At 71.9% G+C, this 56,362-nt stretch carries 54 protein-coding genes, 1 pseudogene and 1 riboswitch (2 of these 56 running past the window's edge); of the genes and pseudogenes, 45 read left to right on the top strand and 10 right to left on the bottom strand.

The features are described 5' to 3' along the window. A protein-coding gene (gene rpmB, locus ACFWV2_RS19230; protein ID WP_003957616.1) for a 50S ribosomal protein L28 crosses the window boundary here: on the bottom strand, positions 1-46 show its beginning. The gene continues 140 nt to the left of window position 1, outside the view; 46 of the gene's 186 nt are visible here — the first part of the coding sequence; the start codon lies at positions 44-46; the stop codon falls past the left edge of the window. A gap of 236 nt (positions 47-282) precedes the next feature. Between rpmB and ACFWV2_RS19225 the strand changes: the two genes are divergently transcribed. The 9 genes from ACFWV2_RS19225 to mutM all read left to right on the top strand — a co-directional run bounded on the left by ACFWV2_RS19225 (position 283) and on the right by mutM (position 9,259). Next, positions 283-1,893 (top strand): DAK2 domain-containing protein, encoded by a 1,611-nt coding sequence (locus tag ACFWV2_RS19225; RefSeq protein WP_384406200.1) that lies wholly within the window; start codon positions 283-285, stop codon positions 1,891-1,893. 27 nt (positions 1,894-1,920) lie between these two features. Continuing rightward, positions 1,921-4,113: an ATP-dependent DNA helicase RecG gene (gene recG / locus ACFWV2_RS19220; protein WP_384406199.1), complete on the top strand. Its 2,193-nt coding sequence runs from the start codon at positions 1,921-1,923 to the stop codon at positions 4,111-4,113. A 69-nt stretch (positions 4,114-4,182) separates the two neighbouring features. Beyond that, entirely contained in the window at positions 4,183-4,764 is a 582-nt protein-coding gene (rsmD, locus tag ACFWV2_RS19215; RefSeq protein WP_360794539.1) for a 16S rRNA (guanine(966)-N(2))-methyltransferase RsmD, read from the top strand. 26 nt (positions 4,765-4,790) lie between these two features. Next, on the top strand, positions 4,791-5,270 hold the full coding sequence (gene coaD / locus ACFWV2_RS19210; protein WP_360794591.1) for a pantetheine-phosphate adenylyltransferase: 480 nt from the start codon (positions 4,791-4,793) through the stop codon (positions 5,268-5,270). Positions 5,271-5,380: 110 nt separating this feature from the next. Beyond that, the gene (locus ACFWV2_RS19205) at positions 5,381-6,436 is read left to right on the top strand and encodes an ATP synthase F0 subunit B (protein ID WP_384406198.1); all 1,056 of its coding nucleotides are present in this window, start codon (positions 5,381-5,383) and stop codon (positions 6,434-6,436) included. Between the two features lie 99 nt (positions 6,437-6,535). Next, positions 6,536-7,219: a YceD family protein gene (locus tag ACFWV2_RS19200; RefSeq protein ID WP_384406197.1), complete on the top strand. Its 684-nt coding sequence runs from the start codon at positions 6,536-6,538 to the stop codon at positions 7,217-7,219. 2 nt (positions 7,220-7,221) lie between these two features. After that, a complete protein-coding gene (rpmF, locus tag ACFWV2_RS19195) occupies positions 7,222-7,395 on the top strand; it encodes a 50S ribosomal protein L32 (RefSeq protein WP_015036448.1) in 174 nt (57 codons plus the stop codon). Positions 7,396-7,415: 20 nt separating this feature from the next. Continuing rightward, entirely contained in the window at positions 7,416-8,228 is an 813-nt protein-coding gene (gene rnc / locus ACFWV2_RS19190; protein ID WP_384406196.1) for a ribonuclease III, read from the top strand. Positions 8,229-8,398: 170 nt separating this feature from the next. Next, entirely contained in the window at positions 8,399-9,259 is an 861-nt protein-coding gene (mutM, locus tag ACFWV2_RS19185; protein WP_384406195.1) for a bifunctional DNA-formamidopyrimidine glycosylase/DNA-(apurinic or apyrimidinic site) lyase, read from the top strand. 82 nt (positions 9,260-9,341) lie between these two features. Here mutM and ACFWV2_RS19180 read toward each other — a convergent pair whose 3' ends face one another. Together ACFWV2_RS19180 and ACFWV2_RS19175 are read right to left on the bottom strand one after the other, a co-directional pair. Then, positions 9,342-9,728 carry a winged helix-turn-helix transcriptional regulator gene (locus ACFWV2_RS19180; RefSeq protein ID WP_384406194.1) on the bottom strand — a complete coding sequence of 129 codons (387 nt, stop codon included), beginning with the start codon at positions 9,726-9,728 and terminating at the stop codon, positions 9,342-9,344. A gap of 96 nt (positions 9,729-9,824) precedes the next feature. Further along, the gene (locus ACFWV2_RS19175; protein WP_384406193.1) at positions 9,825-10,817 is read right to left on the bottom strand and encodes a CAP domain-containing protein; all 993 of its coding nucleotides are present in this window, start codon (positions 10,815-10,817) and stop codon (positions 9,825-9,827) included. 201 nt (positions 10,818-11,018) lie between these two features. Here ACFWV2_RS19175 and ACFWV2_RS19170 point away from each other — a divergent pair, with 201 nt between their 5' ends. From ACFWV2_RS19170 to ACFWV2_RS19155, 4 genes are all read left to right on the top strand, one after another. Further along, positions 11,019-11,300 carry an acylphosphatase gene (locus ACFWV2_RS19170; protein WP_384406192.1) on the top strand — a complete coding sequence of 94 codons (282 nt, stop codon included), beginning with the start codon at positions 11,019-11,021 and terminating at the stop codon, positions 11,298-11,300. A gap of 390 nt (positions 11,301-11,690) precedes the next feature. Further along, positions 11,691-11,909 carry a hypothetical protein gene (locus tag ACFWV2_RS19165; RefSeq protein WP_030206333.1) on the top strand — a complete coding sequence of 73 codons (219 nt, stop codon included), beginning with the start codon at positions 11,691-11,693 and terminating at the stop codon, positions 11,907-11,909. A 210-nt stretch (positions 11,910-12,119) separates the two neighbouring features. Beyond that, positions 12,120-15,671: a chromosome segregation protein SMC gene (gene smc / locus ACFWV2_RS19160; RefSeq protein WP_384406191.1), complete on the top strand. Its 3,552-nt coding sequence runs from the start codon at positions 12,120-12,122 to the stop codon at positions 15,669-15,671. 179 nt (positions 15,672-15,850) lie between these two features. Beyond that, positions 15,851-17,284, top strand: coding sequence for a sugar porter family MFS transporter (locus ACFWV2_RS19155; protein WP_384406190.1), 1,434 nt, complete (start codon positions 15,851-15,853; stop codon positions 17,282-17,284). A gap of 110 nt (positions 17,285-17,394) precedes the next feature. Here ACFWV2_RS19155 and ACFWV2_RS19150 read toward each other — a convergent pair whose 3' ends face one another. Beyond that, entirely contained in the window at positions 17,395-18,855 is a 1,461-nt protein-coding gene (locus ACFWV2_RS19150; protein ID WP_384406189.1) for a cytosine permease, read from the bottom strand. An 85-nt stretch (positions 18,856-18,940) separates the two neighbouring features. Between ACFWV2_RS19150 and ftsY the strand changes: the two genes are divergently transcribed. Further along, positions 18,941-20,167, top strand: a complete 1,227-nt coding sequence (gene ftsY, locus ACFWV2_RS19145) for a signal recognition particle-docking protein FtsY (protein ID WP_384406188.1) — start codon at positions 18,941-18,943, stop codon at positions 20,165-20,167. 68 nt (positions 20,168-20,235) lie between these two features. Here the strand turns inward: ftsY and ACFWV2_RS19140 are convergent, their stop codons facing one another. Beyond that, the gene (locus tag ACFWV2_RS19140; protein ID WP_384406187.1) at positions 20,236-20,898 is read right to left on the bottom strand and encodes a bifunctional DNA primase/polymerase; all 663 of its coding nucleotides are present in this window, start codon (positions 20,896-20,898) and stop codon (positions 20,236-20,238) included. A gap of 426 nt (positions 20,899-21,324) precedes the next feature. Here ACFWV2_RS19140 and ACFWV2_RS19135 point away from each other — a divergent pair, with 426 nt between their 5' ends. The 5 genes from ACFWV2_RS19135 (at position 21,325) to ffh (ending at position 28,949) form a co-directional block, all read left to right on the top strand. Further along, complete coding sequence (locus tag ACFWV2_RS19135) at positions 21,325-22,800, top strand: hypothetical protein (protein WP_384406186.1); 1,476 nt, start codon at positions 21,325-21,327, stop codon at positions 22,798-22,800. A 330-nt stretch (positions 22,801-23,130) separates the two neighbouring features. After that, positions 23,131-24,474 carry an ammonium transporter gene (locus ACFWV2_RS19130; RefSeq protein WP_384406185.1) on the top strand — a complete coding sequence of 448 codons (1,344 nt, stop codon included), beginning with the start codon at positions 23,131-23,133 and terminating at the stop codon, positions 24,472-24,474. Further along, on the top strand, positions 24,471-24,809 hold the full coding sequence (locus ACFWV2_RS19125; RefSeq protein ID WP_015036464.1) for a P-II family nitrogen regulator: 339 nt from the start codon (positions 24,471-24,473) through the stop codon (positions 24,807-24,809). Before ACFWV2_RS19130 ends, ACFWV2_RS19125 begins: the two co-directional genes overlap by 4 nt. 20 nt (positions 24,810-24,829) lie before the next feature. Then, positions 24,830-27,277, top strand: coding sequence for a [protein-PII] uridylyltransferase (locus ACFWV2_RS19120; protein ID WP_384406184.1), 2,448 nt, complete (start codon positions 24,830-24,832; stop codon positions 27,275-27,277). A 118-nt stretch (positions 27,278-27,395) separates the two neighbouring features. Then, positions 27,396-28,949, top strand: coding sequence for a signal recognition particle protein (gene ffh / locus ACFWV2_RS19115; protein WP_384406183.1), 1,554 nt, complete (start codon positions 27,396-27,398; stop codon positions 28,947-28,949). 277 nt (positions 28,950-29,226) lie between these two features. On the opposite strand, the gene ACFWV2_RS19110 is transcribed toward ffh, so the two are convergent. After that, the gene (locus ACFWV2_RS19110; protein WP_384406182.1) at positions 29,227-29,952 is read right to left on the bottom strand and encodes a class I SAM-dependent methyltransferase; all 726 of its coding nucleotides are present in this window, start codon (positions 29,950-29,952) and stop codon (positions 29,227-29,229) included. Between the two features lie 375 nt (positions 29,953-30,327). Between ACFWV2_RS19110 and ACFWV2_RS19105 the strand changes: the two genes are divergently transcribed. The 17 genes and pseudogenes from ACFWV2_RS19105 to ACFWV2_RS19025 all read left to right on the top strand — a co-directional run bounded on the left by ACFWV2_RS19105 (position 30,328) and on the right by ACFWV2_RS19025 (position 43,380). Continuing rightward, positions 30,328-30,921 carry a hypothetical protein gene (locus ACFWV2_RS19105; protein WP_024755886.1) on the top strand — a complete coding sequence of 198 codons (594 nt, stop codon included), beginning with the start codon at positions 30,328-30,330 and terminating at the stop codon, positions 30,919-30,921. A 171-nt stretch (positions 30,922-31,092) separates the two neighbouring features. Next, the gene (gene rpsP / locus ACFWV2_RS19100; protein ID WP_030206380.1) at positions 31,093-31,536 is read left to right on the top strand and encodes a 30S ribosomal protein S16; all 444 of its coding nucleotides are present in this window, start codon (positions 31,093-31,095) and stop codon (positions 31,534-31,536) included. Positions 31,537-31,538: 2 nt separating this feature from the next. Beyond that, entirely contained in the window at positions 31,539-31,778 is a 240-nt protein-coding gene (locus tag ACFWV2_RS19095) for an RNA-binding protein (RefSeq protein ID WP_014048589.1), read from the top strand. A 118-nt stretch (positions 31,779-31,896) separates the two neighbouring features. Further along, positions 31,897-32,454 carry a ribosome maturation factor RimM gene (gene rimM / locus ACFWV2_RS19090; RefSeq protein ID WP_384406181.1) on the top strand — a complete coding sequence of 186 codons (558 nt, stop codon included), beginning with the start codon at positions 31,897-31,899 and terminating at the stop codon, positions 32,452-32,454. Then, the gene (trmD, locus tag ACFWV2_RS19085; protein WP_384406180.1) at positions 32,451-33,272 is read left to right on the top strand and encodes a tRNA (guanosine(37)-N1)-methyltransferase TrmD; all 822 of its coding nucleotides are present in this window, start codon (positions 32,451-32,453) and stop codon (positions 33,270-33,272) included. Before rimM ends, trmD begins: the two co-directional genes overlap by 4 nt. 130 nt (positions 33,273-33,402) lie before the next feature. Next, positions 33,403-33,753 carry a 50S ribosomal protein L19 gene (gene rplS / locus ACFWV2_RS19080; protein WP_015036473.1) on the top strand — a complete coding sequence of 117 codons (351 nt, stop codon included), beginning with the start codon at positions 33,403-33,405 and terminating at the stop codon, positions 33,751-33,753. Between the two features lie 69 nt (positions 33,754-33,822). Continuing rightward, the gene (gene lepB / locus ACFWV2_RS19075; RefSeq protein ID WP_384406179.1) at positions 33,823-34,629 is read left to right on the top strand and encodes a signal peptidase I; all 807 of its coding nucleotides are present in this window, start codon (positions 33,823-33,825) and stop codon (positions 34,627-34,629) included. Further along, complete coding sequence (lepB, locus tag ACFWV2_RS19070; protein ID WP_384406178.1) at positions 34,622-35,617, top strand: signal peptidase I; 996 nt, start codon at positions 34,622-34,624, stop codon at positions 35,615-35,617. Before lepB (ACFWV2_RS19075) ends, lepB (ACFWV2_RS19070) begins: the two co-directional genes overlap by 8 nt. After that, on the top strand, positions 35,586-36,518 hold the full coding sequence (gene lepB / locus ACFWV2_RS19065) for a signal peptidase I (protein ID WP_384406251.1): 933 nt from the start codon (positions 35,586-35,588) through the stop codon (positions 36,516-36,518). Before lepB (ACFWV2_RS19070) ends, lepB (ACFWV2_RS19065) begins: the two co-directional genes overlap by 32 nt. A 74-nt stretch (positions 36,519-36,592) precedes the next feature. Beyond that, the gene (lepB, locus tag ACFWV2_RS19060) at positions 36,593-37,342 is read left to right on the top strand and encodes a signal peptidase I (protein WP_384406177.1); all 750 of its coding nucleotides are present in this window, start codon (positions 36,593-36,595) and stop codon (positions 37,340-37,342) included. Continuing rightward, positions 37,339-37,875 carry an NUDIX hydrolase gene (locus ACFWV2_RS19055; RefSeq protein WP_384406176.1) on the top strand — a complete coding sequence of 179 codons (537 nt, stop codon included), beginning with the start codon at positions 37,339-37,341 and terminating at the stop codon, positions 37,873-37,875. The genes lepB (ACFWV2_RS19060) and ACFWV2_RS19055 overlap by 4 nt, the downstream gene beginning before the upstream one ends. A 55-nt stretch (positions 37,876-37,930) precedes the next feature. Continuing rightward, on the top strand, positions 37,931-38,239 hold the full coding sequence (locus ACFWV2_RS19050) for a DUF2469 domain-containing protein (RefSeq protein ID WP_056791138.1): 309 nt from the start codon (positions 37,931-37,933) through the stop codon (positions 38,237-38,239). Positions 38,240-38,509: 270 nt separating this feature from the next. Further along, positions 38,510-38,866 (top strand): annotated as a pseudogene (locus tag ACFWV2_RS19045) (YraN family protein); the annotation flags it as partial. 1 nt (position 38,867) lies between these two features. Next, positions 38,868-40,496 carry a YifB family Mg chelatase-like AAA ATPase gene (locus tag ACFWV2_RS19040; protein WP_384406175.1) on the top strand — a complete coding sequence of 543 codons (1,629 nt, stop codon included), beginning with the start codon at positions 38,868-38,870 and terminating at the stop codon, positions 40,494-40,496. Further along, on the top strand, positions 40,493-41,683 hold the full coding sequence (dprA, locus tag ACFWV2_RS19035; RefSeq protein ID WP_384406174.1) for a DNA-processing protein DprA: 1,191 nt from the start codon (positions 40,493-40,495) through the stop codon (positions 41,681-41,683). The genes ACFWV2_RS19040 and dprA overlap by 4 nt, the downstream gene beginning before the upstream one ends. Positions 41,684-41,922: 239 nt before the next feature. Then, positions 41,923-42,759: an RNA polymerase sigma factor WhiG gene (gene whiG / locus ACFWV2_RS19030; protein ID WP_384406173.1), complete on the top strand. Its 837-nt coding sequence runs from the start codon at positions 41,923-41,925 to the stop codon at positions 42,757-42,759. A 72-nt stretch (positions 42,760-42,831) separates the two neighbouring features. After that, complete coding sequence (locus ACFWV2_RS19025) at positions 42,832-43,380, top strand: TetR/AcrR family transcriptional regulator (protein ID WP_384406250.1); 549 nt, start codon at positions 42,832-42,834, stop codon at positions 43,378-43,380. A gap of 18 nt (positions 43,381-43,398) precedes the next feature. On the opposite strand, the gene ACFWV2_RS19020 is transcribed toward ACFWV2_RS19025, so the two are convergent. Next, a complete protein-coding gene (locus tag ACFWV2_RS19020) occupies positions 43,399-43,848 on the bottom strand; it encodes a murein hydrolase activator EnvC family protein (RefSeq protein ID WP_384406172.1) in 450 nt (149 codons plus the stop codon). A 257-nt stretch (positions 43,849-44,105) separates the two neighbouring features. Here ACFWV2_RS19020 and rpsB point away from each other — a divergent pair, with 257 nt between their 5' ends. The 9 genes from rpsB (at position 44,106) to ACFWV2_RS18975 (ending at position 53,834) form a co-directional block, all read left to right on the top strand. Further along, positions 44,106-45,032, top strand: a complete 927-nt coding sequence (rpsB, locus tag ACFWV2_RS19015; RefSeq protein ID WP_384406171.1) for a 30S ribosomal protein S2 — start codon at positions 44,106-44,108, stop codon at positions 45,030-45,032. 101 nt (positions 45,033-45,133) lie between these two features. Then, entirely contained in the window at positions 45,134-45,970 is an 837-nt protein-coding gene (tsf, locus tag ACFWV2_RS19010; protein ID WP_384406170.1) for a translation elongation factor Ts, read from the top strand. A gap of 164 nt (positions 45,971-46,134) precedes the next feature. After that, a complete protein-coding gene (gene pyrH / locus ACFWV2_RS19005) occupies positions 46,135-46,899 on the top strand; it encodes a UMP kinase (protein ID WP_360794475.1) in 765 nt (254 codons plus the stop codon). Positions 46,900-46,993: 94 nt separating this feature from the next. Next, the gene (gene frr / locus ACFWV2_RS19000; protein ID WP_360794473.1) at positions 46,994-47,551 is read left to right on the top strand and encodes a ribosome recycling factor; all 558 of its coding nucleotides are present in this window, start codon (positions 46,994-46,996) and stop codon (positions 47,549-47,551) included. Next, the gene (locus ACFWV2_RS18995) at positions 47,551-48,645 is read left to right on the top strand and encodes a phosphatidate cytidylyltransferase (protein WP_384406169.1); all 1,095 of its coding nucleotides are present in this window, start codon (positions 47,551-47,553) and stop codon (positions 48,643-48,645) included. Before frr ends, ACFWV2_RS18995 begins: the two co-directional genes overlap by 1 nt. Positions 48,646-48,726: 81 nt before the next feature. Beyond that, on the top strand, positions 48,727-49,833 hold the full coding sequence (gene rlmN / locus ACFWV2_RS18990; protein WP_360794469.1) for a 23S rRNA (adenine(2503)-C(2))-methyltransferase RlmN: 1,107 nt from the start codon (positions 48,727-48,729) through the stop codon (positions 49,831-49,833). Between the two features lie 29 nt (positions 49,834-49,862). Beyond that, positions 49,863-49,973, top strand: a riboswitch (TPP riboswitch). Between the two features lie 101 nt (positions 49,974-50,074). Next, positions 50,075-51,169, top strand: coding sequence for a thiamine ABC transporter substrate binding subunit (locus ACFWV2_RS18985; RefSeq protein WP_384406249.1), 1,095 nt, complete (start codon positions 50,075-50,077; stop codon positions 51,167-51,169). A 38-nt stretch (positions 51,170-51,207) separates the two neighbouring features. After that, positions 51,208-52,821, top strand: coding sequence for an ABC transporter permease (locus ACFWV2_RS18980; RefSeq protein ID WP_384406248.1), 1,614 nt, complete (start codon positions 51,208-51,210; stop codon positions 52,819-52,821). Continuing rightward, entirely contained in the window at positions 52,821-53,834 is a 1,014-nt protein-coding gene (locus ACFWV2_RS18975; protein ID WP_384406168.1) for an ABC transporter ATP-binding protein, read from the top strand. Before ACFWV2_RS18980 ends, ACFWV2_RS18975 begins: the two co-directional genes overlap by 1 nt. A gap of 370 nt (positions 53,835-54,204) precedes the next feature. Here the strand turns inward: ACFWV2_RS18975 and ACFWV2_RS18970 are convergent, their stop codons facing one another. The 3 genes from ACFWV2_RS18970 to ACFWV2_RS18960 all read right to left on the bottom strand — a co-directional run. Continuing rightward, complete coding sequence (locus ACFWV2_RS18970) at positions 54,205-55,350, bottom strand: hypothetical protein (protein ID WP_384406167.1); 1,146 nt, start codon at positions 55,348-55,350, stop codon at positions 54,205-54,207. Further along, positions 55,332-56,060, bottom strand: coding sequence for an ABC transporter ATP-binding protein (locus ACFWV2_RS18965; RefSeq protein ID WP_384406166.1), 729 nt, complete (start codon positions 56,058-56,060; stop codon positions 55,332-55,334). The genes ACFWV2_RS18970 and ACFWV2_RS18965 overlap by 19 nt, the downstream gene beginning before the upstream one ends. Positions 56,061-56,293: 233 nt before the next feature. Beyond that, positions 56,294-56,362: the final stretch of an aspartate aminotransferase family protein gene (locus tag ACFWV2_RS18960; protein WP_360794462.1), read on the bottom strand. 1,311 nt of this gene lie beyond the right edge of the window; the window shows 69 of its 1,380 coding nt (coding positions 1,312-1,380); the start codon falls outside the window, past its right edge — the gene reads right to left on this strand; its stop codon occupies positions 56,294-56,296.

Here is a 56,362-nt window from a genome sequence, read left to right as displayed (position 1 = left end):
TGCCGAAGCCCGGCCCCTTGCCGCAGACGTCGCAGTTGGCAGCCACGGGTCACTCCAAAAGCTTCAGGATTTACAGTGAATTCCGGCGCACCGGAATCAGGAGTCTGAAGTGGCTTGCCGGGGGACGGCCCGGTGTGAACCGGGCAACCGAAGCAGCATACAACGCCTGCCTCGGTGGAACGAAACTACCACGATCCGCTCGGCCCCCCTCCCGGGCCCTGGTCACGGGCGGGACACGCCGGGTCTACCCTGCGGTGAGCTCACCGCCCAAGGAGGACCCCGTTGTCGCGAGCCCTTCAGCCGTTCGAGGAACTCGTCGAGCTCGACGCGGAAGCGGTCAGGTCCTGGTGCGCGCGGACCCTGGTCGCGCTCGGCCGGGAACGCGAGGAGATCGACGCGATCAACGTCTACCCCGTGGCCGACGGGGACACCGGCACCAATCTGTACCTGACGGCGGAAGCCGCCCACCAGGCCGTCGAGGCCGTCTTCGCCGCCTCCGCGCCCGACACCGCCGAGACCGTACGGGCCATGGCGCACGGCGCCCTCCTCGGAGCCCGTGGCAACTCCGGGACCATCCTCTCCCAGCTCCTGCGCGGCATGGCCGGGGTGCTCGCCGAGGGCTGTGACGGTGATCACCTCGCCCGCGCCCTCGCCGAGGCCGCGAGCGCGGCCCGACGAGCCGTCGCCCACCCCGTGGAGGGCACCATCCTCACGGTGGCCACGGCCGCGGCCGTGGCCTGCGCGGCCGGCGGGGGACTCGTGGAGGTGGCCGGGAAGGCCCACGACGGTGCCAGGACCGCCCTCGCCGCCACCTCGGGGCAGCTCGCCGTCCTCGAACGCGCCGGAGTCGTCGACGCGGGCGGCCGGGGCCTGGTCACCGTCCTCGGCGCCCTCCTGGAGACCGTCACCGGCCAGGCCCCGCCCCCGCCGGACACCGCCGCCGTCCCGTACGCCCCCCGCGAGGAGTGCCCCACCGAGGGCGGGCCCGCCTACGAGGTCATCTACCTCCTGGAGGCCGGGGAAGCCGCCGTGGAACTGCTGCGCGGCCGGCTCGACGCCCTGGGGGAGTCCCTCGTCGTCGTCGGCGGCGACGGACTGTGGAACGTCCATGTGCACGTCGACGACGCGGGCGCCGCCGTCGAGGCCGGCGTCGAGGCCGGCCGGCCGCACCGCATCCGGATCACCCACTTCGCGGCCGACACGGCCGCCACCGACGGCCGCGGCGAGCGCGCCCAACGCGCCGTCGTCGCCGTCGTCCCCGGCGAGGGACTCGCCGGGCTCTGCGCCGAGGCCGGCGCGACCACCGTACGGACCAAGCCCGGCGAACCGCCCGCGGGCGACGAACTCCTCGACGCGATCCGACGGGCCCACGCCCGCGAGGTCGTCCTCCTGCCCAACGACAGCGACCTGCGCCGGACGGCCGTCGCCGCCGCCGAACGCGCGAGGGCCGAAGGCATCCGCGTCGCCCTCATCCCGACCCGGGCCGCCGTCCAGGGCATCGCCGCCCTCGCCGTCCACGAACCCGACCGGCGCTTCGACGAGGACGTCGTCGCCATGACGGCCGCCGCCGGCGCCACCCGCTACGCCGAACTCGCCGTCGCCGAGCACCAGTCCTTCACCTCCGCCGGCGTCTGCCAGGCGGGCGACGTCCTCGGCCTCATCGAGGGCGACGTCGCCGTCATCGGCCAGGACCTCACCGAGACGGCCCGCACGGTCCTCGACCGGATGCTGTCCGCCGGCGGCGAACTCGTCACCCTCGTCGTCGCCGACGACGCCCCGCCCGGACTCGCCCCCGACCTGGAACGGCACGTCAGGCGCGGCTACCTGGCCGTCGACACCACCACGTACCACGCGGGCGCGGGGGCCCCACCGCTGCTCATCGGCGTCGAATGACCCCGACTGTCGGTCCCGTGGTGTGCAATGGAACGCGTGCCCGCGCTCGACGAACCACTCAAGAAGTCCCTCGGCCCCGCCACCGCCAAGGTCATGGCCGAGGCCCTCGACCTGCACACGGTCGGTGACCTGCTCCACCACTACCCCCGCCGGTACGCCGAGCGGGGGGAACTGACCACCCTCTCCGACCTGCCGCTCGACGAGCACGTCACCGTGGTCGCCCAGGTCGCCGACGCCCGCGTGCTCACCTTCAACGGCTCCAAGGGACGCGGTCAGCGCCTCGAAGTGACCATCACCGACGGCAGCGGCCGCCTCCAGCTGGTCTTCTTCGGCAAGGGCGTGCACAAGCCGCACAAGGACCTGCTGCCGGGCACCCGGGCGATGTTCGCCGGCAAGGTCTCGCTCTTCAACCGGCGCCTCCAGCTCGCCCACCCGTCGTACGAACTCCTCCGCGGCGACAGCGAGGAGGCGGTGGACACCTGGGCCGGTGCCCTCATCCCGATCTACCCGGCCACCACCAAACTGGAGTCCTGGAAGCTCGCCAAGGCCGTCGACGCCGTCCTGCCCAGCGTCGTCGACGCCGTCGACCCGCTCCCCGACGCCCTCCGCGAAGGACGCGGCCTGGCCGAACTCCCCGAAGCCCTGCGGCTGATCCACCGGCCCCGCACCAAGGCCGACGTCGCCACCGCGCGCGAGCGGCTCAAGTGGGACGAGGCCTTCGTCCTCCAGGTCGCCCTCGCCCGCCGTAGGCACGCCGACACCCAACTCCCCGCCGTCGCCCGGCGCCCCGCCCCCGACGGCATCCTCGACGCCTTCGACGCCAAGCTCCCCTTCACCCTCACCGACGGCCAGCAGAAGGTCTCCAAGGAGATCTTCGACGATCTCGCCACCGACCACCCCATGCACCGCCTCCTCCAGGGCGAGGTCGGCAGCGGCAAGACCATGGTCGCCCTGCGCGCCATGCTCGCCGTCGTCGACTCCGGGGGACAGGCCGCCATGCTCGCCCCCACCGAGGTCCTCGCCCAGCAGCACCACCGCTCCATCACCGAGATGATGGGCGAACTCGCCGAAGGGGGGATGCTCGGCGGCGCCGAGCGGGCCACCAAGGTCGTGCTGCTCACCGGCTCCATGGGCGCCGCCGCCCGCCGGCAGGCCCTTCTCGACCTGGTCACCGGGGAGGCCGGCCTCGTCATCGGCACGCACGCCCTGATCGAGGACAAGGTCCAGTTCCACGACCTGGGCCTGGTCGTGGTCGACGAGCAGCACCGCTTCGGCGTCGAGCAGCGCGACGCCCTCCGAGGCAAGGGCAGGCAGCCCCCGCACCTCCTCGTGATGACCGCCACGCCCATCCCGCGCACGGTCGCCATGACGGTCTTCGGCGACCTGGAGACCTCCGTGCTCGACCAGCTGCCCGCCGGCCGCTCCCCGATCGCCAGCCATGTCGTCCCCGCCGCCGACAAACCGCACTTCCTCGCGCGCGCGTGGGAGCGGGTCCGCGAGGAGGTCGAGAAGGGACACCAGGCGTACGTGGTCTGCCCGCGCATCGGTGACGAGGAGGACCAGAAGAAGAAGTCCGGGGCGTCCGCCGAGGACCAGGCCGAGAAGCGCCCTCCCCTCGCCGTCCTGGACGTCGCCGAGAAGCTCCGCACGGGTCCCCTCACCGGGCTCCGGATCGCCGTCCTGCACGGCAGGATGCACCCCGACGACAAGGACGACGTGATGCGCCGCTTCGCCGCGGGCGAGCTCGACGTCCTCGTCGCCACCACCGTCATCGAGGTCGGCGTCAACGTCCCCAACGCCACCGCCATGGTGATCATGGATGCCGACCGCTTCGGCGTCTCCCAGCTCCACCAGCTCCGCGGCCGCGTCGGCCGGGGCTCCGCCCCCGGCCTCTGCCTCCTCGTCAGCGAGATGCCGGAGGCGACCCCCGCCCGCCAGCGCCTCGCCGCCGTCGCCGCCACCCTCGACGGCTTCGAACTCTCCCGCATCGACCTCGAACAGCGGCGGGAGGGCGACGTCCTCGGCCAGGCCCAGTCCGGCGTCCGCTCCTCCCTGCGGGTACTCACCGTCATCGACGACGAGGAGGTCATCACCGCCGCCCGCGAGGAGGCCACCGCCGTCGTCCTCGCCGACCCCGACCTCACCGCCCACCCCGGACTGCGCACCGCGCTCGACGCGCTGCTCGACAAGGACCGGGAGGAGTACCTGGAGAAGGGCTGACCGACACGGCGGGGACGCCGGTCATATCCTGAGACGTACGCACTGGACGACCGCAGGACGAGGACACCGATGACCCGCGTGATCGCCGGCACCGCCGGCGGGCGCCGCCTGGCCGTGCCGCCCGGCAACGGCACCCGCCCCACATCCGACCGCGCGCGCGAGGGCCTCTTCTCCACCTGGGAGGCGTTCCACGGCCTCGCCGGGGCGCGCGTCGCCGACCTGTACGCGGGCTCCGGGGCCGTAGGCCTCGAAGCGCTCTCCCGCGGCGCCGCCCACGCCCTGCTCGTCGAGGCGGACCCGCGCGCCGCGAAGACGATCCGGGACAACGTCCGGTCGATCGGCCTGCCCGGCGCCGAACTCCGTACCGGCAAAGCGGAGCAGATCGTGACGGGACCGGCGCCGGCCGACCCGTACGACCTGGTCTTCCTCGATCCACCGTACGCCGTCGGGGACGACGATCTTCGCGAGATACTCCTCACACTCCGCTCAGGGGGCTGGCTCACGGACGACGCTCTCGTCACCGTGGAGCGCAGCACCAGAGGCGGGGAATTCGGCTGGCCGGCCGGTTTCGCACCATTGCGGGCCCGTCGTTACGGCGAGGGAACGTTTTGGTACGGTCGCGCCGCCTCTACGTGCGAAGACGCACGATGACCGGACCGGAGAGCGAGGGACCCACGTTGCGCCGCGCCGTCTGTCCGGGGTCATTCGACCCCATCACCAACGGACACCTCGACATCATCGCCCGCGCCTCCAAGCTGTACGACGTCGTACACGTCGCGGTGATGATCAACCAGTCGAAGAAGGGCCTCTTCACGGTCGACGAGCGGATCGAGCTGATCCGCGAGGTGACCGCCGACCTCGGCAACGTCCAGGTGGAGTCGTTCCACGGGCTGCTCGTCGACTTCTGCAAGCAGCGTGACATCCCCGCCATCGTCAAGGGGCTGCGCGCGGTCAGCGACTTCGACTACGAACTGCAGATGGCCCAGATGAACAACGGCCTCACGGGCGTGGAGACCCTGTTCGTCCCCACCAACCCGACGTACAGCTTCCTCTCCTCCTCGCTGGTCAAGGAGGTCGCCGCCTGGGGCGGCGACGTCTCGCACCTCGTGCCCCCGACCGTCCTTCCCCGGCTGGCCGAGCGGCTGGCGCGGAAGTGACGCGTGGCCACCCCCGCTGACGCTCCGTCATCAGGTGTCGGACGGGCGCCGACTGCCCTTACAGTCGTCCCGTCCGTCTCCATCCAGCTGTAGAGAGTGGCGAGCACCCGGTGGACGTACAGAAGAAGCTCGACGAGATCGTCGCGACCGTGCAGGGCGCCCGCTCCATGCCCATGTCGGCATCCTGCGTGGTCAACCGGGCCGAGCTGCTCGCCCTGCTCGAAGAGGTACGGGAGGCCCTGCCCGGCTCCCTCGCCCAGGCGCAGGAGCTGATCGGCGGCCGCGAGCAGCTGGTCGAGCAGGCCCGCCACGAGGCGGAGCGGATCATCGAGGCCGCCCACGCCGAGCGGGGCTCGATCGTCTCCGACACCCAGGTCGCCCGGCAGTCGCAGGAGGAGGCCGACCGCATCCTCGCCGAGGCCCGCCGGGAGGCCGAGGAGGTCCGCGCGGAGGCCGACGACTACGTCGACTCCAAGCTCGCCAACTTCGAGGTCGTCCTCAACAAGACGATCGGCTCCGTCGACCGGGGCCGCGAGAAGCTCCTCGGCCGCGGTCCCGGACTCGACCAGGACGGGTACGCCGACCCGGACGCCCCGGAGTACAGCTCCGACCCGGGCACCCTGATCCACCGGGCCGACGAGTACGTCGACGCCAAGCTCGGCGCCTTCGAGGCCGTGCTGAGCAAGACCCTGGAGGCCGTGGGGCGGGGCCGGCAGAAGCTGCACGGCCGGATCGCCTCCGACGCCCTGGGCGAGCACATGGCCGCCCAGGACGGCCTCGGCGGCACCGTGCACACCAGCGACGCCGACTACCTGGCCGGGCTCGCGGAGCTCTCCGACCCCGAGCCGGTCCAGATCCCGGTCCAGCAGCAGCCCCAGCAGCCCCAGGCCGACCCGTACGCGGCGTACCAGCAGGTCCAGCAGCAGCCCGACCCGTACGCCGCCTACCAGCAGGTCCAGCAGCAGGACCCCTACGCGTACCAGCAGCCGCAGCAGGCCGATCCGTACGGCTACCAGCAGCAGGACCCCTACGCGTACCAGCAGCAGCCCGTCCCGCCGCAGCAACAGCCCGTCCAGCCGCAGACCGCCGCGCTCGACGAGACCAGTTTCTTCGACACCGGCATGATCGACCTGGAGCAGCTGCGCCGGTACGAACAGGGGCACTAGGCCCGGATTGGGTCCTGGGCGAAGCGTCCAGTATCCTGGCTCTTCGGTCGCGCGTATCTCCGCGATCCCCGCTGCCCACGTTCCGGCAGCCTCCTCACGATGCGAAACGATCCGAAAGCAGGAAGAGCCCTGAGCACGCGCCTCGACCACCGCAACCCCCTCGTGTTCGACACACACGAGCTGGGGCGGCGTCCTGGTGCCCTCCAGAAGCTCTCCCGCTCGGTCGAGGCCCCCAGGGACCTGGGCGTCGAAGGAGTGATCGGAGTGCCCGAGGGCGCTCCGGTGGACATCGATCTCCGTCTTGAGTCGGTCATGGAAGGGGTGCTCGTCACAGGCACCGCCCGTGCATCGGCCGAGGGGGAGTGCGTAAGGTGTCTGGAGCCCGTCGAGCTGGAGCTCGACGTGGACTTCCAGGAGATGTTCTCGTACCCCGACTCCGACGACCGGAGCCGCTCCAGGGCGGCCGCGGACGACGAAGCCGAGGAAGACGAGGACATGATCCCCCTCGAGGACGGCATGTTCGACCTCGAACCCGTGCTGCGTGATGCGGTGGTGCTCGCACTGCCGATGCAGCCGGTGTGCCGGGAGGACTGTGCAGGCCTGTGTTCCCAGTGCGGAACCAACCTGAACGAGAACCCGGACCACCACCACGACGTCGCCGACATTCGGTGGGCGGCACTGCAGGGACTCGCCGGTTCGCTGGGAACCGATGAGAAGGACAACATGAGCGGCAAGGCCTCTGACGGGGACGTCCGAAGCGCCGCCGAGAAGCAGGAGAAGTAGCCGTGGCTGTTCCGAAGCGGAAGATGTCGCGCAGCAACACGCGCCACCGCCGGTCGCAGTGGAAGGCTGCGGTCCCCACCCTGGTTTCGTGTGAGCGTTGCCAGGAGCCGAAGCTCCAGCACATCGCGTGCCCGAGCTGCGGCACCTACAACAAGCGCCAGGTCCTCTCGGTCTGATTGGGCTGGTGAGAGGCGCAATGTCTGAGTCCCGCAAGACGGACGACAAGACGGACCATGCCTCGTCCCACACGCTTCTGGAAGGGCGGCTCGGCTACAAGCTCGAGTCCGCCCTTCTGGTGCGTGCGCTGACCCACCGTTCGTACGCGTACGAGAACGGCGGTCTGCCCACCAACGAGCGGCTGGAGTTCCTCGGGGACTCCGTGCTCGGCCTGGTGGTCACGGACACGCTGTACCGGACCCACCCCGACCTGCCGGAAGGCCAGCTGGCCAAACTGCGGGCCGCGGTGGTCAACTCGCGTGCGCTGGCGGACGTGGGGCGCGAACTCGAACTCGGCTCCTTCGTCCGGCTCGGCCGGGGCGAAGAGGGCACGGGCGGCCGGGACAAGGCGTCCATCCTCGCCGACACCCTTGAAGCGGTGATCGGCGCGGTCTATCTCGACCAGGGCCTCGACGCGGCGTCCGAGCTGGTGCACCGGCTCTTCGACCCGCTGATCGAGAAGTCCTCGAACCTCGGTGCGGGCCTGGACTGGAAGACCAGTCTCCAGGAGCTCACCGCGGCCGAGGGTCTGGGCGTGCCGGAGTACCTCGTCTCCGAAGAGGGCCCCGACCACGAGAAGACCTTCACTGCTGCCGCCCGCGTCGGTGGTGTCTCGTACGGCACCGGCACCGGCCGCAGCAAGAAGGAAGCGGAACAGCAGGCGGCGGAGTCCGCGTGGCGCGAGATTCGCGCCGCAGCGGACGAACGCGCGGCGGTGGCGAAGGCCGCGGCCGAGGCGGGCACGGGAGAGGTCGCCGACCCCTCTCCCACCGTCCACGGGGCGCCGGCCTGACGGCCCGCACCCCGACCGCTTCCCGAGAACCCCGCCCCCGGGCGGGGTTCTCGCATGTCCGGAGGGCCCGTACGTCCGTAGGGCCCGCATGTCCGGAGGGCCCCTACGTTTGGTGATGGGCGGCCGGTAGGGTTGAGGCGCTGTCGAAGACGTCCGTCCGGAGGAGTCCCGTGCCCGAGCTGCCCGAGGTCGAGGTCGTACGGCGCGGTCTCGAACGCTGGATCGCCGGACGGACCGTGACCGAGGTCGAGGTGCTCCACCCGAGGGCCGTACGGCGACACCTCGCGGGCGGCGCCGACTTCGCGGCCCGGCTGGAGGGGCAGCGGTTCGAGGTGGCGCGGCGACGCGGCAAGTACCTCTGGCTGCCGCTGGCCGGCACGGTCACGTCCGTTCTCGGACACCTCGGTATGAGCGGGCAGCTGCTCGTCCAGCCGGAGAAGGCCCTCGACGAGAAGCACCTCCGGATCCGGATCCGCTTCGACGACGCCGCAGGCACCGAACTCCGCTTCGTCGACCAGCGCACCTTCGGCGGGCTCTCCGTCCACGACCAGACCCCCGACGGGCTGCCGGACGTCATCGGGCACATCGCCCGCGACCCGTTGGACCCCGAGTTCGACGACGCCGTCTTCCACAGCGCGCTGCGCCTGCGCCGTACGACCGTCAAGCGTGCGCTCCTCGACCAGTCCCTGATCAGCGGCGTCGGGAACATCTACGCGGACGAGGCGCTCTGGCGGTCCCGGCTGCACTACGACCGGCCGGCCGGGACGCTGACGCGACCGCGTTCGGCCGAGCTCCTCGGGCACGTCAGGGACGTGATGAACGAGGCGCTCGCGGTCGGCGGCACCAGCTTCGACAGCCTGTACGTGAACGTCAACGGCGAGTCCGGCTACTTCGACCGCTCCCTCGACGCCTACGGGCGCGAGGACGAGCCCTGCCGACGCTGCGGTACGCCGATGCGGCGCCGGCCGTGGATGAACCGGTCCAGCTACTTCTGCCCGCGCTGCCAGCGGGCGCCACGCGTGACGCCGTAACGGCGGGGGGCGGTGTCGAGGCTCGGGTCAGCGCTCGGGGTCCGGCTCAGCCTCATGCCCAGCGTCAGGCTCGGGCCGGGGCTCAGGCGGTGACCGGAGCGGCGCGCTCCGCGTCGTACCTCTCCCGGGCCGCCTCGACCTGAGGCATCCGCCCCTCCACCAGCTCGATCAGGCCGATCAGGCGTTCCGCGACCTCACGGCCGAGCGGGGTGAGCCGGTAGTCGACCCGGGGCGGGTTGGTGGGCTGGGCCTCACGATGGACGAGGCCGTCGCGCTCCAGGGCGTGCAGGGTCTGCGACAGCATCTTCTCGCTCACGCCGTCAATCCGCCGCCGCAGCTCGTTGAAGCGGAACGTCCCGTCGTGCAGCGCTCCGAGGGTCAGGCTGCCCCAGCGGCCCGTCACGTGCTCGAGCGTCCCGCGCGACGGACAGGCCCGCGCGAACACGTCATAGGCGAGGTCGTCGGTCATGCCTTCCACCGTACTCGCCCACAGTGCTTACTTCCAGGATGCGCTGTCGACCAGTAAGCGCTATCGACGAGTGGGGGTGGCCGGGGTCGTACGGGCTCAGTAGCCGAAGTTCTGGGTCCACCAGGGGCCGCCGTCGCCGAAGTGGACGCCGACGCCCAGGGTCGTGAAGTCGCAGTTCAGGATGTTGGCGCGGTGACCGTCGCTGTTCATCCAGGACTCCATCACGGCGGCCGCGTCCGCCTGGCCGCGGGCTATGTTCTCGCCGCCCAGACCCGAGACGCCCGCCTTCTGCGCGCGCGCCCACGGCGTGGCGCCGTCGGGGTCGGTGTGGTCGAAGAAGCCGCGGGCGGCCATGTCGGAGCTGTACGACCCCGCCAGTGCCGCCAGCTGGGCACTCGCGCTCATGGCGGAACAGCCCACCTTGGCGCGTTCGGCATTGACCAGGCGGAGCACCTCGGCCTCGGCGGCATCGGCCCGGTCGGCGGTGGACGGGGCCGAGGTCTTCTCGACCGGGGCCTCGGTCGTCGGGACCGGCTTCGGCGCGGGCGCCTTCGTGGAGGGCGCGGTGGTGACCCTCGGCGTCGCGGGCGCGGTCCGCGCGGGCTTGGGGGCCTTGGTGACCTTCGGGGTCACCGGCTTCGTGCGGGTCGCCTTCGTCGGGGTCGGCTTCGGTGTGACCTTCGGCGTCGCTTCGGGGGTCGGCTTCGTGGGCGGGGTGGCCGACGGCGTGGCCGCCCTGCCACTGGCCGTACCCGCGCTCGTTCCCGTACGCGGGCCCGTGCCGCTGCCCGTCGACGACTCGCCCGCCGGGGTCTGGGTGGCTCCGCCCTGCGTGGTCAGCTCCGGGGCCTGCCGCGACTGGCTCGGCCGCTCGGTCGTGCCGGCGCTGCCGACCGTGAACGTGTCCCCGCCGGGGAGCAGGCCGGTGGCGACGGCGACCGCGCCCATGGCGACGGCGGCGGAGGCGCCGAGCAGACCGGTGCGCACGGGCCCGCGCCGCTTGCGGCGGGCACCCCGGTGCGGGCGATCCGTGCCGGCCGCGTACTCTTCTGCGGCGGGCGCGGCTCCGGCGCGACGGTGGCGTCCCATCTGCTCTGCCTTCCTCTGCTGGTCCTGTTCCGGTCCTGCTTGCGCTGGTGGATCTTTGCTGATCTTTGCTGTCGGTACCGTTTCGGACCGGCAGTCGAACAGCGCGCGTCCGAACGGGTGAGGCGTGTTCGGTCGGGACTGTAGTCCATGGGCGACCGAGGCGACGTGCTTCTCCGGCGATCCGCCCGCTAGCGTGCAGCCATGAACGACGACGTACGGATGACCGCCTGGGTGCGCGGCCGGGTACAGGGAGTGGGCTTCCGCTGGTTCACCAGGGCAAACGCTTTGGAGATCGGCGGCCTGGTGGGCTTCGCCCTGAACCTCGACGACGGCCGTGTGCAGGTGGTGGCCGAGGGGGCGCGTGAGAATTGCCACCGTCTCCTCGCCTGGCTGCACTCCGACGACACACCCGGGCGCGTGGACGGTGTCACTGAGATCTGGGCCACGCCGCGCGGCGGCTACGACGGCTTCGCCATCCGCTGAGGGATCTGCGCGGCGACTCCGCCCGGTGACCGACAGGGGCCCTGGGCGGACGCGCGGTAACGGGCGTCGGACGAGGAAAGCGCCTGGTGGTTGCCAAGAAGCGCCTGTCGTGGAAGGGTTCCCGGTAAGGATGATCGCGACGCCCTGAGGCACCGAGTCTGCGAGGCCCCGCCGCCCCCTGAGCGGCCCCGGTCTCCTCGGCCGCCCCTGCGAACGGGGCGTGATCGTGTTGACCGTCAAACTTTTTGGTGAGACTCTGGAAGCCCCGCGCACCTTAGCTGTTCGGCAGTGGAACCGGCACCACAAGTAGTACTGCCGATCACCGCGGGTGCGAATCCCTCACGACCCAACCGCATTCGGTCGGTCACTCATTGTGGAGGACCATCCATCATGGCAAAGGCGCTTCTCGGTTACGTCGGCGGCTCCGACCCGCGACTCCTCGCCGAGATGCGACGGCTTCAGCAGCGCGTCCAGGACCTCGAATCCGAGCTGGTACGGATCCAGTCCGAGAACGACTCGCTCGCTGCGGCCGCCGCTCATCACCAGGGAGAGTCGCTGCTGAACAGCATCGACCTCGACGTACCCCAGGCGGAGCCTGCGCTCACCTGACAACCCAGCCCCGAGGGGCCAGGTGGGAAACACTCACGCCGGCACGGCGGACTGGGACAACCCAGCCCGGCACAGCTGGATCTGCAAGGGGCGCTTCGGCGTCCCTTCATTCTTTCACCCGTCGTTCCCCCCACGTCCCACCCCTCTCCACCGAGGATCTGCCCTGCACCTTCCCGGGTGAAACGCACGGGCCCCGGTAGAGTCCTCGGAGTGCACCTCAAGGCCCTGACCCTCCGCGGATTCAAGTCGTTCGCATCGGCCACCACCCTGCGGTTCGAACCGGGAATCACCTGTGTCGTGGGCCCCAACGGATCGGGCAAGTCCAACGTCGTGGACGCCCTCTCCTGGGTCATGGGGGAGCAGGGCGCCAAGTCGCTGCGCGGCGGCAAGATGGAGGACGTCATCTTCGCCGGCACGACCGGGCGCCCGCCGCTCGGCCGCGCCGAGGTCTCCCTCACCATCGACAACTCCGACGGCGCGCTGCCCATCGACTACGCCGAGGTCACCCTCACCCGGATCATGTTCCGCGGCGGCAGCAGCGAGTACCAGATCAACGGCGACACCTGTCGGCTGCTCGACTTCCAGGATCTGCTCTCCGACTCCGGCATCGGACGCGAGATGCACGTCATCGTCGGACAGGGGCAGCTCGACTCCGTGCTGCACGCCGACCCGATGGGCCGCCGCGCCTTCATCGAGGAGGCCGCCGGCGTCCTCAAGCACCGCAAGCGCAAGGAGAAGGCGCTGCGGAAGCTCGACGCGATGCAGGCCAACCTCGCGCGCGTGCAGGACCTCGCGGACGAACTCCGCCGGCAGCTCAAACCCCTCGGCCGACAGGCCGCCGTCGCCCGCCGTGCCGTCGTCATCCAGGCCGACCTGCGCGACGCACGGCTCCGCCTCCTCGCCGACGACCTCGTCCACCTCCAGCGGGCCCTCACCGCCGAGGTCGCCGACGAAGCGGCCCTCCTCGCCCGCAAGGAGGCCACCGAGACCGAGCTGCGCGCCGCACTCGCCCGGGAGGCGGAACTCGAAGCGGAGGCCCGCACCCTCGTGCCCCGCCTGGAGCGCGCCCAGCAGACCTGGTACGACCTGTCCCAGCTCGCCGAACGTGTCCGCGGCACCGTCTCCCTCGCCGACGCGCGCGTGAGGAGCGCCACCGCCGCGCCCACCGACGAGCGCCGCGGCCGCGACCCGGAGGACCTGGAACGGGAGGCGGCCCGCGTCCGCGAGCAGGAGGCGGAGTTGGAAGCCGCCCTGGAAGCGGCCGAGCGCGCCCTTGAGGACACCGTCGCCCACCGCGCCCGGCTCGAACAGGAGCTGGCGGCCGAGGAGCGCCGTCTCAAGGACCTCGCTCGCGCCCTCGCCGACCGGCGCGAGGGTCTCGCCCGCCTCCACGGCCAGGTCAACGCGGCCCGCTCGCGCGCCGCCTCCGCCCGGGCCGAGATCGACCGGCTCGCCGCCACCCGCGACGAGGCGGGGGAGCGGGCGGCCACCGCCCAGGAGGAGTACGAACGGCTCCGGACGGAGGTCGAGGCACTCGACGCGGCCGACACCGCCGAGGCGGAGCGCCACGAGGCCGCCCGTCGCGAGCTGGCCGAGGCCGAGGCCGCGCTGAGCGCCGCCCGCGAGGCCGCCGACACGGCCGAGCGCAGCCGCGCCGCGACCCGCGCCCGGCACGACACCCTCGCCCTCGGACTGCGCCGCAAGGACGGCACGGGCGCGCTGCTCGGCGCGGGACTCGGCGGACTCCTCGGCCCGGCGGCCGACCTCCTCACCATCACCCCCGGGTACGAGATCCCCGTCGCCGCCGCCCTCGGCGCCGCCGCCGACGCGGTCGCCGCCACCGGACCCTCCGCCGCCGTCGAAGCCCTCCGGCTGCTGCGCAAGCAGGACGCGGGCCGCGCCTCCCTGCTCCTGACCGGAGCCCCCGAACCGGAACCCCGCCCGGCGGCCGCAGGACATCCGTACGCGGCCGACCTCGTGCGGGGACCCGCCGAACTCATGGGGGCCGTCAGCAGGTTGCTCGCCGGAGTCGTGGTGGTCGGAGACCTGGACGAGGCCGCCGAGCTGGTCAGGGGCCGGCCCGCGCTGACCGCCGTCACCGCCGAGGGCGACCTGCTCGGGGCGCACTTCGCGCGAGGAGGCTCCGCGGGGGCCCCGAGCCTCCTCGAAGTCCAGGCCTCGGTGGCCGAGGCCGCCGCCGAGCTCGACGAACTGACCGTGCGGTGCGACGCGTTGGCGACGGCCAGGCGCGAGGCCGACGAGCGCCGCCGTACCGCCGCCGCACTCGTCGAGGAACTCGACACCCGCCGCCGTACCGCCGAGCGCGAGAAGTCGGCCGTCGCCAAGGAACTCGGACGGCTCGGCGGGCAGTCCAGGGCGGCCGCGGGGGAGGCCGAGCGGACCGCGGCCGCGGCCGCCCGCGCCCAGGAGGCCCTGGAGAAGGCGACCGCCGAGGCGGAGGAGCTCGCCGAACGGCTCCTCGTGGCCCAGGAGGCCGCCGACTTCGGGGACGGCGGGGACGAGGAACCCGACACCGCCGCCCGCGACCGCCTCGCGATCGACGGCTCCCACGCCCGCCAGGCCGAGATGGAGGCGCGGCTCCAGGTCCGTACCCACGAGGAGCGGGTCAAGGCACTCGCCGGGCGGGCCGACTCGCTCGACCGGGCTGCCCGCGCCGAACGGGACGCACGCGCGCGTGCCGAGCAGCGACGAGCCCGGCTGCGCCACGAGGAGCGGGTCGCGGGCGCGGTCGCCGCCGGCGCCCGGAGCCTGCTGGCCCATGTGGAGGTCTCACTGGTCCGCGCCGAGCGGGAGCGGGTGGCGGCCCAGGCGGCCCGCGCCGACCGCGAGGAGGGCCTGACGGCCGCCCGGACCCGGGGCCGGGACCTCAAGGCCGAGCTCGACAAGCTGACCGACTCCGTCCACCGGGGCGAGGTGCTCGGCGCCGAGAAGCGGCTGCGGATCGAACAGCTCCAGGCGAAGGCTCTGGAGGAGTTCGGTGTGGAGACCGGTGACCTGGTCGCCGAGTACGGCCCGGAGCAGCCCGTACCCCCGTCGCCCACCGTCGAGGGGGCCGAGGAGACGGACGGCACGGATGCCCGGCCGCGCCCCTTCATCCGTTCGGAGCAGGAGAAGCGGCTCAGGGCAGCCGAACGGGCCTACCACCAGCTCGGCAAGGTCAATCCGCTGGCCCTGGAGGAGTTCGCGGCCCTGGAGGAGCGCCACCGCTTCCTGTCCGAGCAGCTGGAGGACCTGAAGAAGACCCGTACCGATCTGCTTCAGGTCGTGAAGGAGGTCGACCTCCGGGTCGAGCAGGTCTTCACCGAGGCGTACCGGGACACGGCCCGTGAGTTCGAGGGTGTCTTCTCGCGGCTCTTCCCGGGCGGCGAGGGCCGGCTGGTCCTCACCGATCCGGACAACATGCTCACCACGGGCGTCGAGGTGGAGGCCCGGCCGCCGGGCAAGAAGGTCAAGCGGCTCTCGCTGCTCTCGGGCGGAGAGCGCTCCCTCACGGCCGTGGCGCTGCTCGTGTCGATCTTCAAGGCGCGGCCGAGCCCGTTCTACGTGATGGACGAGGTCGAGGCGGCGCTCGACGACACCAACCTCCAGCGGCTGATCCGGATCATGCGGGAACTCCAGGAGTCCTCGCAGCTGATCGTGATCACGCACCAGAAGCGGACGATGGAGGTCGCGGACGCGCTCTACGGCGTTTCCATGCAGGGCGACGGGGTATCCAAGGTCATCAGCCAGCGACTGCGCTAAGACTGTTCGTTCAAGTATTGAACCCAATGGGCTCTCTCGTGCTCTTAAAGTCACACGACATCGCCTATTGACTTCGGAACTTGAAGGCATAGTCTCTGCAACGTTGCTTTTGCCTTCGGTGGTGGGCGGCGTGATGTTGTGCGCCACTGGAAGGGCTTTCCCCCCACCGAGGAGTCCATGTGACCAGCACCGCGCAGGCGCCCACGCCGCCGCCTTCCGAAGGCCGAGCCGCCCACCCGGACCACCTCGGCCACGTCATCTTCATCACGGCCTCCGCCGCGATGGGCGGTTTCCTCTTCGGCTACGACAGCTCCGTCATCAACGGCGCCGTCGAGGCGATCCGGGACCGCTACGACATCGGCTCCGGCACCCTGGCCCAGGTCATCGCCGTCGCCCTGATCGGCTGCGCCATCGGCGCCGCCACCGCCGGCCGGATCGCCGACCGCATCGGCCGCATCCGCTGCATGCAGATCTCCGCCGTGCTGTTCGCGGTCAGCGCCGTGGGCTCCGCCCTCCCCTTCGCCCTCTGGGACCTGGCGCTGTGGCGGGTCATCGGCGGGTTCGCCATCGGCATGGCCTCCGTGATCGGCCCCGCCTACATCGCCGAGGTCGCCCCCGCCGCGTACCGCGGCCGCCTCGGCTCCTTCCAGCAGGCCGCGATCGTCATCGGCATCGCCATCTCCCAGCTGGTCAACTACGGCATCCTCCAGCTCGCCGACGGCGACCAGCGCGGTGAGATCGGCGGCCTGGAGGCCTGGCAGTGGATGCTCGGCGTCATGGTCGTGCCCGCCGTCCTGTACGGCATGCTCTCCTTCGCCATCCCCGAGTCCCCGCGCTTCCTGATCTCCGTCGGGAAGACCGACCGGGCCAAGGAGGTGCTCGCCGAGGTCGAGGGCAAGGGCGTCGACCTCGACCGCCGCGTCGCCGAGATCGACCGCGCCATGCGCAGCGAGCACAAGTCCACCTTCAAGGACCTCCTCGCCACCGGCGCCCGCTTCAGGCTGCTGCCCATCGTCTGGGTCGGCATCGGACTCTCCGTCTTCCAGCAGCTCGTGGGCATCAACGTCGCCTTCTACTACTCGGCGACGCTCTGGCAGTCCGTCGGCATCGACCCGTCGAGCTCGTTCTTCTACTCGTTCACCACGTCGATCATCAACATCATCGGCACCGTCATCGCGATGGTCCTGGTCGACCGGGTCGGCCGCAAGCCGCTCGCCCTCGTCGGCTCCATCGGTATGGCGATCGCCCTGGCGTTCGAGGCCTGGGCCTTCTCCGCCGACCTCGTCGACGGCAAGCTCCCCGAGACCCAGGGCGTCGTGGCGCTCGTCGCCGCCCATGTCTTCGTGCTCTTCTTCGCCCTCTCGTGGGGCGTGGTGGTCTGGGTCTTCCTCGGTGAGATGTTCCCCAACCGGATCCGCGCCGCCGCCCTCGGCGTCGCCGCCTCCGCCCAGTGGATCGCCAACTGGGCCATCACCGCCAGCTTCCCGTCCCTCGCGGACTGGAACCTGTCCGGCACCTACATCATCTACACGGTCTTCGCCGTGCTCTCGATCCCCTTCGTGCTGAAGTACGTCAAGGAGACCAAGGGCAAGGCGTTGGAGGAGATGGGCTGACCCCCGCTGCCCCGCTCCTCGTCCACGGAACTGCCCCGGCCCGAGGCCCACGCCTCGCGCCGGGGCAGTACGCCGTCACCCCTGGCGTCCCGTCGGTAGCTGGTGACGCGTCAGACGGGTACGGTCTCGCGCGCCCCGGTGCCCTCCACCGGAGCCGCCGTCGCGGGCGTGCGGGGCAGTACGGCGTACAGCACGCCGGCCAGCACGATCGTCGCCGCCCAGCCCAGACCGTTCTCGCCGATCCAGGAGGAGGCGAGCGGACCGGCGAACCAGTCGACCTTCGTGAACAACAGACCCACGAGCAGGGCCACCGCCCACGCCGTCATCGCCTGCCAGGCGAAACCGCCCCGGTACCAGTAGGCGCTGGTCCTCGTCGTGTCCATGAGCGCCACCGCGTCGTACGAGCGACGCCGCAGCATGTCCACGCCGAAGACGCCGATCCAGGCCGAGAACGCCACCGCCAGCAGCGTCAGGAAGGAGATGAACGAACCGATGAAGCTGGTCGCCACGACCATGAGCAGGAAGCCGAAGACCAGGCTGATCACCGCGTTCACACTGACCGCCGCCGCCCGCGACACCTTGATGCCCAGGGTCTGCGCCGTGAACCCGGCCGAGTACATCGACATCGAATTGATGAGCAGCATCCCGATCAGGGCGATCACCAGGTACGGCACCGAGATCCACATCGGCAGCAGCTCGCCGATGAAGGAGACCGGGTCCTGCGCCGAGGCCAGGTCCGGCGTCGACACCGCCATCACCGCGCCCATCAGCACCATCGGCAGGACGACGATCCCGGCGCCGCCGACCGTCGAGCCGACCATCGCCTTCGAGGAGGCCGTGCGGGGCAGATAGCGGGTGAAGTCGGGACCCGAGGGGACCCAGCTGATGCCACCGGCCGCGATCGTGCCGATGCCCGCGATCATCATCGCCGTCGAACCGGCCGGCTTGTCGAAGACCGCCGACCACTCGGTGTTCGCCACCAGGTAGACGAGGACGAGCACCGAGAAGCCGCCGAAGAGGTAGGTGGACCACTTGCTGCACACGCGCAGCGCGTGGATCCCGAGCCCCGAGACCAGGAAGGTGCAGGTGACGAAGAGCAGCAGCGTCACCACGATGAGAAGCGTGTTCGACTTCACGCCGAAGAGCAGGTCGAGCACGGTCAGCACCGCGTAGGCGCCGGTCACCGCGTTGATGGTCTCCCAGCCCCAGCGCGCGACCCAGATCAACGCGCCCGGGAAGAGGTTCCCGCGCTGGCCGAACACGGCCCGCGACAGCGCCATCCCCGGCGCCCCGCCCCTCTTCCCCGCGATCGAGATCAGGCCGACGATCCCGTACGAGAGGACCGGCGCGGCGACCGCCACGGCGAGGACCTGCCAGAAGTTCAGGCCGTTGAAGACGATCAGCCCGGCGCCCATCGTGAGCAGCAGCACACTGATGTTCGCGGCGACCCAGGTGGGGAGGAGCTCGCGGACCCGGCCGGTCCGCTCGGCGTCGGGGACGGGTTCGAGACCGCGGGTCTCCATCGCGCCGTCGTGGGTCGCGCCTGCGGCTTCGGAGGCGTCGTGGGGCATGGGGGTACTCCGTACAGATGTGGGGGGACCCACCCAGCGTACGTGCTCCGTCCCCGGCCCCTCCGTGGCCGATACTGAGGGGGTTATGGAACTCATCCTTGCTGTAGTCATCGCTCTGGTCGTCGCGGTCGCCGTGACGAGCGGGCTCGTGATCAGCGGTCGCAAGAAGAAGCAGCTGCCGCCGGCCGAGCCGCCGTCCACCCCGCCGACCATCACCGCTCCGCCCGCCGAGCCGCACGTCGGCGACGAGGCGGAGACGCCGCGGGAGGAGCCGCGCCGGACGATCGACGAGGTCGGCCTCCCGAAGGCCGAGGAGGCCGTCGAGACGCCGGTCGCCGTCGAGGACCCGGTCGTCGCCGAACCGCCGGCCCCTGAGATCGAGATCCCGGAGCCCACCGCCGGCCGTCTCGTACGCCTCCGGGCCCGGCTCGCCCGCTCCCAGAACTCGCTCGGCAAGGGGCTGCTCACGCTCCTGTCCCGCGAGCACCTCGACGAGGACACGTGGGAGGAGATCGAGGACACCCTCCTCACCGCCGACGTCGGCGTCGCTCCCACCCAGGAGCTCGTCGAGCGGCTCCGCGAGCGGGTCAGGGTGCTCGGCACCCGCACCCCGGAGGAGCTGCGCGCCCTGCTCCGCGAGGAGCTGATCGCCCTCCTCGGCCCCGACCTCGACCGCACGGTGCGGACCGACAGCCCGACGGACGTCCCCGGCGTGGTCATGGTCGTCGGCGTCAACGGCACCGGCAAGACCACCACCACCGGCAAGCTGGCCCGCGTCCTCGTCGCCGACGGCAAGTCCGTCGTCCTCGGCGCCGCCGACACCTTCCGCGCCGCCGCCGCCGACCAGCTCCAGACCTGGGGCGAGCGCGTCGGCGCCCGGACCATCCGCGGCCCGGAGGGCGGGGACCCGGCGTCGATCGCCTTCGACGCCGTCAAGGAGGGCATCGCGGAGGGTGCGGACGTCGTCCTCATCGACACCGCGGGACGCCTCCACACCAAGACCGGCCTCATGGACGAGCTCGGCAAGGTCAAGCGCGTCGTCGAGAAGCACGGCCCGCTCGACGAGATCCTCCTCGTCCTCGACGCCACCACCGGCCAGAACGGTCTGATCCAGGCCCGTGTCTTCGCCGAGGTCGTCGACATCACCGGCATCGTGCTGACCAAGCTCGACGGCACCGCCAAGGGCGGCATCGTCGTCGCGGTCCAGCGCGAGCTGGGCGTCCCGGTCAAGCTGATCGGCCTCGGCGAGGGCCCGGACGACCTGGCCCCCTTCGAGCCGGGTGCCTTCGTCGACGCCCTGATCGGCGACTGACCACGGTCCACGCGCACGCGTGAGGGCCCCCGCCGAGGATGGCGGGGGCCCTCACGCGTGCGCGTGGACTAGCGGGACGAGATGGGCGTGCGGTGGCAGATGTACGCCAGGGTGCCGAGCAGCAGCCGCGCCTGCGGCGGCGCGCCCGCCGTGTCCAGGGTCGGCGGCCGCAGCCAGCGCACCGGACCGAGCCCCCCCAGGTCCGACGGGGGAGCGGTGATGTGACCGCCGGGGCCCAGACAGTGCAGGTCCAGATCGGCGTCGTCCCAGCCCATCCGGTACAGCAGCTGCGGCAGCTCCGCCGCGGCACCCGGGGCCACGAAGAACCGCGCCCGCCCGGTCGGCGTCGCGCAGACCGGGCCCAGCGGCAGCCCCATGCGCTCCAGCCGCACCAGCGCCAGGCGGCCCGCCGCCTCCGCGACCTCGATCACGTCGAAGGCCTTGCCCACCGGCAGCATCAGGGCCGCGCCCGGGTACTCCGACCACCCCTTGGCCGCGTCGTCGAGGCCGGCGCCCGCCGGGACCGGCTCCGCGAAGGAGAGGGGGTGCGCGCCCGGGGCCGTACACGCCGGATCCCCGCAGGAGCACTGGCCGGAGAGGGCCCGCGCGCCGGGGACCACGTCCCAGCCCCACAGTCCCGTGTACTCGGCCACCGCTGTGCACTCCGTGGTGCGTACGCGGCGGCGTGCGCCGGACCGCATCTCACGAATGCCGCCGATCGTGAAACCCATGTCCCCTCCAACGGGTCGAGCGCGCCGGTGGTTACGACCGGGAGCACCGTCGTCACCCTTCGTCACGCTCTGTCGCCGCGTGGCGTAGCGCGGTCGTGCGAGGGGTGGTGCGGGCCGGTGCGCGCGCCTCTCCGTGCATCCGTCCGCCGACTCCGGTTCGTCGCATGTCAAGTGAATCGCGTTCCACGGGCGGCGAGTTCATTCGAAGGGGTGGCGAATGGTGGCGTTTCTTGAAACACCCTCGTGGAGCGGTGATCGTGGGATTACTTTCGGTACTCGAAGCCCGGGACCGCTTGCGCACGCGGGTATGCCGGAGGCAACCCGGTTTCCAGTTCGAAGGAGTGCAAACGCCGGACGGGTGCCGCAGGACGCGGCATTCTGATAGGGGTTCGCAGGACAGGCAATCAGGTGGATGGGGGCGTTCCAGTGGGCGGCAACGGCACGGACGGTACGACTGCCGGGAAGCGCCCGAACGAGCAGCTGGGCTCGTGGTTCGTGCGCAGCGGCTGGTCCAAGGGCGAACTGGCGCGGCAGGTGAACCGCAGGGCGCGCCAGATGGGCGCGCACCACATCTCCACCGACACCTCGCGGGTGCGCCGCTGGCTCGACGGCGAGCAGCCGCGCGAACCCATCCCGCGCATCCTCTCCGAGCTGTTCTCCGAGCGCTTCGGCTCCGTCGTCGCCGTCGAGGACCTGGGCCTGCGCACCGCGCACCAGTCGCCCTCCGTCTCCGGCGTCGACCTGCCCTGGGCCGGCCCGCAGACCGTCGCTCTGCTCAGCGAGTTCTCCCGCAGCGACCTCATGCTCGCCCGCCGGGGCTTCCTCGGCTCCTCCCTGTCGCTCGCCGCGGGACCGGCCCTCATCGAACCGATGCAGCGCTGGCTCGTCCCCACGCCCGTCGGCGAGGTCCAGCGGCCCGACGCCCCCGGCGACTCCCGCCGCCCCAACCGGCTCTCCGAGATGGAGCTCGACCTCCTGGAGTCCACCACCGCCATGTTCCGCAAGTGGGACGCCCAGTGCGGCGGCGGACTGCGCCGCAAGGCCGTCGTCGGCCAGCTCCACGAGGTCACCGACCTCCTCCAGGAGCACCAGCCCGCCGCGACCGCCAAGCGCCTCTTCACCTGCGCCGCCGAACTCGCCGAGCTCGCCGGCTGGATGAGCTACGACGTGGGCCTCCAGCCCACCGCGCAGAAGTACTTCGTGCTCGCCCTGCACGCCGCCAAGGAAGCCGGCGACAAGCCCCTCGGCTCGTACATCCTGTCCTCGATGAGCCGCCAGATGATCCACCTCGGCCGGCCCGACGACGCGCTCGAACTCATCCACCTCGCCCAGTACGGCAGTCGCGACTGCGCCACCGCGCGGACCCAGGCCATGCTGTATGCGATGGAGGCCCGCGCCTACGCCAACATGGGGCAGCCCTCCAAGTGCAAGCGGGCCGTCCGGATGGCTGAGGACACCTTCGCGGACGTCGGCCTCGACGGCGAGCCCGAGCCCGACTGGATCGGCTTCTTCTCCGAGGCCGAGCTCAACGGCGAGAACTCCCACTCCTACCGCGACCTCGCCTACGTCGCCGGGCGCTCCCCGACGTACGCCTCGCTCGCCGAGCCCGTCATGGAGCGGGCCGTCCAGCTCTTCGAGAAGGACCCCGACCACCAGCGGTCGTATGCGCTCAATCTCATCGGCATGGCCACCGTTCACCTCCTCAAGCGCGAGCCCGAGCAGTCCGTCGTCCTCGCGGAGAAGGCCCTCGGGGTCGCCCGCAGCATCCGCTCCGAGCGGGTCAACACCCGGCTCCGCAAGACCGTCGACCACGCCGCCCGCGACTACAGCGACGTGGCCGAGGTCGTCCAGCTCACCGACCGGCTCACCCAGCTGCTGCCCGAGGCCGCCGAAGCGGTCTGACCCCCCCGGCCCGACACCCACGGCCCCCCGAACCCCGGCCGCGCCGGACGTCCCGTACTGCCCGACTCGGCTCCCCCGCCGCAAGGTCACACGGACGGCCGACGCGGCCGGTCCGCCGTCCGGCGGGAGGGTACGCCCGTTACCTTCCCGTGACCGTGCCGTTCACGGTCACGTAACACGCCCCACCCCTTCGTCACCGCTCCGAAACATCGAGCGGCATCGGCGGAAACCGCGCTGCGCGAATCTCTGGGCCATAACCGGCCACCCTCACGGCCGGCCGCTCTCTCCGGCCCCGCCCCGCACGGCCGTACCGACGACGAGGAGACGCCGATGGCACCAGCCATCATGACCCTGGCAGCAGACGCCCCCGAGCTGTCCGCCGCCAACACCGGGTTCATGCTCATCTGCTCCGCCCTGGTCATGCTGATGACCCCGGCACTCGCCTTCTTCTACGGAGGCATGGTCCGCGTCAAGTCCACCCTCAACATGTTGATGATGAGCTTCATCAGCCTGGGGATCGTCACGATCCTGTGGGTGCTCTTCGGGTTCAGCCTCGCCTTCGGCACCGACATCGGCTCCATCGTCGGCTGGTCCTCCGAGTACGTCGGCCTCAGCGGCATCGGCGTCACCGAACTGTGGGACGGCTACACCATCCCGGTGTACGTCTTCGCCGTCTTCCAGCTGATGTTCGCGATCCTCACCCCGGCCCTCATCAGCGGCGCCCTCGCCGACCGCGTCAAGTTCACCGCCTGGGCCCTCTTCATCACCCTCTGGGTCACCGTCGTCTACTTCCCCGTCGCCCACTGGGTCTGGGGCGCCGGCGGCTGGCTCTTCGAGATGGGCGTCATCGACTTCGCCGGCGGCACGGCGGTCCACATCAACGCCGGCGCGGCCGCCCTCGGCGTGATCCTCGTCATCGGCAAGCGCGTCGGCTTCAAGAAGGACCCGATGCGCCCGCACAGCCTCCCGCTGGTCATGCTCGGCGCCGGTCTCCTCTGGTTCGGCTGGTTCGGCTTCAACGCCGGCTCCTGGCTCGGCAACGACGACGGCGTCGGCGCCGTGATGTTCGTCAACACCCAGGTCGCCACCGCCGCCGCCATGCTCGCCTGGCTCGCGTACGAGAAGATCCGCCACGGCTCCTTCACCACCCTCGGCGCCGCCTCCGGCGCGGTCGCCGGCCTCGTCGCCATCACCCCGGCCGGCGGAGCCGTCAGCCCGCTCGGCGCCATCGCCGTCGGCGCCATCGCCGGCCTCGTCTGCGCCATGGCCGTCGGCCTCAAGTACAAGTTCGGCTACGACGACTCCCTCGACGTCATCGGCGTCCACCTCGTCGGCGGTGTCATCGGCTCCCTCCTCGTCGGCCTCTTCGCCACCGGCGGCGTCCAGTCCGACGTCAAGGGCCTCTTCTACGGCGGCGGCCTCGACCAGCTCGGCAAGCAGGCGATCGGTGTCTTCGCGGTCCTCGCCTACTCTCTGATCGCCTCCGCGATCCTCGCCCTCGTCATCGACAAGACGATGGGGATGCGGGTCAGCGAGGACGACGAGGTCTCCGGCATCGACCAGGTCGAGCACGCCGAGACCGCGTACGACTTCAGCGGAGCCGGCGGCGGAACGTCCTCGCGCTCCACCGCCCCCGCCCCGGCCGTCACGGAGAACAAGAAGGTGGACGCATGAAGCTCATCACCGCGGTCGTGAAGCCGCACCGGCTCGACGAGATCAAGGAGGCCCTCCAGGCGTTCGGCGTCCACGGCCTCACCGTCACCGAGGCCAGCGGCTACGGCCGCCAGCGCGGCCACACCGAGGTCTACCGGGGCGCCGAGTACACCGTCGACCTGGTCCCCAAGATCCGCATCGAGGTCCTCGTCGAGGACGAGGACGCCGAACAGCTCATCGACGTCGTCGTCAAGGCCGCCCGAACCGGCAAGATCGGTGACGGCAAGGTGTGGAGCGTGCCGGTCGAGACCGCCGTACGGGTCCGCACCGGCGAGCGCGGTCCGGACGCACTGTAAGCACACGAAGGAGCCGCCGGGTGACGAGCCTCGAAGTCAGCGAAGAGACCGAAGATTCGGGACCCGGCGGTTACGCGGCGGCCCGGCTGCTCCTCCTCCAGGAGAAGGAGCGGTCCGGGCCGCCGCGCCGTACCGCCCTCGCCCGGCTCACCGACGACTGGCTGACCGGACTCTTCACGTCCGCCGCCCCGCCCCGGGGAGTCGCCCTCGTCGCCGTCGGCGGCTACGGCCGGGCCGAGCTCTCCCCCCGCAGCGACCTCGACCTCCTCCTGCTCCACGACGGCAGCGCCGACAAGGCCGCGATCGCCGCCCTCGCCGACCGGATCTGGTACCCCGTCTGGGACCTCGGCCTGGCCTTGGACCACTCCGTCCGGACCCCCGCCGAAGCCCGCGCCACCGCGGGCGAGGACCTCAAGGTCCACCTCGGCCTCCTCGACGCGCGGCCCCTCGCCGGAGACCACGGCCTCGTCGCCGCCCTGCGCACCACGGTCCTCGCGGACTGGCGCAACCAGGCCCCCAAGCGCCTACCCGAACTCGACGAACTCTGCCGGGAGCGCGCCGAACGCATGGGCGAGCTCCAGTTCCTCCTCGAACCGGACCTCAAGGAGGCCCGAGGGGGACTCCGCGACGCCCAGGTCCTCCGCGCCGTCGCCGCCTCCTGGCTCGCCGACGCCCCCCGCGAAGGCCTCGACGCCGCCCGCCGCCGTCTCCTGGACGCCCGCGACGCCCTCCACCTCACCAGCGGCCGCGCCACCGACCGGCTCGCCCTCCAGGACCAGGACGCCGTCGCCCTGGACCTCGGCCTTCTCGACGCCGACACCCTGCTCCGCGAGGTGTACGAGGCCGCCCGGACCATCTCGTACGCCACCGACGTCACCTGGCGCGAGGTCAACCGCGTCCTCAAGGCCCGCTCCGCCCGGCCCCGCCTGAGGGCCCTCCTCACCGGCCGCGGCAGCGTCGCGAAACCCCCCGTCGAACGCACCCCGCTCGCCGAGGGCGTCGTCGAGATGGACGGCGAGGTCGTCCTCGCCCGCACCGCCCGGCCGGAACGCGACCCCGTGCTGCCCCTGCGGGCCGCCGCGGCGGCCGCCCAGTCCGCCCTGCCGATCTCCCTGCACGCCGTACGCCGCCTCGCGGCCACCGCCAAGCCCCTGCCCGTGCCCTGGCCCGCCGAGGCCCGCGAGGAGCTCGTCACCCTGCTCGGCGCCGGTGAGGCCACCGTCCCCGTCTGGGAGGCCCTGGAGGCCGAAGGGCTGATCACCCAACTGCTCCCCGACTGGGAACGCGTCCGCTGCCGGCCCCAGCGCAACCCCGTGCACACCTGGACCGTCGACCGCCACCTCGTCGAGACCGCCGTACGGGCCTCCTCGCTCACCCGCAGGGTCGGCCGCCCCGACCTCCTCCTGGTCGCCGCCCTCCTCCACGACATCGGCAAGGGCTGGCCGGGCGACCACTCCGTCGCCGGCGAGACCATCGCCCGCGACCTCGCCACCCGCATCGGCTTCGACCGCACCGACGTCGGCGTCATCGCCACCGCCGTCCGCCACCACCTGCTCCTCGTCGAGACCGCCACCCGGCGCGACCTCGACGACCCCGCCACCGTCCGCGCCGTCGCCTCCGCCGTCGGCACCGTCGGCACCCTGGAGCTGCTGCACGCCCTCACCGAGGCCGACGCGCTCGCCACCGGGCCCGCCGCCTGGTCGTCCTGGCGCGCCTCCCTCGTCGCCGACCTGGTCAAGCGGGTGGCGGGCGTCCTCGCGGGCGAGACCCCGCCCGACCCCGAGGCGGCCGCCCCCAGCGCCGAACAGGAACGCCTCGCCATGGAGGCGCTGCGCACCGGCGAACCCGTCCTGGCCCTCCACGCCCAACCGGTCGGCGCGGAGCCCGAGGAACCGGAACCCGTCGGCGTCGAACTCGTCATCGCCCTGCCCGACCAGCCCGGCGTCCTGCCGGCCGTCGCCGGCGTCCTCGCCCTCCACCGGCTGACCGTCCGCGCCGCCGACCTGCGGGCCATCGAGCTGCCCACCGAGGTCGGCGCCGGCTCCGTCCTCGTCCTCGACTGGCGCGTCGCCGCCGAGTACGGCTCGCTGCCCCAGGCCCACCGGCTCCGCGCCGACCTCGTCCGCGCCCTCGACGGCTCCCTCGACATCGCCGCCCGCCTCGCCGAACGCGAGGCCGCCTACCCGCGGCGGCGCGGCCTCACGGCCCCGCCGCCCCGCGTCACCGTCGCCGCCGCCGATTCCCGTCTCGCCACCGTCATCGAGGTCCGGGCCCAGGACGCCCCCGGCCTCCTCCACCGCGTCGGCCGCGCCCTGGAGGGAGCGGCGGTACGGGTCCGCAGCGCGCATGTCTCCACGCTCGGCGCCAACGCCGTCGACACCCTGTACGTGACCCGGCCCGACGGCTCCCTCCTCCCCGACGAGGAGGCGGTCGACCTGGCCCGGACCCTGGAGTCGGCGCTCCGCTGAAGCCCCGCACCGACCCGCCCCGCGCGCCGGATCCGGCGGGCGGGGCCGCACACTTCGAGCGGCCCGATACCCTGGAGGGCAATCCGACCGCCCCCGACACCGAGGATCCGCGACCGCCGTGTTCGATACCCTCTCCGACCGCCTTGCAGCGACCTTCAAGAACCTCCGCGGCAAGGGCCGTCTGTCCGAGGCGGACATCGACGCCACCGCGCGCGAGATCCGTATCGCGCTGCTCGAAGCGGATGTCGCCCTTCCGGTCGTCCGGTCCTTCATCAAGCAGGTCAAGGAGCGCGCCGCCGGCGCCGAGGTCTCCCAGGCCCTGAACCCGGCCCAGCAGGTCATCAAGATCGTCAACGAGGAGCTCGTCTCCATCCTCGGCGGCGAGACCCGGCGCCTGCGGTTCGCCAAGACCGCGCCGACCGTGATCATGCTCGCCGGTCTCCAGGGTGCCGGTAAGACCACCCTCGCCGGAAAGCTCGGTCTCTGGCTCAAGGGCCAGGGCCACTCCCCGCTGCTCGTCGCCTGCGACCTCCAGCGCCCCAACGCCGTCACCCAGCTCTCCGTCGTCGCCGACCGCGCCGACGTGGCCTTCTACGGCCCCCAGCCGGGCAACGGCGTCGGTGACCCGGTCCAGGTCGCCAAGGACTCGATCGAGTACGCGCGGACCAAGATGTACGACGTCGTCATCGTCGACACCGCCGGCCGCCTCGGCATCGACCAGGAGCTGATGCGGCAGGCCGCGGACATCCGCGACGCCGTCAGCCCCGACGAGGTCCTCTTCGTCGTCGACGCCATGATCGGTCAGGACGCGGTCAACACCGCGGAGGCCTTCCGCGACGGCGTCGGCTTCGACGGCGTCGTCCTCTCCAAGCTCGACGGCGACGCCCGCGGTGGTGCCGCGCTCTCCATCGCGCACGTCACCGGCAAGCAGATCATGTTCGCCTCCAACGGCGAGAAGCTGGACGAGTTCGACGCGTTCCACCCGGACCGCATGGCGTCCCGCATCCTCGGCATGGGCGACATGCTCTCCCTCATCGAGAAGGCCCAGCAGACCTTCGACGAGGAAGAGGCCGCCAAGATGGCCTCGAAGCTCGCCTCGAAGAAGGGCCAGGAGTTCACGCTCGACGACTTCCTGGCGCAGATGGAGCAGGTCCGCAAGATGGGCTCCATCTCGAAGCTGCTCGGGATGCTTCCCGGCATGGGCCAGATGAAGGAGCAGATCGCCAACATCGACGAGCGGGACGTCGACCGTACGGCCGCCATCATCAAGTCGATGACCCCCGGCGAGCGCCATGACCCGACCATCATCAACGGCTCCCGCCGCGCCCGCATCGCGAAGGGTTCCGGCGTCGAGGTCAGCGCGGTCAAGGGCCTGGTCGAGCGCTTCTTCGAGGCCCGCAAGATGATGTCCCGGATGGCCCAGGGCGGCGGTCTCCCCGGGATGCCGGGCATGCCGGGCATGGGCGGCGGCCCCGGCCGCCAGAAGAAGCAGATCAAGCAGGCCAAGGGCAAGCGCAAGAGCGGCAACCCGATGAAGCGGAAGGCCGAGGAGCAGGCCGCGGCCGAGCGCCGCGAGCAGGCCCAGGCGGGCGGCGCGTTCGGCCTCCCGGCGGCGGGGCAGACCCCCAAGGACTTCGAACTCCCGGACGAGTTCAAGAAGTTCATGAGCTGACGCCGGTCACGGCGTGAGAAGGGGGCCGGGACGGTACACCACCGCCCCGGGCCCCTTCTCGCACCTCCGGGCGCCCGCGGGGGCGGCTGGAGAGGGGGCGGTCCAGGCGGTCGGCGGCGTCGTACGACGCCGAGGACCTCCAGGGCAGCGCACGCTCGCCACCGGCCGAGCGCCCCCGGGTGCCGGGCCTCGTACGAGCGAGACCCGGCAGGCGTCCGGCGCGTTTCCCAGGGGCCGGACGACCGGCCGGCGCCCCCGCCCCGGCGGCTCGCGCTTTCTACGGCACCCGGGCGATCACGTACCGGAAGACGTTCGGCATCCAGACCGTCCCGTCCGCCCGCACGTAGGGGGCCAGGGCCTCCTCGATCTCCTTCGCCACCTGCGAGGGATCCGTCTCGCTGAGCGCCTGGTCGAACGCGCCCGTCGACAGCAGCCCGCGCACCGCGCTGCCCTCGCTCGCGTACCCGAAGGGGCAGGCCACCCGCCCCGATCCGTCCGGACGCAGTCCCGCCTCCGCCACCAGGCCGTCCAGGTCCGCCCTCACCGACGAGTGGCGTTCCGCGAGACGGGCCGCGACCCGCAGCACCGGCTCCGTGGCGCACCGCTCCGGCGGCCCCCACCCGGCGAGCACGACAGCCGCGCCCGGTTGCGCCGAAGGGGTGAGCGCCCGGAGCTCCGGGAGAAGCCCGTCGGTGGCGTGGAAGGCCGTGACGACGTCGTACGGGCCGGCCCGCGGAGGCTCTTCCGTGACCGTGACGTCCTCCGGCAGCCGCTCCCTGGCCAGCTCCACGCGCGCGTGGTCCCGGTCCGCGCCGGCCACCCGGGCGCCCCGCGCGGCAGCCATCAGGAGCGCCAGACCGGAGCCGCAGCCGAGGCCGAGCACCCGCGAACCGGCGCCGACGGCGAGGCGCTCGTACACCGCTTCGTAGAGCGGGACGAGCATCCGTTCCTGGATCTCGGCCCAGTCACGCGCGGGGTGGTGCGGGACGAGCGTAGGTGTCATGGAAAAGTGCCCCAATCCGTGCTCGGACGACAGCCCCCCGTAGTCAGGGAACTGCGCATCCCGGGCCGCGTCCAGTGCTCGCACCGCACCGATTCGCCCGGAGGAGGGGCGGTGCCCCGTCCCGCCCGGAGACCCGGTAGTGTCCTCGCGATCCTCCCCGGGCCGCAGCGGCCCCCTCGGGGGCGCGCGCACCGCGGCCGGGCGCCGGGGCGTATGCGCTACTACGCACCGGCTTGACGCCCCCTGTGCGGCTTCTCCGCAGATCGGCGCACTGGCCCGCGTCCGCACGCATCAACGGCAACTGACTGGTACGTGCAAATTATTTGGGATGCCCCGGAATGGAACCCGGAAGGGATCCGGCTCGTTGTACCCGACGTGAGCACGACACCACCTGTTCTCGCCGCAGAGCTGGCACAGGCGTGGGCCGACATTCAGCGGCACCACCCCGAGCTGCCCGACCTTGCCGCGCCAGAGTCCCTGATCGGAGAGTCCTCGTCCGCCTGCGGCGCCGAGCTCTCCTTCGAACGGCTGCTCCACGAGGCAGTCCACGGCATCGCCGCCGCCCGGGGTGTCCGCGACACCTCCCGGGCCGGCCGCTACCACAACCGCAGATTCCTCGCGATCGCCGAGGAGATGGGCCTCGACCACCCCGAGGAGCCGCACGCGAGCAGCGGCTTCTCCCTGGTCACGCTCAACCCCGAGGCGAGGCGGCGCTACCGGCCCACCATCGAGCGGCTCCAGCGCGCCCTCAAGGCCCACACGGTGGCCACGGCGGCCGACACCAAGCGCTCCTTCCGCGGACCGGCCGCGCGGCACGGGTCCTCGGGCGGCGGCGTGCGCGTCAAGGCGGTCTGCGACTGCGGGCGGAACGTGCGCGTGGTGCCCTCGGTGCTCGCCCAGGCCCCGATCGTCTGCGGCGGCTGCGGCAAGCCGTTCCGCATCCCGGAGACGGTGGGCGCCGCCAGCTGAACCTCGGGGTCGGCGCCTCGTCGGCGTGTGGCACAATGGCTAGCTGTACTCGACAGTCGCACAGGACCCCTCTCTCCTCCGGCTGACGCGTCCATCGGGCATCCGAGTACCGCAACCCCACGTGGCATCTCAAAGTGCCCAACCACGTCAAGACCAGGAGACACCACTTCAGTGGCAGTCAAGATCAAGCTCAAGCGCCTCGGCAAGATCCGTCAGCCCCACTACCGCATCGTCGTCGCCGACTCCCGCACCCGCCGGGACGGTCGCGCGATCGAGGAGATCGGCCTCTACCACCCGACGTACAACCCGTCGCGTATCGAGGTCGACTCCGAGCGTGCGCAGTACTGGCTGTCCGTCGGCGCGCAGCCGACCGAGCCGGTCCTCGCGATCCTGAAGCTCACCGGTGACTGGCAGAAGGCCAAGGGCCTCCCGGCCCCCGAGAAGGCCCTGCTCGTCCCGGCGACGAAGGAGGCGAAGCGCGCCTCGTTCGACGAGTTCGCGAAGACCCTCGAGAGCGGCGACGACAAGGGTGAGGCCATCACCCCGAAGGCCAAGAAGGCCGACAAGAAGGCTGACGAGGCCGAGGCCGCGTCGACCGAGTCGACCGAGGCCTGAGCATGCTCGAGGAGGCTCTCGAGCACCTCGTGAAGGGCATCGTCGACAACCCCGACGATGTGCAGGTCGCCTCGCGTGACCTGCGCCGTGGCCGCGTGCTGGAGGTCCGGGTCCACCCGGAAGACCTCGGCAAGGTGATCGGCCGCAACGGCCGCACCGCGCGTGCGCTGCGTACCGTCGTGGGCGCCATCGGCGGCCGTGGTATCCGCGTCGACCTCGTCGACGTGGACCAGGTTCGCTGAGCAGGTCGGCCACATCGGTTGACATGATGTGCCGGCACGGGCCGGGGAGGGCTTACGAGCCCGCCCCGGCCCGTTGTCGTTTCCGTCGTACGAACTGGTGACAGGAGAGTGTGGAGCAGTGCAGTTGGTAGTCGCGCGGATCGGCCGCGCCCACGGCATCAAGGGCGAGGTCACCGTCGAGGTGCGGACGGACGAGCCCGAGCTCAGGCTCGGCCCCGGTGCCGTACTGCGCACCGACCCGGCCGCGATCGGGCCGCTGACCATCGAGACCGGCCGGGTGCACAGCGGCCGGCTGTTGCTGCGCTTCGAGGGCGTCCGCGACCGCACCGGCGCCGAGGCCCTGCGCAACACCCTCCTCATCGCCGACGTCGACCCCACGGAGATGCCCGAGGAGGAGGACGAGTACTACGACCATCAGCTGATGGACCTCGACGTCGTCCTCGTCGACGGCACCGAGATCGGGCGGATCACCGAGATCTCCCACCTGCCGTCCCAGGACCTCTTCATCGTGGAGTGTCCCGACGGCACCGAGCTGATGATCCCGTTCGTCTCGGAGATCGTCACCGAGATCGACCTGGAGGGGCAGCGCGCCGTCATCGACCCGCCGCCCGGCCTCATCGACGACCGCGCCGAGATCGTCTCCTCCCGGGACGCCGAACCGGGTGACGACGCATGAGGCTCGACGTCGTCACGATCTTCCCCGAGTACCTCGAACCGCTGAACGTCTCCCTGGTCGGCAAGGCACGCGCGCGCGGGCAGCTGGACGTCCACGTCCACGACCTGCGCGCCTGGGCCCACGACCGGCACAACACCGTCGACGACACCCCCTACGGCGGCGGTCCCGGCATGGTCATGAAGACCGACCCCTGGGGTGAAGCGCTCGACCAGACGCTCGCCGACGGCTACGAGGGCGGCGCCCACGGCCCGGTCCTCGTCGTCCCCACCCCCAGCGGCCGCCCCTTCACCCAGGAGCTGGCCGTCGAGCTGTCCGAGCGGCCCTGGCTGATCTTCACGCCCGCCCGTTACGAGGGCATCGACCGCCGTGTCATGGACGAGTACGCGACCCGGATGCCGGTCTACGAGGTGTCCATCGGCGACTACGTCCTGGCCGGGGGAGAGGCCGCCGTCCTCGTCGTCACCGAGGCCGTCGCCCGCCTGCTCCCCGGTGTCCTCGGCAACGCCGAGTCGCACCGGGACGACTCCTTCGCCCCCGGGGCCATGGCCAACCTCCTGGAGGGCCCCGTCTACACCAAGCCCCCCGAGTGGCGCGGCCGGGGCATCCCCGACGTCCTCCTCAGCGGGCACCACGGCAAGATCGCCCGCTGGCGGCGTGACGAGGCCTTCCGGCGCACCGCGGCCCACCGGCCGGATCTCATCGAGCGCTGCGACCCGGCCGCCTTCGACAAGAAGGACCGCGAGATCCTCTCGATGATGGGCTGGGCGCCCGAGCCCGGCGGCCGATTTTGGCGCAGGCTCGACGACGTGGAACAATAGGCCGCTGTCGTCCGTCCGGCGCGCGCCCCTGCCACAGGGGGAACGACGCCGCCAGGAGCGGACGACGCTCCTGATCCTCCACGAAACGTACCGCTGATGACCTGTGGCATCAGCGAGGAAAGAGACCTCCATGGCCTCCCTGCTCGACCAGGTCAACGCGGGTTCGCTCCGCTCCGACCTCCCCGCCTTCCGCCCCGGCGACACCGTGAACGTCCACGTGCGCGTCATCGAGGGCAACCGCTCCCGTATCCAGCAGTTCAAGGGCGTCGTCATCCGTCGCCAGGGCTCGGGCGTCAGCGAGACCTTCACGGTCCGCAAGGTCTCGTTCTCCGTCGGCGTCGAGCGCACCTTCCCGGTGAACAGCCCGATCTTCGAGAAGATCGAGCTCGTGACCCGCGGTGACGTCCGTCGCGCCAAGCTCTACTACCTGCGCGAGCTGCGCGGCAAGGCCGCCAAGATCAAGGAGAAGCGCGACCGCTGAGCTCCGGCTCCCGGCACGCCCTACGCTTCCGAGTCCTCCCACAGGCAGGCCGGATAGGCTCTGCCCCCGATGGACACCGAAGCACAGCACACGGAGCGCGACCCCTCTTCCGATCCGGAGGAAGGGTCGCGCTCCGCGCGCGTTTCCGAGGCCGAGGGGACCGCACCGGACGAGGTACCGCCCGGTGGGACCGTGCCCTCCTGGCGCCGCACGGCCCTGGTGGGCGGCGCCTGTGTGGCCTTCCTGATGCTGCTGAGCCACTTCGTGATCCAGCCCTTCCTGATCCCGAGCGGCTCCATGGAGCCCACGCTCCAGGTCGGTGACCGCATCCTCGTCAACAAGCTGGCGTACCGGTTCGGCGAAGAGCCGGCCCGCGGCGACGTCGTCGTCTTCGACGGCACGGGCTCCTTCGTACGCGAGCAGCCGCCGGGCGATCCGGTGACCGGACTCCTGCACGACGGGGCCGCCGCCCTCGGACTCGCGGAACCCGACGAGACCGACTTCGTGAAGCGGGTCGTCGGCACCGGCGGCGACCGGGTGATCTGCTGCGACAAGGACGGCCGGCTCACCGTCAACGGCGTTGCCGTCACGGAGCGGTACGTCATGCCGGGCGACCAGCCGTCCAGCGTGCCCTTCGACATCGTCGTCCCGACGGACAGGCTCTGGGTCATGGGCGACCACCGCGGCCAGTCCAGCGACTCCCGGGACCACCTCGGCAGCCCCGGCGGCGGGATGGTCCCCGTCGACCGGGTCGTCGGACGCGCCGACTGGATCGCCTGGCCCTTCGGCCGCTGGTCCACCGTTCCCGCGACGGACGCCTTCGGCGCCGTCCCGGTCGCGCCGCCCGCGGGACACGGGGCGGGGCCCCATGGGTAGCAGGGGACGACCACCGGGCGGAGCCGGCCACACGGCCGAGGGGGGCGCCGACCAAGGCCCCGCCCTGCCGGGACGGGCCGAGCGGCGCAAGCTCGCCCGCAAGGTCAAGCGGCGCCGGCAGCGCTCCGCGATCCGCGAGATCCCGATCCTGGTCACGGTGGCCGTCCTCATCGCGCTCGTCCTGAAGACCTTCCTGGTCCAGGCGTTCGTCATCCCGTCCGGCTCCATGGAGCGGACGATCCAGATCTCCGACCGGGTCCTTGTCGACAAGCTCAGCCCCTGGTTCGGCTCCCGCCCCCACCGCGGTGACGTGGTGGTCTTCAGGGACCCCGGCAACTGGCTCCCGCAGGAGGCCACGGCGCCGGCGGACGACCCGGTCGGCGTCAAGCAGGCCAAGCAGGCCCTCACCTTCATCGGACTGCTGCCCTCCGCCGACGACCGGGACCTCATCAAGCGGGTCGTCGCCGTGGGCGGGGACACCGTCCGGTGCTGCGGCGAGGACGGGCGGATCACCGTCAACGGCGTACCGCTCGACGAGCCGTACCTGCACCCGGGGAACGAGCCGTCCACCATTCCCTTCGAGGTGAAGGTCCCGCAGGGGCGGATCTTCGTCCTCGGCGACCACCGCTCCCATTCGGCGGACTCCCGCTTCCACCTCGACGAGGAGGGCCGCGGGACCGTCTCCGAGGAGCAGGTCGTGGGGCGTGCCGTCGTGATCGCCTGGCCCGTCGGGCACTGGCGGCGCCTGGAGGAGCGGGAGGTCTTCGCCGCCGTACCGGGCGCCCGTACCGGCGCCGAAGCCGCGCCCGGTCCGTCGCATAGTGTGTCCCAGCGGAATCTGAACGGATTCCCCGGGCTCCCGACCCCTGCGGAACTTCTGCTCGTTATGGGAGTGGTGGGCCTGTCCCTGACCCGGGGCGGGCGATCGCACGGACTGAGGAGTGGATGTGGGGGATTTGGCCGTCGACGCACGATCCGGACACGATGAGCCCGACAAGAGGGCCGGCGGGGCCTTCGGCGATGACACGACGGGTGACGACGTGACGGATGACGAGCAGGCGCGGCCGCCGGGCGGCGGCGAGCCGGGCGGTGGCGACGACGCGGCGGACGGCCCCGGCAGTGGCCCCAAGAAGCAGCGTTCCTTCTGGAAGGAGCTGCCCCTCCTCGTCGGCATCGCGCTCGTACTCGCCCTGCTGATCAAGACCTTCCTGGTGCAGGCGTTCTCGATCCCGTCGGAATCGATGATGAACGCCCTCCAGCGCGGGGACCGGGTCCTCGTCGACAAGCTGACCCCGTGGTTCGGCTCCGAGCCCGAGCGCGGCGAAGTCGTCGTCTTCCACGACCCGGGCGGCTGGCTCGAAGGCCAGGACACGCCCACGCCCAACGTCGTGCAGAAGTTCCTCAGCTTCATCGGCCTCATGCCGTCCGCCGAGGAGAAGGACCTCATCAAGCGCGTCATCGCCGTCGGCGGGGACACCGTGTCCTGCAAGGAGGGCGGCAAGGTCGTCCTCAACGGCAAGCCGCTCGACGAGACCGGCTACCTCTACCCCGGCTCCGTTCCCTGCCAGGACTCCTTCGGTCCGATCAAGGTCCCCGAGAACCGGATCTGGGTCATGGGCGACAACCGGCAGAACTCCCTGGACTCCCGCTTCCACCAGCAGCTCCCCGGCGGCGGCACCGTCTCCAACGACGAGGTCGTGGGCCGCGCCGTCGTGGTCGCCTGGCCCGTCACCCGCTGGGCCGCCCTCCCCGTGCCCGACGTCTTCGACCAGGCCGGTCTCGACCAGGCGATGACCGCCGCCCCCGTCGGCGCGGCCGGTCTCGCCGGGGCGCTCCCGCTGGTGCTATGGCGCCGGAGGAAGCTCGCCGCACGGCATACCGCCGCGTAGTGACCCCCGGGTAGGGTGCCGTCCCGGACCGTGGAGAGACCCACGGCCCGCCGACAGACCTACGGGGTGCGCACATGAGCGGAAACATACGGACCCAGGGCGGCCACGGCCGCCTCGGCAGCGCGCTGTCGGGGCTGGCCGTGGCCGTCGGCTGTGTGCTCTTCCTCGGCGGATTCGTCTGGGGAGCCCTCCTCTACCAGCCCTACTCCGTCCCCACCGACTCCATGACCCCCACCCTCGACGTCGGGTCCAAGATCCTCGCCCAGCGCGTCGACGGCGACGAGGTGCGGCGCGGGGACGTCGTCGTCTTCACCGACCCCCTCTGGGGCAACTCGCCCATGGTCAAGCGGGTCGCCGCCGTCGGCGGCGACACCGTCGCCTGCTGCGACCGGGACGGCCGGCTCACCGTCGGCGGCACACCCGTCCACGAGCCCTATCTGAGGCCGGGACCTGGCGGCCGGACCGTGGCATCCGGTCAGGAGTTCTCCGTCACCGTCCCGGAGGGCAACCTCTTCCTCCTCGGCGACGACCGGCACACCTCGCTCGACTCCCGCACGCACATCGAGGACACCGGTCAGGGATCCGTGCCCCGCTCCACCGTCGTCGCCAGGGTCGACGCCGTCGTCTGGCCCGCGAAGGGCCTCCTGGACCGCCCGACGGGCTTCGCGGGCCTCCCGGGCGGGATCTCCGAACCCGGGCCCGTACGGCCTCTCCTCACCGCGATCGCGGTCGGCGCCTTCCTGGTCCTGGCCGGCGGAGCGTACGGCCCGGTGGCCCGCTTCTTCGCCGGGCGGGCCGGGGAACGCGAGAAGGTGGGCACATGACGGATTCGGACGCGCGAACGGGACACCCGGGGCAGGACCCGGTGACCGTCCGGCGACGGGTCGCGCGGGTCGTGCTCCTCGACCCCGACGACCGGGTGCTGCTCCTGCACGGGTACGAGCCGGACGACCCGGCCGACTCCTGGTGGTTCACCCCCGGCGGCGGTCTTGAGGGCGCCGAGACCCGCGCCGAGGCGGCGCTGCGCGAGCTCGCCGAGGAGACCGGCATCACGGACGTCGACCTCGGCCCGGTGCTCTGGAAGCGGTACTGCTCCTTCCCCTTCGCCGGACGCCGCTGGGACCAGGACGAGTGGTACTACCTCGCCCGCACCCGCGGACCCGGGACCGCGCCCGGGCCGCGAGCCCTCACCGAGCTGGAGGGCCGCAGCCTCGCGGGCCTCAGATGGTGGACCTACGCCGAACTGTCGGCGGCGCGTGAGACGGTGTACCCGACCAGACTCGCCGAGCTGCTGCGCACGCTGCTCGACGAGGGACCTCCCAGTGCACCACTGGTTCTCGCCCCGGAAATCGTTTAGGGGCGCGTTCGACTGGCGCACAATAGGGGGACGCACGGCTGAAGGGGAACATGCCATGAGCGCCGAGGACCTCGAGAAGTACGAGACCGAGATGGAGCTGAAGCTCTACCGGGAGTACCGCGATGTCGTCGGGCTGTTCAAATTCGTCATCGAGACCGAGCGGCGCTTCTACCTCACCAACGACTACGAGATGCAGGTGCACTCGGTGCAGGGCGAGGTGTTCTTCGAGGTCAGCATGGCCGACGCCTGGGTCTGGGACATGTACCGGCCGGCCAGGTTCGTCAAGCAGGTCCGCGTCCTCACCTTCAAGGACGTGAACATCGAGGAGCTCAACAAGAGCGACCTCGAACTGCCCGGCAGCTGAGACCGTCGCACGGATCCTCACCCTCAAGGGTGAGGACGTTCTCCACAGGCCCCCCGCCGTCCACAGCGCCGCACGCGGAACCCCATGAGCCGTCACAGTCGGTGACGGAGGTGGTACCGCATGATGAACGCGCCCGACGAGAACAGCGGAAACAGCACGGCACGGACCCCTGAAGGGCCCGCCGACGGGACCCGGACCCCCGGCCCGTCCCCTACGACGCCGGCCCCTGGACGGTCTCTCACGGCCCCGGCCCCCGGCCGGTCCCGTACGACCCGGGCCCTCGGGCAGTACGGGGAGGAACTGGCCACTCGTCTGCTCGCCGCGGCCGGGATGCGCATCCTCGCCCGTAACTGGCGCTGCGGCCGGACCGGCGAGATCGACATCGTCGCCCGTGACGGCGACACCCTCGTCATCTGCGAGGTCAAGACCCGGCGCCTGGGCTCCTACGAGCACCCGATGGCCGCCGTCACGCCCCGCAAGGCCGACCGGCTCCGTCATCTCGCCGCCTGCTGGCTCGACCGCAGCGGCACCCCGGCGCCCCGCGGCGGCGTCCGGATCGACCTCGTCGGCATCGTCCTGCCCCGCCGCGGCGCCCCCGTCCTCACCCACGCCCAGGGGGTGGCCTGAGATGGGATTCGCCCGCACCTGCTCCGTCGCCCTCCTCGGCGTCGAAGGCGTCGTCGTCGAGGTCCAGGCCGACCTCGAACCCGGCGTCGCCGCCTTCACCCTCGTCGGCCTCCCCGACAAGAGCCTCAGCGAGAGCCGCGACCGGGTCCGCGCCGCCATCGTCAACTCCGGCGCCGAATGGCCCCAGAAGAAACTCACCGTCGGACTCAGCCCGGCGTCCGTCCCCAAGGGCGGCTCGGGATTCGACCTCGCCGTCGCCGCCGCCGTCCTCGGCGCCGCCGAACGGATCGACCCGCGCGCCATCGCCGACCTCGTCCTCATCGGCGAACTCGGCCTCGACGGACGCGTCCGCCCGGTCCGCGGAATCCTGCCCGCCGTCCTCGCCGCGGCCGACGCCGGATACCGCCAGGTCGTCGTCCCCGAACAGACAGCGGGCGAGGCCGCGCTCGTCCCCGGCGTGTCCGTCCTCGGCGTCCGCAGCCTCCGCCAGCTCATCGCCGTCCTCACCGACGAACCCGTCCCCGAAGAGGAGCCCACCGAAGAGGGCCGCCCCGACGCCATGCTCGCGGGACTCCTCGTCCCCGGCGCCGGCATCGGGACCGGACTCGCCCCCGACCCCACCGGCTCCGCCGGAGGCCCCGACCTCGCCGACGTCGCCGGCCAGCACCGCGCCCGCCGCGCCCTGGAGGTCGCCGCCGCCGGCAGCCACCACCTGCTGCTCTCCGGCCCGCCCGGCGCCGGGAAGACCATGCTGGCCGAGCGCCTCCCCGGCATCCTCCCGCCCCTCACCCGACAGGAATCGCTGGAAGTCACCGCCGTCCACTCCGTCGCCGGCATCCTCCCGCCCGGAGAACCCCTGGTCCGTCGCGCCCCCTACTGCGCGCCCCACCACTCCGCGACCATGCAGTCCCTCGTCGGCGGCGGAAACGGACTCCCCAGGCCGGGAGCCGTGTCCCTGGCCCACCGCGGCATCCTCTTCCTCGACGAAGCCCCCGAGTTCTCCGGAAAGGCCCTCGACGCCCTCCGCCAGCCCCTCGAATCCGGGCACGTCGTCATCGCCCGCGCCGCCGGCGTCGTACGCCTCCCCGCCCGTTTCCTCCTCGCCCTCGCCGCCAACCCCTGTCCCTGCGGCCGGCACACCCTGCACGGTGCCGGTTGCGAATGCCCGGCCGCGCTCGTCCGCCGTTACCAGGCGCGCCTCTCCGGACCGCTCCTCGACCGCGTCGACCTGCGCGTCGACGTCGAACCCGTCACCCGCGCCGACCTCCTCGGCCAGGGCGGCCGGGGCGAGACCAGCGCCGTCGTCGCGGCCCGCGTCCGCGAAGCCCGCGCCCGCGCCGCCGCCCGGCTCGCCGACACCCCCTGGGGCGTCAACAGCGAGATCCCCGGCCACGAACTCCGCACCCGCTACCTCGCCGCGCCCGGAGCCCTCGCCGCAGCCGAACGCGACATCGAACGGGGACTGCTCACCGCCCGAGGCGTCGACCGCGTCCTCCGCGTCGCGTGGACCGTCGCCGACCTCGCCGGACACGACCGGCCCGACAGTCAGGACATCGCCCTCGCCCTCGAACTGCGCACCGGCGTCACCCGCGGCGTGCCCGTCCCCGTCGGAGCGGGGGAGCACGCATGAACCTCCCCGCCCTCCTGGACGAACGACGTGCCCGCGCCGCCCTCAGCCGCGCCGTCGAGCCCGGTGACGAACACGCCGGGCGCTGGCTGCACCGCTACGGGGCCACCGGCTTCCTCGACCGGCTCCTCCACACCGACGGCACCTCCCCTCCCGGCACCTCAGCCGGCGACGACCCCTTCCCCGGCACCGGACACAAACGCGTCGCCTCCTGGCGACTTCGCGCCACCGCCGCCGACCCCGACCGCGACCTCGCCACCATCCAGGACCTCGGCGGCCGGTTCCTCATCCCCGGCGACACCGAATGGCCCCGTCAACTGGACGACCTCGAAGACGCCCGCCCCATCGGCCTCTGGGTCAGGGGCCCCGCCGACCTGCGGACCTGGGCCCTGCGCTCCGTCGCCCTGGTCGGCGCCCGCGCCTGCACCCCGTACGGCGCCCACACCGCGGGCGACCTCGCCACCGGGCTGGCACGCAAGGGCTGGGTCGTCGTCTCCGGCGCCGCCTACGGCATCGACGGCGCCGCCCACCGAGGCGCCCTCGCCGCCGACGGGGCCACCGTCGCCGTCCTCGCCTGCGGCGTCGACTCCCCCTACCCCCGCGGCCACGACCAGCTCATCCGGCGCATCACCGAACAGGGTCTCGTCGTCGGCGAGTTGCCACCCGACAGTCATCCCACCCCCAGCCGCTTCATCCTCCGCAACCGGGTCATCGCCGCCCTCACCCGAGGCACCGTCGTCATCGAGGCCCAGCACCGCAGCGGCTCCCTGGTCACCGTCCGCGCAGCCGCCCGGCTCGGCCGCCACACCATGGGCGTCCCCGGCCCCGTCACCAGTGCGCTCTCCGCGGGGGTCCACGAACTCCTCCGCGGCGAGGCCGCCCTCGTCACCGACGCCGACGAGATCGTCGAGCTCGTCGGGGACATGGGCCAGCTCGCCCCGACGCGCCGGGGGCCCGTCCTTCCCCGCGACCTCCTCGCCCCCGCGGCGGCCCACATCCTGGAGGCCGTCCCCGCCCGCGGCCCCACCCCCACGACCGTCATCGCCCGCCGCGCCGGAACCACCCCCGACGAGACCCTCGCCAAGCTGTACGAACTCCACTCGCTCGGATTCGTCGAACGGCGCGGTGAAGGCTGGGAGTTGACGCGGCCGAGCGCGTCGACGCCGAACGCGCGGCGAGGCGGTCCTTGACCTGGAGCATTCGGGTGAAAGGGTGATGGCGATGAACAACCGAGTTCTCTCGGCCGCGCCCGAGGGGCCGACGCGCGCCACGGCCCGGGTTCGAAGATGTGGCCGACGGCGTCCACCCGGAGCGGCGCGATCCGCCGACGTTCGCGCACCGCGACCGCGCACTCACGCTACGCTCACCTGCATTCCGTCCAGGACGTCCGCACCGGCGTACACGACAGCAGAACGGCTCAAGGCAACGCATGCCCCAGCACACCTCCGGGTCTGACCGCGCTGCGGTGCCCCCAGCAGCCCGGGGCACCGTGCGACCACCCGCACCGACCTCCCTCGACGAACTGTGGCGGTCGTACAAGGACACGGGCGACGAGCGGCTGCGGGAGCAGCTGATCCTGCACTACTCGCCCCTCGTCAAGTACGTCGCCGGCCGGGTCAGCGTGGGGCTGCCGTCCAACGTGGAACAGGCCGACTTCGTCTCCTCAGGCGTCTTCGGCCTCATCGACGCCATCGAGAAGTTCGACGTCGAGCGGGCCATCAAGTTCGAGACGTACGCGATCACCCGCATCCGCGGCGCCATGATCGACGAGCTCCGCGCCCTCGACTGGATCCCCCGCTCCGTCCGCCAGAAGGCCCGCAACGTCGAGCGTGCCTACGCGACCCTCGAAGCCCAGCTCCGGCGCACGCCCTCCGAGACCGAGGTGGCCGCGGAGATGGAGATCACGCTGGAGGAACTGCACGCTGTTTTCAGCCAGTTGTCGCTGGCGAACGTGGTCGCGCTGGAAGAGCTGCTGCACGTCGGCGGCGAGGGCGGCGACCGGCTCTCCCTGATGGACACCCTGGAGGACACGGCCGCCGACAACCCCGTCGAGGTCGCGGAGGGCCGCGAGCTGCGCCGGTTGCTCGCCCGCGCCATCAACACCCTCCCCGAGCGGGAGAAGACCGTCGTCACGCTCTACTACTACGAGGGCCTGACCCTGGCCGAGATCGGCCACGTCCTCGGCGTCACCGAGAGCCGCGTCAGCCAGATCCACACCAAGTCCGTCCTCCAGCTCCGCGCCAAGCTGGCCGACGTCGGACGCTGACCCGACGCGAGCCGGTCGTACAGTGGAGCCGTGCCCAGGATTCGAGCGGCCTCGGTGGCCGAGCACCGGACCATGCAGCGCGGCGCCCTCCTGGACGCCGCGCGTTCCCTGCTGTCCGAGGGCGGTACGGAGGCGCTCACCTTCCCCGCGCTCGCCGAGCGCACGGGCCTCGCCCGCTCCTCGGTGTACGAGTACTTCCGATCGCGCGCGGCCGTCGTCGAGGAGCTGTGCGCCGTCGACTTCCCCCTCTGGGCCGCCGAGGTCGAGGCCGCGATGGACGGGGCCGAGACCCCGCAGGGCAAGGTCGAGGCCTACGTCCGCAAGCAGCTGGAGCTGGTCGGGGACCGGCGCCACCGCGCGGTCGTCGCCATCTCGGCGAGCGAGCTCGACGACGGGGCCCGCGAGAAGATCCGCGCGGCTCACGGCGGCCTCGTCGCCATGATCGTCGAAGCCCTCGCCACCCTGGGCCAGCCCCAGCCCCGTCTGGGCGCCATGCTCCTCCAGGGCGTCGTGGACGCCGCCGTCCGCCGCATCGAACTCGGCGCCGCCGAGAACCCGGCGGAGATCGCCGAGGCGGCGGTCACGATGGCTCTCCACGGCGTCAACGGAACCCCGGCCTGAGCCCCGGCCCCTTCCCGCTCAGCCGCCCGTCGGCAGCAGGCGCGACGGGGCTCTCCGGATCAGGACCAGAGGGTTCAGATAGACGTCCCCGCGCAGCAGCCCCCAGTGGAGGCAGGTCTCCGGGCAGTGGGTGCCGGGGGCGACCCGGGCGATCGGGGTGCCCGGCTCGACCTGAGCGCCCTTCGCCACCAGAGGGGTCACCGGGGAGAAGGTCGTGCGCAGCGGCGGGACGCCCGTACCCGGAAGGGTGAGGGTGAGGACGCCGCGGCCGCCGACCGGGCCCGCGAAGGTGACCGTCCCGGCGGCCGGGGCCAGGACCGGGGTGTCCGGCGGCGCGGCCAGGTCGACGCCGCGGTGCCCGGGGGCGTACGGGCCGGCCGGGGGCTGCCAGCCGCGGAGGACCTCCGGCGGCGGAGGGACCACGGGCCACAGCAACCCGAGCATGAGGATCAGTGCCGTGAAGTGCATACGGAAAGGCTCCCGGCAACGACCCCGGTCCACCGGGGCGCGGACGGTTTCTGTGGACCGCCCCCGGCTTGTGGAAAGAGCCGTCACCCGCCGCTCCCGGGGTCCCGTACACTTCCTATGGCGACCCGGGTCACCGGGTCGACTTCGCACGCCCCGCCACCAAGCCCTCACCGGTCGGTGGCAGCGCCTTTCGGTCCCTTGTGGCACGGCGCGTCGGGGCGTCAGGACATAACCGAGAAACCCAAGGAGATACGGCCATGGCCGTCGTCACGATGCGGGAGCTGCTGGAAAGCGGCGTCCACTTCGGTCACCAGACCCGTCGCTGGAACCCGAAGATGAAGCGCTTCATCTTCACCGAGCGCAACGGCATCTACATCATCGACCTGCTCCAGTCGCTGTCGTACATCGACCGCGCCTACGAGTTCGTCAAGGAGACCGTCGCGCACGGCGGCTCCATCATGTTCGTCGGTACGAAGAAGCAGGCCCAGGAGGCCATCGCCGAGCAGGCGACGCGCGTCGGCATGCCGTACGTCAACCAGCGTTGGCTCGGTGGCATGCTCACCAACTTCTCCACCGTCTACAAGCGTCTGCAGCGCCTCAAGGAGCTCGAGCAGATCGACTTCGAGGATGTGGCCGCGTCCGGCCTCACCAAGAAGGAGCTCCTGGTCCTCTCCCGCGAGAAGGCCAAGCTGGAGAAGACCCTCGGCGGTATCCGCGAGATGTCCAAGGTGCCCAGCGCCGTCTGGATCGTGGACACCAAGAAGGAGCACATCGCCGTCGGCGAGGCGCGCAAGCTCAAGATCCCGGTCGTCGCGATCCTCGACACCAACTGTGACCCCGACGAGGTCGACTACAAGATCCCGGGCAACGACGACGCGATCCGCTCCGTCACCCTGCTCACCCGCGTGATCGCCGACGCCGTCGCCGAGGGCCTCATCGCCCGTTCCGGCGCCGCGACCGGCGACTCGAAGCCGGGCGAGAAGGCCCAGGGCGAGCCGCTCGCCGAGTGGGAGCGCGACCTGCTCGAGGGTGAGAAGAAGGCGGACTCGGACGAGGCCCCCGCCGCCGAGGCCCCTGCCGCCGAGGCCGTCGAGGCTCCGGCCGAGGACGCCGCCGAGGCCCCCGCCGCCGAGGCTGCCGAGGCCCCGGCCGAGGTTCCGGCCGCGGACGCCGAGCAGGCCTGACCTTCCGGACCTTCGGGTGACGACGGCGGGGGCCCACAAAGCCCCCGCCGTCCACCCGTAGACCCGCCCGATCTTTCAGACTTCGAGAGAGAAACAGACTCATGGCGAACTACACCGCCGCTGACGTCAAGAAGCTCCGCGAGCTCACCGGCGCCGGCATGATGGACTGCAAGAAGGCCCTCGACGAGGCCGACGGCAACGTCGACAAGGCCGTCGAGGCCTTGCGCATCAAGGGCCAGAAGGGTGTCGCCAAGCGCGAGGGCCGCTCCGCCGAGAACGGCGCCGTGGTCTCCCTCATCGCCGACGACAACACCTCCGGTGTCCTCGTCGAGCTGAAGTGCGAGACGGACTTCGTCGCCAAGGGTGACAAGTTCCAGGCCGTCGCCGACCAGCTCGCCGCGCACGTCGCCGCCACCTCCCCGGCCGACCTGGAGGCGCTGCTCGCCTCCGAGATCGAGGCCGGCAAGACCGTGCAGGCGTTCGTCGACGAGGCCAACGCCAACCTCGGCGAGAAGATCGTCCTGGACCGCTTCGCGCAGTACGCCGACGGCTTCGTCTACGCGTACATGCACCGCACGATGCCCGACCTGCCGCCGCAGATCGGTGTCCTCGTCGAGTTCGACAAGGCCGACGCCGCCGTCGCCAAGGGTGTCGCCCAGCACATCGCCGCCTTCGCGCCGAAGTACCTCACCCGTGAGGACGTCCCGGCCGAGGTCGTCGAGACCGAGCGTCGCGTCGCCGAGGAGACCACCCGCGCCGAGGGCAAGCCCGAGGCCGCGCTCCCGAAGATCGTCGAGGGTCGCGTGAACGGCTTCTTCAAGGACGCGACGCTGCTCGGTCAGCCGTACGCCCTTGACAACAAGAAGTCCGTCCAGCAGGTCCTGGACGAGGCCGGTGTCACCCTGAAGCGCTTCACCCGCATCAAGGTCGGCATCTGAGTCCGTACGCTGACGCGACGGACACCGGACCCCCCGGTAGGGTCTGAGGCAGTCGTCGGCGCACGCGCAGGACGACCGCAGATCTGACAGGAGGCCATTGCCGTACGGGAAACCGCGAGGACCCAAGGCAATGGCCTCCTTCGTATGTGCACGAGGAGATCTCCATGAACCAGGGCGCCGTACAGGGCGACGACAACAACGGCAGGACGGCCGGGCGCTACATGCTGAAGCTGTCCGGAGAGGCCTTCTCCGGCGGTACCGGCCTGGGTGTCGACCCCAACGTCGTGCACGCCATCGCGCGTGAGATCGCGGCGGTCGTCCGCGACGGCGCGGAGATCGCGGTGGTGATCGGTGGCGGCAACTTCTTCCGCGGCGCCGAGCTCCAGCAGCGCGGCATGGACCGGGCCCGTTCCGACTACATGGGCATGCTCGGCACCGTGATGAACTGCCTCGCCCTCCAGGACTTCCTGGAGAAGGAGGGCATCGACTCACGCGTCCAGACCGCCATCACCATGGGCCAGGTCGCCGAGCCGTACATCCCGCTGCGCGCCGTGCGCCACCTGGAGAAGGGCCGCGTGGTCATCTTCGGTGCGGGCATGGGCATGCCGTACTTCTCCACCGACACCACCGCCGCCCAGCGTGCGCTGGAGATCGACGCCGAGGCCCTGCTCATGGGCAAGAACGGCGTGGACGGCGTCTACGACTCCGACCCGAAGGCCAACCCCGACGCGGTCAAGTTCGACGCCCTGGAGTACGGCGAGGTGCTCGCCCGCAACCTCAAGGTCGCCGACGCCACCGCCATCACCCTGTGCCGGGACAACAACCTCCCGATCCTCGTCTTCGAACTGCTCACCGAGGGCAATATCGCTCGCGCGGTGAAGGGTGAGAAGATCGGCACGCTCGTGAGCGACCAGGGCACCCGGGCCTGACCCGAACCGGGGAACGGCCCCGCAAGGGGCTGGACAGAGCCCTGCCGGTCGTACACCGTGCAGGACACAACGCGACGACACGCAGGAGCATGTGGTGATCGAAGAGACCCTCCTCGAGGCCGAGGAGAAGATGGAGAAGGCGGTCGTGGTCGCCAAGGAGGACTTCGCCGCGATCCGCACCGGCCGTGCGCACCCGGCGATGTTCAACAAGATCGTGGCGGAGTACTACGGCGCCATCACCCCCATCAACCAGCTGGCGTCCTTCTCCGTACCGGAGCCCCGGATGGCCGTGGTGACCCCGTTCGACAAGAGCGCGCTGCGCAACATCGAGCAGGCGATCCGGGACTCGGACCTCGGCGTCAACCCGAGCAACGACGGCAACATCATCCGGGTGGTCTTCCCCGAGCTGACCGAGGAGCGCCGCCGGGAGTACATCAAGGTCGCCAAGACCAAGGCCGAGGACTCGAAGATCTCGATCCGCTCGGTGCGCCGCAAGGCCAAGGAGACCATCGACAAGTTCGTCAAGGACGGTGAGGTCGGCGAGGACGAGGGCCGCCGCGCCGAGAAGGAGCTCGACGACACCACCGCGAAGTACGTCACGCAGGTGGACGAGCTGCTCAAGCACAAGGAAGCCGAGCTGCTCGAGGTCTGATGAACGACTCTTCCTGGGGGGCCCCGGCCGGTTCCGGCCGTAGGGGACCCGACCAGGGGCCCGTCCCGGCGGGTCCCGCATACGATCGGCATCTGGCGGCGCAGACTCGGCCCATGCCCATCGTGCCCGACGTTCCCGCCGGCGGATTCCAGGACGGTCACGGACGGGGGGCCGCTCACCCGAGCGGTCCCCTGTTCCGTGAGGAGACGCCGCACGAGCACCCGCAGGAGCCCATGCACAGCCCCGCCCCGCCTCCGCCGCCCGCACCCCGGAAGAAGAAGACCGCGGGGCGCGACCTGGGTGCGGCCATAGGGGTCGGGGTCGGTCTCGGCGCCGTCGTCTTCGCGTCGCTGTTCGTCTGGAAGCCGGCCTTCGTCGGGGTGATCGTGGTCGCCGTCGTGGTCGGTCTCTGGGAACTGACCTCCCGCCTCCAGGAGCGCAAGGCGATCAAGGCACCGCTGGTTCCGCTCGCGGTCGGCGGCGCGGCGATGATCGTCGCCGGCTATGTCCGGGGTGCCGAGGGCGCCTGGGTGGCAATGGCGCTGACGGCGCTCGCGGTGCTGGTGTGGCGGATGACGGAGCCTCCCGGGGGTTATCTGAAGGACGTCACGGCGGGCGTGTTCGCCGCGTTCTACGTGCCGTTCCTCGCGACCTTCGTGGCGCTGCTGCTGACCGCCGAGGACGGTCCGCAGCGGGTGCTGACCTTCCTGCTCCTGACCGTGGTCAGCGACACGGGGGCGTACGCGATCGGCTGGCGCTTCGGCAAGCACAAGCTGGCTCCGCGGATCAGCCCCGGCAAGACCCGGGAGGGTCTGGTCGGCGGGGTGACGTTCGCGATGGCGGCGGGAGCTCTGTGCATGGAGTTCCTGATCGACGACGGCATCTGGTGGCAGGGCCTGATCATCGGTCTCGCGGTGGCGGCGAGCGCGACGCTCGGCGACCTCGGCGAGTCGATGATCAAACGGGACCTCGGCATCAAGGACATGGGCACGCTGCTTCCGGGCCACGGCGGCATCATGGACCGCCTGGACTCCCTGCTGCCGACGGCACCGGTGGTGTGGCTGCTCCTGGCACTGTTCGTCGGTACCGCCTGACCTGCGGTTCTTCACGTGAGGGGCTCGTTGTCCACAGGGGCGGCGGGCCCTTCTTCGTATCTCTGCGACACTGGTATCACCATGCCCAAGCCCGGAGAACTCACTTTCGTCGCCCCCCGCGGAGCCAAGAAGCCGCCGCGGCACCTGGCCGACCTCACGCCCGCCGAGCGGAAGGAGGCCGTCGCCGCGATCGGCGAGAAGCCCTTCCGTGCCAAGCAGCTGTCCACGCACTACTTCGCGCGGTACGCGCACGATCCCGCCGAGTGGACGGACATCCCGGCCGCCTCGCGGGAGAAGCTGGCCGGGGAGCTGCTTCCCGACCTGATGTCCGTGGTGCGGCACATCTCGTGCGACGACGACACCACCCGTAAGACCCTGTGGCGGCTGCACGACGGCACGCTCGTCGAGTCGGTGCTCATGCGCTACCCGGACCGGGTGACCATGTGCATCTCCTCGCAGGCCGGGTGCGGGATGAACTGCCCGTTCTGCGCGACCGGGCAGGCCGGGCTCGACCGGAACCTGTCGACCGCCGAGATCGTGCACCAGATCGTCGACGGCATGCGGTCCCTGCGGGACGGCGAGGTGCCCGGGGGGCCGGCGCGGCTCTCCAACATCGTGTTCATGGGCATGGGCGAACCGCTCGCCAACTACAAGCGGGTCGTCGGCGCCATCCGGCGGCTCACCGATCCCGAGCCGGACGGCCTGGGCCTCTCCCAGCGCGGGATCACCGTCTCCACCGTGGGTCTGGTGCCGGCGATGCTGCGCTTCTCCGACGAGGGCTTCAAGTGCCGGCTCGCGGTGTCGCTGCACGCCCCGGACGACGAGCTGCGGGACACCCTGGTTCCGGTGAACACCCGCTGGAACGTGCGGGAGGTCCTCGACGCGGCCTGGGAGTACGCGGAGAAGTCCGGACGCCGGATCTCCATCGAGTACGCGCTCATCCGGGACATCAACGACCAGGCCTGGCGCGGTGACCTCCTCGGCCGGCTCCTCAAGGGCCGACGGGTGCACGTCAACCTGATCCCGTTGAACCCGACGCCCGGTTCGAAGTGGACCGCGTCCCGTCCCGAGGACGAGAAGGCCTTCGTCGAGGCCATCGCGCGCCACGGCGTCCCGGTGACCGTCCGGGACACCCGGGGTCAGGAGATCGACGGTGCCTGTGGACAGCTGGCCGCCGCCGAACGCTGACCTTGTACTCTGAGCTCGAACACATCTCCATATTCCGACAGGGGAGCGCCACAGCGCTGAGAGTGCGGTCACCGTAGGACCGCAGACCCTCTGAACCTTGCCCAGGTCATTCTGGGTAGGAAGTTCGGTCGTTAACTCAAGCTGTTGCGCCCTGCCCGCGTCCGGTCCGCCGGTCGTGGGCAGGGCCGCGTCTCTTCCTGGTCATACCCAGGAGGAAATCTCAGTGAGCACCAAAATCTCAGTGAGCACCAAGAAGGCGGCGGCCGCCGCGCTCGTCGCGGCCCTGGGCGTCACCGCCCTCACCGCCTGCGGCACGGACGACGGCCGTGACGCCGCGGGCGCGTCCGGCGCGCCCGCCCCGAAGACCGTGACCCTCGTCAGCCACGACTCCTTCAACGCCTCCAAGGAGGTGCTCGCGAAGTTCACCGAGCAGACCGGTTTCACCGTGAAGGTCCTCAAGAGCGGGGACGCGGGCGAGGCCGTCAACAAGGAGATCCTGACCAAGGGCTCCCCGCAGGGTGACGTCTTCTTCGGCGTCGACAACACCCTGCTGTCCCGCGCCCTCGACAACGGCATCTTCGTCCCGTACGAGGCGAAGGGCCTGGACCGCGTCCCGGCCGCGTACCGGCTCGACAAGGAGCACCGGGTCACGCCGATCGACTCGGGCGACATCTGCGTCAACTACGACAAGAAGTACTTCGCCGACAGGAAGCTGGCGCCGCCGCAGACCTTCGACGACCTGGCGAAGCCGGCGTACAAGGACCTGCTCGTCGTCGAGAACCCCGAGCGGTCCTCCCCGGGCCTCGGCTTCCTCCTCGGTACGGCCGCCAAGTACGGCGACGAAGGCTGGCAGGACTACTGGACGAAGCTCAAGGCCAACGGTGTGAAGACCGTCGACAGCTGGGAGCTCGCCTACAACCAGGAGTTCTCCGGTTCCGCCGGCGGCAAGCAGGCCAAGGGCGACCGGCCGCTCGTCGTGTCCTACGCCTCCAGCCCGCCGGTCGAGGTGCTGTACGGCGAGCCGCAGCCGAAGGTGGCGCCGACCGGCGTCTCCACCGGCACCTGCTTCCGGCAGACCGAGTTCGCCGGCCTCCTGGACGGGGCGAAGAACCCCGTCGGCGGCAAGGCGCTGATCGACTTCCTGATCTCGAAGGAGTTCCAGGAGGACATGCCGCTCCAGATGTTCGTGAACCCGGTGGCGACGGACGCCGCCCTGCCGGAGCTCTTCACGAAGCACGGCGTGGTCGTCGACAGGCCGGAGACCATGGCCCCCGAGAAGATCGCCGAGAAGCGTGACCCGTGGATCCAGCAGTGGTCGTCGCTCGTCCTGAAGTGACGCGCGGCCTGCGGGGGAGCGCGGCGCGGCTGGGGCTCATGGCCCTGCCCGCCGCGTTCTTCGGGGTCTTCTTCGCCTGGCCGGTCGTCTCGATCGTCGAACGGGGGCTGCGGCCCGAGGGGGCGTGGCGGTTCGGGCGGATCGGCGAGACGCTGAGCCGGCCGGACATCCTCGACGTGCTCGGCTTCACGGCGTGGCAGGCGCTCGCCTCCACGGCGCTGACGCTGCTCGTCGCGCTGCCCGGCGCGTATGTCTTCGCCCGCTTCGACTTCCCCGGCAAGGGCGTGCTGCGGGCCGTGGTGACGGTGCCGTTCGTGCTGCCGACGGTCCTGGTCGGCACCGCGTTCCTCGCGCTCGTCGGCCGGAACGGTCTGACGGACGAGCTGTGGGGGCTGCGGCTCGACACCAGCGTGTGGGCGATCCTCCTCGCCCACGTCTTCTTCAACTACGCGGTCGTCGTACGGACCGTCGGCGGGCTCTGGTCCCAGCTGGACCCGCGCCAGGAGGAGGCCGCCCGGGTCCTCGGCGCCTCACGCCTGACGGCCTGGCGGACGGTGACGCTGCCCGCCCTCGTGCCGGCGGTGGCGGCGGCCGCCCTGATGGTCTTCCTCTTCACCTTCACCTCCTTCGGCGTCGTGCAGATCCTGGGCGGGGACGCCTACTCCACCCTGGAGGCGGAGATCTACCGGCAGACCGCCCGGCTGCTCGACCTGCCGACGGCCGCCGTCCTGACCCTCGTCCAGTTCGTGGCGGTCGGCGCGATCCTGGCCGTGCACGCCCGGACGGTACGGAGGCGGGAGACGGCGCTGCGGCTCGTACCGCCGGAGCGGACCGCGCGCCGCCCGCGCGGCGCCGGGCAGTGGGCGCTGCTCGGAGGCGTCCTCGTCTCGGTGGCGCTGCTGATCCTGCTGCCGCTCGGGGTGCTCGTGGAGCGTTCCTTCGCCGGGTCCGGCGGCTACGGCCTCGGCTACTACCGGGCGCTCGGCTCGCTCGACGAGTCCGGCACCTTCCTCGTACCGCCCCTGGAGGCGATCGGGAACTCCCTGCGGTACGCGGTGGCCGCCACCGGCATCGCGGTGCTGATCGGCGGGCTCGCGGCGGCGGCGCTCACCCGGCGGGCAGGCCGGCTGGTACGCGGCTTCGACGCGCTCCTCATGCTGCCGCTCGGGGTGTCCGCCGTGACGGTCGGCTTCGGTTTCCTCATCACCCTGGACGAACCGCCGTTCGACCTGCGGGCCAGCTGGATCCTCGTACCCCTCGCGCAGGCCCTGGTCGGTGTCCCCTTCGTCGTACGGACGATGCTGCCGGTGCTGCGCGCGGTCGACGAGCGGCTGCGGGAGGCTGCGGCCGTACTCGGTGCCTCGCCGTGGCGGGCCTGGCGGGAGGTGGACCTGCCGCTGGTGCGGCGGGCGCTGCTCATCGCCGCCGGGTTCGCCTTCGCGGTCTCGCTCGGCGAGTTCGGTGCGACGGTCTTCATCGCCCGGCCCGAGAGCCCGACGCTCCCGGTGGCGGTGGCCCGGCTCCTCGGGCGGCCCGGCGAACTCAACTACGGCCAGGCGATGGCCCTCTCGACGATCCTGATGGTGGTGTGCGCGGTGTCCCTGCTGCTGCTCGAACGGCTCCGGACCGACCGGACCTCCGGGGAGTTCTGATGCTGAGACTCGATCGCGCGACCGTACGGTTCGGGGAGCGGGCCGCGCTGGACGCCGTGGACCTGGAGGTCGCCGAGCACGAGATCGTGTGCGTCCTCGGGCCCAGCGGCAGCGGCAAGTCCACGCTGCTGCGGGTCGTCGCCGGACTCCAGGACCTCGACGGCGGCCGGGTGCTGCTCGGTGGCGCCGACCAGAGCGGGGTGCCGGTGCACCGGCGCGGGGTCGGCCTCATGTTCCAGGACCATCAGCTGTTCCCGCAGCGGGACGTGGGCGGCAACGTCGCCTTCGGGCTGCGGATGCGGGGGGCGGGCCGCGCCGAACAGACCGGACGGGTGGCGGAGCTGCTCGACCTCGTCGGCCTGCCGGGCGCCGAGCGGCGGTCCGTCGCCGCGCTCTCCGGCGGCGAGCAGCAGCGGGTGGCGCTGGCCCGCGCCCTGGCGCCCCGGCCCCGGCTGCTGATGCTGGACGAACCGCTCGGCCAGCTCGACCGGGGGCTGCGGGAACGGCTGGTGGTGGAGCTGCGGCAGCTGTTCGGGCGGCTCGGCACGACGGTCCTGGCGGTGACCCACGACCAGGGGGAGGCCTTCGCGCTCGCGGACCGGGTGGTGGTCATGCGGGACGGGCGCATCGCCCAGTCGGGCGCGCCCGTCGAGGTGTGGTCGCGGCCGGCCTCGGAGTTCGTGGCCCGCTTCCTGGGCTTCGACAACGTGGTGGCGGCGCGGGTGAGCGGGCCGGTCGCGGACACCGCGTGGGGGAGGATCCCGGTGCCGGAGGGCGCGCCTCAGGGCGAGCGGCGGCTCCTGGTCAGGCCGGGCGGGGTGCGGCTCGCGGCCGAGGGCCTGCGCTGCCGGGTCGAGTCCCGGACGTTCCGGGGCGACCGGGTCGCCGTACGTCTGGGTCCGGTGGACGGGCCGCCGCTGGAGGCGGAGTTCCCCCTGCGGGAGGCGCCGGAGGAGGGCGCCGAGGTGGGGGTGGCCTTCCGGGCGGACGAGGTCGTGGTCCTCGGTGACTGACCGGGGTGCCGGCCGTAGGGCTTGATCCGTACGGGACGGGACGGGACGGGACGGGAACGGCGACGGGGGCCGCCCGTGGGGGCGACCCCCGGCGTGGGTCTCAACCGGCTGGGGGCTGCCTGTGGGGGCGACCCCCGGCGTGGGTCTCAACCGGCTGGGGGTTGCCCGTTGGAGCGGCCGCCGGCGTGGGGCTCAGCCGGTGAGGGCGCCCCGTGGGGGCGACTACTGTCGCCGGTCTCAGCCGGTGACGGCCGCCCGTGTGGGTGGCCCGGCGTGGGGCTCAGCCGCTGACGACGCCCGTCTGGATGGCCCCCCGTCGCCGGTCTCAGCCGGTGACGGCCGCCCGTGTGGGCGGTCCCCCTCGTGGGTCTCAGCCGGTGAGCGGTAGCGCCGCCAGTTCCGCCACGAGCCAGGTCAGCGGCAGGAAGACGGCCAGGAGGACGCCCGCGCGCAGCAGGGCCGCCGTGCGCAGGGCGGTCGGCGGGGCCCCGATGCGGAGGAGGGCCTCGGTGGTGTGGGCGCGGCGCTGCCGCGACTCCAGGGCCGCGGTCAGCAGGGTGGCCGTGGTGCAGGCCAGGATCAGCGCCGCGCCCAGGCCGGTGAGGGGGCCGAAGGCGCCGGAGCCGGTCTCGTGCAGGTTCGCCGCGGCGAGGGCGCCGGAGAGCACCGCGCTCACCACGCCGAGGGGCCGGCCGATACGGCGGGACTCGTCCATCAGGACGCGGCCCGCGAGCAGCCGGGTGGCGCCCGGCCGGACCCCCTGGAGGAGGCGTCCGCAGCCGTGGGTGATGCCGGGGCCCGCCATCGCGAGGCCGCAGGCGGTGAGGACCCAGCCGGCCAGGACGCCCGCCGGGTTTCCGTCGAAGCGGCCCGGCAGCGGGAGCCCGGCGCCGCCTCCGCCACGGCCCGCGTACGTCTCGACCGCCAGGCCGACCGCGATCAGGGCGACGCCCCACGGCAGTCCGGACGGCACCGGCTGCTCCGAGCCCTCCGGTTCGGCGGGCGCGGGGCGCGGCCGCAGCGCGAGGCCCGCGGCGGTGGCGGCGACGACGGGGACCACGGCGAGCAGGGTGAGGGCCGCGGCGAGCGGGATCGGCTGGCCGGCGGCGAGGAGTTCCGCGGCGGCCCCGTCGAAGGGCAGCCCCGTGATGTCGCCGCGCAGGTGCAGGTAGAACAGCAGCGCGACCATCGAGCCGAGCGTGCACGAGACGGCGGTCGAGGCGGCGGCGATCGCCGTGAGCCGTGCGGGGCCGAGGCCGACCGCCGAGAGCCCGGGCCGGGGACGGGTGCTGGGATCGGTACGGGCCACCGCGACGGCGAACTGGACGGTGGCGGCCAGCGGCAGGAGGCACCAGAGCAGCCGCAGGACGGACGCGGAGGAGCGCTCGGGATGCCCCACGGCGTACCCGAGGGTGCACAGCAGGAGGAAGCCCACCCCCGCCGCCGCGGCGGCGACGAGGAGTCGCCTGGTCAGGACGAGGGGGTGGGCCCCGCGGGCTAGACGGAGAGCGAGCACGCGGCGACGCCCTCCGCCCCTGACGCCGGGGGTACGGCGCCGACCCTGCGTCCGTCGAGCAGCGAGACCGTGCGGTCGGCGAGGGCGGCGACCTCACCGTCGTGGGTGGCCAGGAGCACGGTGATGTCGTGCGAGCGGGCGGCGGCCGTCAGGGTGCGCAGGAGCTGGGCGCCGTCGGCCCGGTGCAGGGTGGCGGTGGGTTCGTCGGCGAACAGCACCGAGGGGGTGGTGACCAGGGCGCGGGCGGTGGCGATCCGCTGGCGCTCGGGCCCGGTGAGGGCGTGCGGACGTTTGCGGGCGCAGGAGCCGATGTCGAGGCGCTCCAGCCATTCCAGGGCGGCGGTCTTCGCGGCCCGGTGGGAGACCCCGCGGAGCAGCAGGGGCAGGGCGGTGTTCTCCCAGCCGGTGAGTTCGGGGACGAGGCCCGGTTCGGGGTCGATCCAGCCGAAACGGTCGCGCCGGAGCCGCTCGCGGGCGGCAGGGCCCAGGGTGTGCACGGGGCTGCTGTTGAACCAGACCTCGCCCTGCTGGGCGAGGAGCTGGCCGGACAGACAGCGCATGAGCGTGGTCTTGCCGCTGCCGCGGGGGCCGACGAGGGCGAGGATCTCGCCTTCGCGGACGCCCAGGGAGACGCCGCTGAGCGCGTCCGTACCGCCCAGGGCGCAGTGCAGGGAACGCGCCCAGAGCACGTCGTTGTCCGGTGGGGCCATCGCGTACACCTCGATGTCGGATCCGATCTGTGTTCCCTCGTCCGGGGGAACGAAGAGACGGGCCTGTCGGTCACTGGCTCCGTGAGGATCCAGGGCACGGCCAGGGATGCACCGTAAGGATTCAGATCCGTTTGTACGGACAGCACACGGCCCGGGCCGCCGCCATCCACTCGGATGGAGGCACGCCCGGGCCGGGGGTCACGCCGTGAGGGCGGCGTGATGTTGAGGGGCCGTCACAGCTTGGTCCACGCCTCGGTGAGCACCGAGCGCAGGATGCCCTCGATCTCGTCGAAGGTGCCCTG

The sequence above is a fragment of the Streptomyces sp. NPDC058671 genome (assembly GCF_042716475.1).
Taxonomy (GTDB): Bacteria; Actinomycetota; Actinomycetes; order Streptomycetales; family Streptomycetaceae; genus Streptomyces.
This window is presented reverse-complemented; position numbering and strand designations above follow the sequence as displayed.

Coding starts and splice junctions, on each gene's coding strand:
- recG (WP_384406199.1), top strand. CDS start 1,921: ATGGAACGCGTGCCCGCGCTCGACGAACCACTCAAGAAGTCCCTCGGC.
- rsmD (WP_360794539.1), top strand. CDS start 4,183: ATGACCCGCGTGATCGCCGGCACCGCCGGCGGGCGCCGCCTGGCCGTG.
- ACFWV2_RS19200 (WP_384406197.1), top strand. CDS start 6,536: ATGCGAAACGATCCGAAAGCAGGAAGAGCCCTGAGCACGCGCCTCGAC.
- rnc (WP_384406196.1), top strand. CDS start 7,416: ATGTCTGAGTCCCGCAAGACGGACGACAAGACGGACCATGCCTCGTCC.
- ACFWV2_RS19180 (WP_384406194.1), bottom strand. CDS start 9,728: ATGACCGACGACCTCGCCTATGACGTGTTCGCGCGGGCCTGTCCGTCG.
- ACFWV2_RS19175 (WP_384406193.1), bottom strand. CDS start 10,817: ATGGGACGCCACCGTCGCGCCGGAGCCGCGCCCGCCGCAGAAGAGTAC.
- ACFWV2_RS19170 (WP_384406192.1), top strand. CDS start 11,019: ATGAACGACGACGTACGGATGACCGCCTGGGTGCGCGGCCGGGTACAG.
- ACFWV2_RS19165 (WP_030206333.1), top strand. CDS start 11,691: ATGGCAAAGGCGCTTCTCGGTTACGTCGGCGGCTCCGACCCGCGACTC.
- ACFWV2_RS19150 (WP_384406189.1), bottom strand. CDS start 18,855: ATGCCCCACGACGCCTCCGAAGCCGCAGGCGCGACCCACGACGGCGCG.
- ftsY (WP_384406188.1), top strand. CDS start 18,941: ATGGAACTCATCCTTGCTGTAGTCATCGCTCTGGTCGTCGCGGTCGCC.
- ACFWV2_RS19140 (WP_384406187.1), bottom strand. CDS start 20,898: ATGGGTTTCACGATCGGCGGCATTCGTGAGATGCGGTCCGGCGCACGC.
- ACFWV2_RS19130 (WP_384406185.1), top strand. CDS start 23,131: ATGGCACCAGCCATCATGACCCTGGCAGCAGACGCCCCCGAGCTGTCC.
- ACFWV2_RS19125 (WP_015036464.1), top strand. CDS start 24,471: ATGAAGCTCATCACCGCGGTCGTGAAGCCGCACCGGCTCGACGAGATC.
- ACFWV2_RS19110 (WP_384406182.1), bottom strand. CDS start 29,952: ATGACACCTACGCTCGTCCCGCACCACCCCGCGCGTGACTGGGCCGAG.
- ACFWV2_RS19095 (WP_014048589.1), top strand. CDS start 31,539: ATGCTCGAGGAGGCTCTCGAGCACCTCGTGAAGGGCATCGTCGACAAC.
- trmD (WP_384406180.1), top strand. CDS start 32,451: ATGAGGCTCGACGTCGTCACGATCTTCCCCGAGTACCTCGAACCGCTG.
- rplS (WP_015036473.1), top strand. CDS start 33,403: ATGGCCTCCCTGCTCGACCAGGTCAACGCGGGTTCGCTCCGCTCCGAC.
- lepB (WP_384406179.1), top strand. CDS start 33,823: ATGGACACCGAAGCACAGCACACGGAGCGCGACCCCTCTTCCGATCCG.
- lepB (WP_384406178.1), top strand. CDS start 34,622: ATGGGTAGCAGGGGACGACCACCGGGCGGAGCCGGCCACACGGCCGAG.
- lepB (WP_384406177.1), top strand. CDS start 36,593: ATGAGCGGAAACATACGGACCCAGGGCGGCCACGGCCGCCTCGGCAGC.
- ACFWV2_RS19055 (WP_384406176.1), top strand. CDS start 37,339: ATGACGGATTCGGACGCGCGAACGGGACACCCGGGGCAGGACCCGGTG.
- ACFWV2_RS19050 (WP_056791138.1), top strand. CDS start 37,931: ATGAGCGCCGAGGACCTCGAGAAGTACGAGACCGAGATGGAGCTGAAG.
- ACFWV2_RS19040 (WP_384406175.1), top strand. CDS start 38,868: ATGGGATTCGCCCGCACCTGCTCCGTCGCCCTCCTCGGCGTCGAAGGC.
- dprA (WP_384406174.1), top strand. CDS start 40,493: ATGAACCTCCCCGCCCTCCTGGACGAACGACGTGCCCGCGCCGCCCTC.
- whiG (WP_384406173.1), top strand. CDS start 41,923: ATGCCCCAGCACACCTCCGGGTCTGACCGCGCTGCGGTGCCCCCAGCA.
- ACFWV2_RS19025 (WP_384406250.1), top strand. CDS start 42,832: ATGCAGCGCGGCGCCCTCCTGGACGCCGCGCGTTCCCTGCTGTCCGAG.
- ACFWV2_RS19020 (WP_384406172.1), bottom strand. CDS start 43,848: ATGCACTTCACGGCACTGATCCTCATGCTCGGGTTGCTGTGGCCCGTG.
- rpsB (WP_384406171.1), top strand. CDS start 44,106: ATGGCCGTCGTCACGATGCGGGAGCTGCTGGAAAGCGGCGTCCACTTC.
- tsf (WP_384406170.1), top strand. CDS start 45,134: ATGGCGAACTACACCGCCGCTGACGTCAAGAAGCTCCGCGAGCTCACC.
- pyrH (WP_360794475.1), top strand. CDS start 46,135: ATGAACCAGGGCGCCGTACAGGGCGACGACAACAACGGCAGGACGGCC.
- ACFWV2_RS18995 (WP_384406169.1), top strand. CDS start 47,551: ATGAACGACTCTTCCTGGGGGGCCCCGGCCGGTTCCGGCCGTAGGGGA.
- rlmN (WP_360794469.1), top strand. CDS start 48,727: ATGCCCAAGCCCGGAGAACTCACTTTCGTCGCCCCCCGCGGAGCCAAG.
- ACFWV2_RS18980 (WP_384406248.1), top strand. CDS start 51,208: ATGGCCCTGCCCGCCGCGTTCTTCGGGGTCTTCTTCGCCTGGCCGGTC.
- ACFWV2_RS18975 (WP_384406168.1), top strand. CDS start 52,821: ATGCTGAGACTCGATCGCGCGACCGTACGGTTCGGGGAGCGGGCCGCG.
- ACFWV2_RS18965 (WP_384406166.1), bottom strand. CDS start 56,060: ATGGCCCCACCGGACAACGACGTGCTCTGGGCGCGTTCCCTGCACTGC.